Origin of the sequence: Pseudomonas sp. S3E12 (assembly GCF_001702295.1) — a bacterium.
GTDB classification, from domain to species: Bacteria; Pseudomonadota; Gammaproteobacteria; order Pseudomonadales; family Pseudomonadaceae; genus Aquipseudomonas; species Aquipseudomonas marginalis.
The window spans coordinates 338,774-396,444 of sequence record NZ_MBDT01000005.1; the positions used below are offsets into that span (position 1 = coordinate 338,774).

General features: G+C 61.3%; 51 protein-coding genes (2 of these 51 running past the window's edge). 24 read left to right on the forward strand and 27 right to left on the reverse strand.

All coding sequences use genetic code 11. From position 1 onward, the window contains the following. Both BB029_RS06340 and BB029_RS31850 read left to right on the forward strand, forming a co-directional pair. Positions 1-1,481, forward strand: the 3' portion of a protein-coding gene (locus BB029_RS06340) for a SpvB/TcaC N-terminal domain-containing protein (RefSeq protein ID WP_065938581.1). Its footprint begins 3,016 nt before the window's first position; only the last 1,481 of its 4,497 coding nucleotides appear in the window; its start codon lies off the left edge, out of view; its stop codon occupies positions 1,479-1,481. Further along, a complete protein-coding gene (locus BB029_RS31850; protein ID WP_083236342.1) occupies positions 1,478-4,183 on the forward strand; it encodes an RHS repeat domain-containing protein in 2,706 nt (901 codons plus the stop codon). Before BB029_RS06340 ends, BB029_RS31850 begins: the two co-directional genes overlap by 4 nt. Positions 4,184-4,288: 105 nt before the next feature. Here the strand turns inward: BB029_RS31850 and BB029_RS06360 are convergent, their stop codons facing one another. The 13 genes from BB029_RS06360 to yaaA all read right to left on the reverse strand — a co-directional run bounded on the left by BB029_RS06360 (position 4,289) and on the right by yaaA (position 22,160). After that, positions 4,289-5,740 (reverse strand): mannose-1-phosphate guanylyltransferase/mannose-6-phosphate isomerase, encoded by a 1,452-nt coding sequence (locus tag BB029_RS06360; RefSeq protein WP_027604735.1) that lies wholly within the window; start codon positions 5,738-5,740, stop codon positions 4,289-4,291. Between the two features lie 150 nt (positions 5,741-5,890). After that, entirely contained in the window at positions 5,891-6,544 is a 654-nt protein-coding gene (locus BB029_RS06365) for an alginate O-acetyltransferase AlgF (protein WP_065938585.1), read from the reverse strand. 16 nt (positions 6,545-6,560) lie between these two features. After that, on the reverse strand, positions 6,561-7,745 hold the full coding sequence (locus BB029_RS06370; RefSeq protein WP_027604733.1) for an alginate O-acetyltransferase: 1,185 nt from the start codon (positions 7,743-7,745) through the stop codon (positions 6,561-6,563). An 11-nt stretch (positions 7,746-7,756) separates the two neighbouring features. After that, positions 7,757-9,289: an MBOAT family protein gene (locus BB029_RS06375; protein ID WP_065938586.1), complete on the reverse strand. Its 1,533-nt coding sequence runs from the start codon at positions 9,287-9,289 to the stop codon at positions 7,757-7,759. Positions 9,290-9,444: 155 nt separating this feature from the next. Further along, on the reverse strand, positions 9,445-10,554 hold the full coding sequence (locus tag BB029_RS06380; RefSeq protein WP_083236343.1) for a mannuronate-specific alginate lyase: 1,110 nt from the start codon (positions 10,552-10,554) through the stop codon (positions 9,445-9,447). Positions 10,555-10,562: 8 nt separating this feature from the next. After that, complete coding sequence (locus tag BB029_RS06385) at positions 10,563-12,011, reverse strand: alginate O-acetyltransferase (protein ID WP_065938957.1); 1,449 nt, start codon at positions 12,009-12,011, stop codon at positions 10,563-10,565. A gap of 11 nt (positions 12,012-12,022) precedes the next feature. Next, positions 12,023-13,591, reverse strand: a complete 1,569-nt coding sequence (gene algG, locus BB029_RS06390; protein ID WP_065938588.1) for a mannuronan 5-epimerase AlgG — start codon at positions 13,589-13,591, stop codon at positions 12,023-12,025. Further along, positions 13,591-15,078, reverse strand: coding sequence for an alginate export family protein (locus BB029_RS06395; RefSeq protein WP_065938589.1), 1,488 nt, complete (start codon positions 15,076-15,078; stop codon positions 13,591-13,593). Before BB029_RS06395 ends, algG begins: the two co-directional genes overlap by 1 nt. Continuing rightward, complete coding sequence (algK, locus tag BB029_RS06400) at positions 15,075-16,466, reverse strand: alginate biosynthesis TPR repeat lipoprotein AlgK (protein ID WP_027604727.1); 1,392 nt, start codon at positions 16,464-16,466, stop codon at positions 15,075-15,077. Before algK ends, BB029_RS06395 begins: the two co-directional genes overlap by 4 nt. Positions 16,467-16,468: 2 nt before the next feature. After that, positions 16,469-17,635 carry an alginate biosynthesis protein Alg44 gene (locus BB029_RS06405; protein WP_065938590.1) on the reverse strand — a complete coding sequence of 389 codons (1,167 nt, stop codon included), beginning with the start codon at positions 17,633-17,635 and terminating at the stop codon, positions 16,469-16,471. A 38-nt stretch (positions 17,636-17,673) separates the two neighbouring features. Next, positions 17,674-19,155 carry a mannuronan synthase gene (gene alg8 / locus BB029_RS06410; RefSeq protein WP_161985711.1) on the reverse strand — a complete coding sequence of 494 codons (1,482 nt, stop codon included), beginning with the start codon at positions 19,153-19,155 and terminating at the stop codon, positions 17,674-17,676. Positions 19,156-19,238: 83 nt separating this feature from the next. Continuing rightward, positions 19,239-20,555, reverse strand: a complete 1,317-nt coding sequence (locus BB029_RS06415) for a nucleotide sugar dehydrogenase (RefSeq protein ID WP_065938591.1) — start codon at positions 20,553-20,555, stop codon at positions 19,239-19,241. Positions 20,556-21,380: 825 nt separating this feature from the next. Then, on the reverse strand, positions 21,381-22,160 hold the full coding sequence (gene yaaA / locus BB029_RS06420) for a peroxide stress protein YaaA (protein ID WP_065938592.1): 780 nt from the start codon (positions 22,158-22,160) through the stop codon (positions 21,381-21,383). Positions 22,161-22,280: 120 nt separating this feature from the next. Between yaaA and BB029_RS06425 the strand changes: the two genes are divergently transcribed. The 5 genes from BB029_RS06425 (at position 22,281) to moaE (ending at position 26,400) form a co-directional block, all read left to right on the forward strand. Continuing rightward, positions 22,281-23,405, forward strand: a complete 1,125-nt coding sequence (locus BB029_RS06425) for a polysaccharide deacetylase family protein (protein ID WP_065938593.1) — start codon at positions 22,281-22,283, stop codon at positions 23,403-23,405. 347 nt (positions 23,406-23,752) lie between these two features. Further along, the gene (locus BB029_RS06430) at positions 23,753-25,147 is read left to right on the forward strand and encodes a PhoH family protein (protein WP_005785025.1); all 1,395 of its coding nucleotides are present in this window, start codon (positions 23,753-23,755) and stop codon (positions 25,145-25,147) included. A gap of 88 nt (positions 25,148-25,235) precedes the next feature. Next, positions 25,236-25,709 (forward strand): cyclic pyranopterin monophosphate synthase MoaC, encoded by a 474-nt coding sequence (gene moaC, locus BB029_RS06435; RefSeq protein ID WP_065938594.1) that lies wholly within the window; start codon positions 25,236-25,238, stop codon positions 25,707-25,709. Further along, complete coding sequence (moaD, locus tag BB029_RS06440; RefSeq protein WP_065938595.1) at positions 25,706-25,948, forward strand: molybdopterin converting factor subunit 1; 243 nt, start codon at positions 25,706-25,708, stop codon at positions 25,946-25,948. The genes moaC and moaD overlap by 4 nt, the downstream gene beginning before the upstream one ends. A 2-nt stretch (positions 25,949-25,950) precedes the next feature. Beyond that, on the forward strand, positions 25,951-26,400 hold the full coding sequence (moaE, locus tag BB029_RS06445; RefSeq protein WP_027604719.1) for a molybdopterin synthase catalytic subunit MoaE: 450 nt from the start codon (positions 25,951-25,953) through the stop codon (positions 26,398-26,400). A 129-nt stretch (positions 26,401-26,529) separates the two neighbouring features. Here moaE and rhlB read toward each other — a convergent pair whose 3' ends face one another. Next, the gene (rhlB, locus tag BB029_RS06450) at positions 26,530-27,993 is read right to left on the reverse strand and encodes an ATP-dependent RNA helicase RhlB (protein WP_168166801.1); all 1,464 of its coding nucleotides are present in this window, start codon (positions 27,991-27,993) and stop codon (positions 26,530-26,532) included. Positions 27,994-28,088: 95 nt separating this feature from the next. Further along, positions 28,089-28,745: an alpha/beta hydrolase gene (locus BB029_RS06455; RefSeq protein WP_027604717.1), complete on the reverse strand. Its 657-nt coding sequence runs from the start codon at positions 28,743-28,745 to the stop codon at positions 28,089-28,091. Between the two features lie 345 nt (positions 28,746-29,090). Here BB029_RS06455 and BB029_RS06460 point away from each other — a divergent pair, with 345 nt between their 5' ends. The 4 genes from BB029_RS06460 to BB029_RS06475 all read left to right on the forward strand — a co-directional run bounded on the left by BB029_RS06460 (position 29,091) and on the right by BB029_RS06475 (position 33,260). After that, positions 29,091-30,122, forward strand: coding sequence for an amino acid ABC transporter substrate-binding protein (locus BB029_RS06460; RefSeq protein WP_065938597.1), 1,032 nt, complete (start codon positions 29,091-29,093; stop codon positions 30,120-30,122). A 72-nt stretch (positions 30,123-30,194) separates the two neighbouring features. Continuing rightward, on the forward strand, positions 30,195-31,376 hold the full coding sequence (locus BB029_RS06465) for an amino acid ABC transporter permease (RefSeq protein WP_065938598.1): 1,182 nt from the start codon (positions 30,195-30,197) through the stop codon (positions 31,374-31,376). 10 nt (positions 31,377-31,386) lie between these two features. After that, positions 31,387-32,484: an amino acid ABC transporter permease gene (locus BB029_RS06470; protein WP_065938599.1), complete on the forward strand. Its 1,098-nt coding sequence runs from the start codon at positions 31,387-31,389 to the stop codon at positions 32,482-32,484. Between the two features lie 11 nt (positions 32,485-32,495). Next, complete coding sequence (locus tag BB029_RS06475) at positions 32,496-33,260, forward strand: amino acid ABC transporter ATP-binding protein (RefSeq protein ID WP_003171943.1); 765 nt, start codon at positions 32,496-32,498, stop codon at positions 33,258-33,260. 50 nt (positions 33,261-33,310) lie between these two features. On the opposite strand, the gene BB029_RS06480 is transcribed toward BB029_RS06475, so the two are convergent. Then, positions 33,311-33,793, reverse strand: coding sequence for a type II toxin-antitoxin system MqsA family antitoxin (locus BB029_RS06480; RefSeq protein ID WP_065924223.1), 483 nt, complete (start codon positions 33,791-33,793; stop codon positions 33,311-33,313). Then, positions 33,790-34,101, reverse strand: a complete 312-nt coding sequence (locus BB029_RS06485) for a type II toxin-antitoxin system MqsR family toxin (RefSeq protein WP_027604712.1) — start codon at positions 34,099-34,101, stop codon at positions 33,790-33,792. The genes BB029_RS06480 and BB029_RS06485 overlap by 4 nt, the downstream gene beginning before the upstream one ends. 159 nt (positions 34,102-34,260) lie before the next feature. Between BB029_RS06485 and BB029_RS06490 the strand changes: the two genes are divergently transcribed. Both BB029_RS06490 and BB029_RS06495 read left to right on the forward strand, forming a co-directional pair. Then, positions 34,261-34,920 carry a FadR/GntR family transcriptional regulator gene (locus BB029_RS06490; RefSeq protein ID WP_065938958.1) on the forward strand — a complete coding sequence of 220 codons (660 nt, stop codon included), beginning with the start codon at positions 34,261-34,263 and terminating at the stop codon, positions 34,918-34,920. Beyond that, the gene (locus BB029_RS06495) at positions 34,910-36,175 is read left to right on the forward strand and encodes a CynX/NimT family MFS transporter (protein ID WP_065938600.1); all 1,266 of its coding nucleotides are present in this window, start codon (positions 34,910-34,912) and stop codon (positions 36,173-36,175) included. The genes BB029_RS06490 and BB029_RS06495 overlap by 11 nt, the downstream gene beginning before the upstream one ends. Here BB029_RS06495 and BB029_RS06500 read toward each other — a convergent pair. The 8 genes from BB029_RS06500 to BB029_RS06535 form a co-directional block, all read right to left on the reverse strand. Beyond that, complete coding sequence (locus tag BB029_RS06500; protein WP_065938601.1) at positions 36,172-36,822, reverse strand: DUF1120 domain-containing protein; 651 nt, start codon at positions 36,820-36,822, stop codon at positions 36,172-36,174. The genes BB029_RS06495 and BB029_RS06500 overlap by 4 nt on opposite strands. Before the next feature lie 17 nt (positions 36,823-36,839). Next, on the reverse strand, positions 36,840-37,940 hold the full coding sequence (locus BB029_RS06505; RefSeq protein WP_065938959.1) for a DUF1120 domain-containing protein: 1,101 nt from the start codon (positions 37,938-37,940) through the stop codon (positions 36,840-36,842). A gap of 50 nt (positions 37,941-37,990) precedes the next feature. Beyond that, positions 37,991-40,423 carry a fimbria/pilus outer membrane usher protein gene (locus BB029_RS06510; RefSeq protein WP_256558132.1) on the reverse strand — a complete coding sequence of 811 codons (2,433 nt, stop codon included), beginning with the start codon at positions 40,421-40,423 and terminating at the stop codon, positions 37,991-37,993. A gap of 91 nt (positions 40,424-40,514) precedes the next feature. Next, the gene (locus BB029_RS06515) at positions 40,515-41,216 is read right to left on the reverse strand and encodes a fimbria/pilus chaperone family protein (RefSeq protein ID WP_065938603.1); all 702 of its coding nucleotides are present in this window, start codon (positions 41,214-41,216) and stop codon (positions 40,515-40,517) included. Between the two features lie 33 nt (positions 41,217-41,249). Next, positions 41,250-41,876, reverse strand: coding sequence for a DUF1120 domain-containing protein (locus BB029_RS06520; RefSeq protein ID WP_065938604.1), 627 nt, complete (start codon positions 41,874-41,876; stop codon positions 41,250-41,252). Between the two features lie 89 nt (positions 41,877-41,965). Beyond that, complete coding sequence (locus BB029_RS06525) at positions 41,966-42,580, reverse strand: DUF1120 domain-containing protein (RefSeq protein WP_065938605.1); 615 nt, start codon at positions 42,578-42,580, stop codon at positions 41,966-41,968. 36 nt (positions 42,581-42,616) lie between these two features. Next, positions 42,617-43,237 carry a DUF1120 domain-containing protein gene (locus BB029_RS06530; protein WP_065938606.1) on the reverse strand — a complete coding sequence of 207 codons (621 nt, stop codon included), beginning with the start codon at positions 43,235-43,237 and terminating at the stop codon, positions 42,617-42,619. Positions 43,238-43,268: 31 nt separating this feature from the next. Further along, positions 43,269-43,889, reverse strand: coding sequence for a DUF1120 domain-containing protein (locus BB029_RS06535; protein WP_065938607.1), 621 nt, complete (start codon positions 43,887-43,889; stop codon positions 43,269-43,271). Between the two features lie 395 nt (positions 43,890-44,284). On the opposite strand from BB029_RS06535, the gene BB029_RS06540 reads away from it, so the two are divergent. The 7 genes from BB029_RS06540 to dacB all read left to right on the forward strand — a co-directional run bounded on the left by BB029_RS06540 (position 44,285) and on the right by dacB (position 51,715). Next, positions 44,285-44,710, forward strand: a complete 426-nt coding sequence (locus BB029_RS06540) for a hypothetical protein (protein ID WP_065938608.1) — start codon at positions 44,285-44,287, stop codon at positions 44,708-44,710. A gap of 207 nt (positions 44,711-44,917) precedes the next feature. Further along, entirely contained in the window at positions 44,918-45,553 is a 636-nt protein-coding gene (locus tag BB029_RS06545) for a response regulator transcription factor (protein WP_065938609.1), read from the forward strand. Positions 45,554-45,649: 96 nt separating this feature from the next. Continuing rightward, entirely contained in the window at positions 45,650-46,120 is a 471-nt protein-coding gene (locus BB029_RS06550) for a nuclear transport factor 2 family protein (protein WP_065938610.1), read from the forward strand. Positions 46,121-46,156: 36 nt separating this feature from the next. Beyond that, on the forward strand, positions 46,157-46,432 hold the full coding sequence (locus tag BB029_RS06555) for a GIY-YIG nuclease family protein (protein WP_027604699.1): 276 nt from the start codon (positions 46,157-46,159) through the stop codon (positions 46,430-46,432). A gap of 75 nt (positions 46,433-46,507) precedes the next feature. Further along, complete coding sequence (locus BB029_RS06560) at positions 46,508-47,443, forward strand: glutathione S-transferase family protein (protein ID WP_065938611.1); 936 nt, start codon at positions 46,508-46,510, stop codon at positions 47,441-47,443. 109 nt (positions 47,444-47,552) lie between these two features. Further along, positions 47,553-49,970, forward strand: coding sequence for a TonB-dependent receptor (locus BB029_RS06565; protein WP_065938612.1), 2,418 nt, complete (start codon positions 47,553-47,555; stop codon positions 49,968-49,970). Positions 49,971-50,266: 296 nt separating this feature from the next. Next, on the forward strand, positions 50,267-51,715 hold the full coding sequence (gene dacB / locus BB029_RS06570; protein WP_065938960.1) for a D-alanyl-D-alanine carboxypeptidase/D-alanyl-D-alanine-endopeptidase: 1,449 nt from the start codon (positions 50,267-50,269) through the stop codon (positions 51,713-51,715). Between the two features lies 1 nt (position 51,716). Here dacB and BB029_RS06575 read toward each other — a convergent pair whose 3' ends face one another. Continuing rightward, positions 51,717-52,496 (reverse strand): IclR family transcriptional regulator, encoded by a 780-nt coding sequence (locus BB029_RS06575; RefSeq protein ID WP_065938613.1) that lies wholly within the window; start codon positions 52,494-52,496, stop codon positions 51,717-51,719. Between the two features lie 120 nt (positions 52,497-52,616). Here BB029_RS06575 and hmgA point away from each other — a divergent pair, with 120 nt between their 5' ends. From hmgA to BB029_RS06595, 4 genes are read left to right on the forward strand one after another with little or no spacing between them, the layout of a single operon-like run. After that, entirely contained in the window at positions 52,617-53,900 is a 1,284-nt protein-coding gene (hmgA, locus tag BB029_RS06580; protein ID WP_065938614.1) for a homogentisate 1,2-dioxygenase, read from the forward strand. Positions 53,901-53,903: 3 nt separating this feature from the next. Next, entirely contained in the window at positions 53,904-55,190 is a 1,287-nt protein-coding gene (gene fahA, locus BB029_RS06585) for a fumarylacetoacetase (RefSeq protein ID WP_065938615.1), read from the forward strand. A gap of 12 nt (positions 55,191-55,202) precedes the next feature. Then, positions 55,203-55,841 (forward strand): maleylacetoacetate isomerase, encoded by a 639-nt coding sequence (gene maiA / locus BB029_RS06590; RefSeq protein ID WP_065938616.1) that lies wholly within the window; start codon positions 55,203-55,205, stop codon positions 55,839-55,841. A 49-nt stretch (positions 55,842-55,890) separates the two neighbouring features. Next, entirely contained in the window at positions 55,891-57,261 is a 1,371-nt protein-coding gene (locus BB029_RS06595) for an aromatic acid/H+ symport family MFS transporter (RefSeq protein WP_065938617.1), read from the forward strand. Between the two features lie 80 nt (positions 57,262-57,341). Here BB029_RS06595 and BB029_RS06600 read toward each other — a convergent pair whose 3' ends face one another. After that, positions 57,342-57,671, reverse strand: the final stretch of a protein-coding gene (locus BB029_RS06600; protein WP_065938618.1) for a SirB1 family protein. It continues 474 nt past the right edge of the window; the window shows 330 of its 804 coding nt (coding positions 475-804); the start codon falls outside the window, past its right edge; it ends in the stop codon at positions 57,342-57,344.

A 57,671-nucleotide genomic window follows, 5' to 3' on the forward strand; every position in this document is an offset into this window, starting at 1 on the left:
GCGAAAACGCCTGGACGCTCGATAAGGACTCCGGCCTGACCCCTCAATCTATCAACTACGAGGCTTTCACCCTCAACGGTATTGCGCAGAATCCACACACCGGGCGAATCCTGGCCGGTCAGTCGATCCAACGCTATAGAGACCCGCAGGTACCTGAGCGGTACCAGGCTTTGCCGGATGGCCGCGCAAGTTTCCAAGGGCTGCTGGATCATCGGGAAGTCGCCGAGCTGGATCCGATTGCGTTGTCCGCCTATGACTTGCTGAGGAATGAGCAAGGCGAGCTACCGTTCGATCTTGAGCAAACGCTGCTGAAGGCCGGCTACCACAAGATGCCGTGGTTGCTGGAGTCGGGCGAACCTGGCCAGGGCGCACTTTGGTCTGTTCGGCACGGGTTCAATACGTATGCCGGGGCCGAGGGGTTCCATCGCGTGATCACGGTCCGAGAGACCCAGAGTCATGGCGTGACCCAGCTGGGCTATGACCCTTTTTGGTGCCTGAATACCCGCGTACAACTGGCGGATGGCTGTGAAACCTATGTCGACCGTATCGACTACCGGCGGCTTCTGCCGGCATGCATCATTGATCCCAATCGCAACGTCCATGAAGTTCGCTACGATGCTTTCGGTCAGGTGTCTGCCAGCAGTGTCCGTGGCACTGAGTTGGGCATGCCCGCAGGCTTCGCCCCCCTGGCTGAGTACCAGCGCCCGGAAAATACCAGCCCCGCAAATGCCATCGACGCGCCGCGCCGCGCGTTGCAGGATGCCGCCAGCGTCTATTTCGAAGATGCCTTCAGCTGGATGGCACGCGTGCCCGACGCCGACCGGCAGGACCCGGTGTGGCTGGAGGCATGTGTCCTGCGGGGCGACTTGCTGCCCAGCGGTCACATCCGCGCTTCAGCGCGCCGGTATACGTCCCTGGATACATCAAGTCCGTCCCGCCGACGGTTGCAAGCCTTGATCGACGCGGCGCAGCGGGAGCCGGTGCATGCCGCTACGTTGCAGGCCGATCGCTACCTGGGTGATCAGCAGCAACAGATTCGTATCAGCGTGGCCTGTTGGGATGGCTTTGGGCGACCTTTGCAACTCAAGCAAAGGGTCGATCCTGGCTACGCCTACCACGTATGTGATGACGGGTCTCTGGCGCTGGACAATCACGGGCAGCCCATCATCGTGCAGGACGTGCCGCGCTGGCGCGTCAGTGAGCGGGTGGAATACAACAACAAGGGCCAGCCTGTGCGGATCTATCGGCCTTATTTTGCCGATCATCATCGCTACATTGAGGATGCCAGCTTCAGGGCCTTCGGGTTTTGTGATCGACAGTTCTATGATCCGCTGGGGCGCCCGACCCGGACCGTGCTGGCTAACGAGGGTTACATGCGGCGTCACACCTATTTCCCCTGGTGCACCCTTGCCGAGGATGAGAACGACACGTGGGAGGAGGTGGTGGCAGCCCGCGTTGACGCTGAGGGGGGCAGTCGATGAACCGTTCGGTACATACCAACACCCCCGTTTTGAGCGTCTCGGACCCGCGCGGGCTGACGATTGCAACGGTCAACTACTGTCGTGATACAGCGGACGCGGTTGCACAAGCCCGCTGTGAGCGGCACCTGTATGACGCCGTCGGGCGCCTTGAAGCCGAGTGGGACCCGCGCCTGGCCATGGATGATTCGGCCCCGGCCAACTTGACCCGTACCCGCTCGTTAAACCACACGCCCCTGGCTACCGAGAGTGTCGATGCGGGTTGGCGCGTTTCGCTGTTCGCTGAGACTGGCCAGTTGATACAGGCCTGGGATGCAGGGGGCCGTGTGCAGTTGATTGAGTACGATCAACGGCTGCGACCTTCGGCGGTATTCGAACAAGGCTGCACGCAGCGCTACGAGTATGCGCGCGCCGAGGAACACTTTGCCGATCACAACCAATGCGGGCAGTTGATCCGCCATGACGATACCGCCGGCACACGCCAGTTCGAGGAGTACGGCTTGGCGGGCGAGGTGCTGACGTTGCGTCAGCATTTTCTGCAAGCGCTGGATGAACCGGATTGGCCGCTACTGATCAATCAGCGCGATGCGTTGCTGGAGCCGGGCGACGGAGCGGTTACCGCGTTTCGTTTCAACGCGCTGGGTGATCTGACGGTGCAAGTCGACGCTCAAGGTCATCGCCAGTACTTCAACCAGACACTGGATGGCCAGTTGCGTGAAGCCGGGCTGTTGCTCCACGGCAAGGTTGAACCACAACTGCTGGTGCGCGATATCCGTTACAACGCCCAAGGTCGGGTCGAGCAACAAACGGCGCGCAATCAGGTGGTCAGCCTGTTCGACTACCGCCCGGAAGATGGGCGATTGACTCGTCTGCGTGCCCGGCACCTCAACGGCAAGTGTTTGCAAGACCTGAACTACGGTTATGACCCGGTGGGCAATATCCTCAGTATCGAAGACAAGGCGCTGCCGGTGCGCTTCTTCGCCAACCAGCGTATCGAATCGATCACGCGCTATATCTACGACAGCCTTAGCCAACTGATCGCAGCCACGGGTTGGGAGACCGGCAGTGATAACCGGGGCCCCGCTCACCGTGAAGCCCCCAGGGCCGTGGCCAATTACCGCCAGGCTTATCGCTATGACGAAGGCGGTAACTTGCTTGAACTGACCCACCAGGGGCCACAGCAACATGGGCGCGTATTGACGGCTGCGAAGTACAGCAATCGGTGCCTGCCATTGCGGGACGGGCGGCCACCTACAGAAGCTGAAATAGCCGCTGCGTTTGATCACAACGGCAATCTGTTGGCGCTGGATAACGCACGAACACTGCATTGGGATGTACGTAATCAGCTGCATCAGGTCACGCCGGTAGAGCGCGACTCGCAACCCGATGACACGGAGCGCTACGTCTACGGAGCTGATGGCATGCGCCAGCGAAAGGTGCGCATGTTGCAAACCAATGCTCGTACGGTGATCAGTGAAACCCGTTACTTGCCGGGGCTGGAAACGCGCAATGTCGATGGTGCCCGCTTGAATGTCATCACCGTCCAGGCCGGGCGCATGACGGTGCAGGTGCTGCATTGGGAAACCCTGCCGTCCAGGCTGCTTGCCAATGACCAGTACCGCTACTGCCTGGGCGATCACCTCGGTTCCTGCTCATTGGAGTTGGACAGTGATGCACGCATTGTCAGTCGAGAGACTTACCATCCGTACGGCAGTACAGCGTTTAGTGAGCGAGGAAATTCGAGCGAAGAGAGCTATCGCACGTTGGGTTATTCGGGAAAAGATCGGGATGCGACGGGGCTTTATTATTATGGCTCTCGTTATTACATGTGTTGTAACCAGCGTTGGTTGAATCCTGATCCAGCAGGTGCTGTTGATGGTTTAAATTTATATCGGATGGTTAGAAATAATCCAGTTAATTTCTTAGATGTAGATGGACGCATATCTTCGCACTGGTTCATGTCCACTGATAAGGGCGAGCGGGAGTTAGATGTCGAGGAGGTGGTGAGTGTGTTTTCAAATGGGTTGCCTAAAATTATATTTTCCGGTGACGGTCACGAAACTCCACCCTTGGTGTTTTCAACTGAAATACCTGATGTTATGCGAGCCTATGAAGCAGGGCGGCTAGCGTTGTATGTCGAGGGGGTTAATTCGGATGTTCATGCCAAGGCTGAAAAGTTTGTACCGAGTGCTTTCGACGTGAGTAAGCTGGATCTTGTAGGCTGGGAGCATTCGAACCTTGTAAGTTCGACACTGGGTTTGTTCAATGTGGCCATGAACTATAGTGACTCAAATAAAATAGCCTCCGATTCTGATCGTGACGAGGTAGAGCGATTAGGCGCCTCTCTTGTGTCTGATTTATTTCTGGGTAACGAAGAATTAAGTTTAAAGGCAGCATCTTTGGTTGCCCAATTTACCAGCGATGAAGGTTATGACACTGAAACGATTAAAGGTCTTATGTCTTTAACAAGCTCGGAATGGCGTGACGTCTACGTGAACCCTTATTTGGCGGGTAAACTTGCTGATGCGGCAAGCCAGCAACCGAATAAGACTTTCTTAGTTTCGGTAGGAGGGGCGCATCTTGATCCACGTTATAATCCTGTCCAGCAACACTTAAATAATGCCAAGGCAGAGATCGGGTTTTTTCATCAAGTATTGTTTAACAGGTCTACTCAGCCTGTCGTCAAATGGGGAAAACATAAGTGATTTGAACTGTTAAAAACGCGTGGGAGTGAACAAAAAAAGCCCCCACCCAACCCACTGCGGATAGGGGACGCAATGGGCTGGGCGAGGGCTTCTTGTACGACTGTTTTACTGCGCGATAGTTTTCACCGACACGCCACGTTCAACCGGGGTCGAGCGCCCGTAGATATCCTCAAACCGCTCGATATCGTCTTCGCCCAGGTAGCTGCCCGATTGCACTTCGATGATCTCCAACGGGATCTTGCCCGGGTTGCGCAGGCGGTGCACCGAGGCGATCGGGATGTAGGTGGACTGGTTCTCGCAGAGCAGGAACACGTTCTCGTCACAGGTGACTTCGGCGGTGCCGCTGACCACGATCCAGTGTTCGGCGCGGTGGTGGTGCATTTGCAGCGACAGGCACGCGCCCGGCTTGACCGAGATGTGCTTGACCTGGAAGCGGCCGCCCATGTCCACCGAATCGTAGGAGCCCCACGGACGATAGACTTCGCAGTGGTTCTGGGTTTCGCTGCGGCCCTGTTCATTGAGGGTGTTGACCATCTGCTTGACGCCCTGGACCTTGTCCTTGTGGGCAATCATCATCGCGTCCTTGGTTTCCACCACGACGATGTTTTCCAGGCCGATCACCGACACCAGTTTGCCGTTGCCGTGGATCATGCAGTTCTTGCTGTCCTGGATCACCACGTCGCCCTTGGTGACGTTGCCGTTGGCGTCTTTATCGTTGACCGCCCACAGCGAGGCCCAGCAACCCACGTCGCTCCAACCGGCGCTCAACGGCACCACGCAGGCGCGCTGGGTTTTTTCCATCACGGCGTAGTCGATGGAGTTGTCCGGGCAGCAGGCGAAGGTGGCTTCGTCGAAGGTCACGGTGTCGGCGTCTTGCTGGCTGCGCTCCAGGGTCAGCACGCAGGTGTCGTAGATGTCCGGGTCGTGCTTTTTCAGCTCTTCCAGGAAGCGGCTGGCGCGGAACAGGAACATGCCGCTGTTCCAGAAGTAACCGCCGCTTTTGACGAACTCGACGGCGCGTTTTTCATCGGGCTTTTCCACGAACTGCTGCACGCGGCTAACGCCTTCGGGCAGCAGCGAATCGTTGGTGGACTTGATGTAGCCGTAGCCGGTTTCCGGGCGGGTCGCCGGTACGCCGAACAGCACCATCTCGCCACGCTCGGCGGCCACGGTGGCCAGGGCCAGGGCGCGTTGCAGGGCTTTCTGGTCGTCGATCACGTGGTCGGCCGGCAGTACCAGCATCAGTTCGTCACGACCTTCGTTGACCAGCATCATCGCGGTCAGGGCCACGGCCGGCGCGGTGTTGCGGCCGAAGGGTTCCATCAGGATGCGTTGGCATTCCAGCTTACGGTTGGCCAGTTGCTCGTTGACGATGAAGCGATGGTCCTTGTTGCAGACCACGATCGGGGAGTCCATGCCTTCGAACACCAGGCGTTCCAGGGTTTGCTGGAACAGCGTGTGCTCGCCGGTCAGGGCCAGGAATTGTTTGGGGAACTGTTTGCGGGAAAGCGGCCAAAGACGTGAGCCGCTACCACCGGAAAGGATTACTGGGATCATGTGTTTCTCCTTGAATCAATTTGGGTCAGAGCCTGTGGGAGGGGGCTTGCTCCCGATGGCGGTGATTCAGTCAGTACATCTGTTACTGAACCACCGTATTCGCGAGCAAGCCCGCTCCCACAAGGGGGGAGCGTCAATTTCAAAAGCTAATCAGCGGGTCGACACCGGGCGCTTGACCCAAACTGGCGACAAGCTCGAACCCGAGCCGGTGACATACAGCACCGCCGCTTCACCACGTTCCAACGCAACCGGCTTCACATCGCCGACTTTCTTGTCACCGTCATACAACGCCAGGCTCACCTTCACCGGGTTGATTTCACGTTCGCCACGGCCCTTGGCAGCCACAGCTTTGACCACATCAGTTTTGCCATCGGCAGTCTTCAGGGTCAGGGCCTTGTCGCTGAGGTTCTGCACGCGCACCAGGGATTTCTGCTTGTTCTTGAACGGCGGCTCTTCGATCAGCTGCGGCTGGCCGCTGTTGTTGTTGACCAGGGTGTAGTAGTGGTCCGGGGCGAGCTTGACCGGCACGGTCTGGCTGCCGACCTTGGCGCTGTAGTCGCCGCCGGGCATGAAGCTGAAGTCGCTGCTGGCCAGCGGGGCTACGTCGCTGAGGTTGGTGCTGCCGACAGTGGCGCTGACTTCCTGGTTGGAGGCGTTGTAGATCCGCACGAAGCTTGAGCCTTTCGGTGCGACTGGGCCGTATAAGGCAGCGTCACCGGCGAAGGCGGACAGGGATACCAAGCTCATACCGGCAGCCAGGGCCAGAGTCTTAGCGAGACGACGCGGAGTAGTAGTGAAAGTCATGTGAGTTACCTCTCTTTCAGTTTTGCGCCCGGTCGGGCGTCTCGGATTTTGGGTTTTTAGCTGGGGTGTTCAGTGCCATGTTTTGTTGGCGCGAACCGGCTTGTTTAAGTTGCGCAACCCACGATGGGTCGGCATCACCGATTTCGTTGTTCACGGGCAGATAGCGTTCAGGAAACTCCCAGATCAGCACCTGTGGCGGGCTGTTCTTGAAGTCGTCACTTTTCAGGTAGCTGAGCATCGGCAGGATCGGGCCGTGGCCGTCTTCGGCGTAGCTGACCACGTCGCTGCCCAGGGCTTGCTTGAGGGCGCCGACGAAGTTCCAGTTCGGGTTGGCGCTGTAGCTGGTGCCCACCAGGGCCACCGGGGTTTCGCTGTCGCTGAACAGCGCGTCGTCGCCTTTGGTTTCGGCCAGGTGCGTGACGCGTTTTTCCAGCGGCTCTTTCGGTGGCATCAGGTTTTCGAACAGCGGGTCCAGGGGCAGGAACAGACGCAGGTCGCCTTTATGCGGCTCGGTCTTCTCGGCCTCGGTGACAAAACGCTGCGGCTCGCCGTGGAGCGGGGTCTTGTCGGCGATGGTTTTAGCCAACTGCTTGGCGGCGATTTCCGCGCCGTCCGGGGTCCAGTGGGTGTCGGTGCGCAGGAACACCTGCTTGCCGCCCAGCTTGGCCTGTTGCAGCGGGCCGAGCAGGTCCGGGGCGATGATCTTGTCGGCGGCCACACGGGCGTGGAAGTCCTGGTACAGGTTGGCGTGGATGCTCGCCGGTTTCACTTCACCCAGGTGTTCCGGGTACAGGCGCACCTTGGCCGGCACGATCGCCATCACCAGTTGGATGCCCTGGGCCTTGAGCTTCTGGCGTACGCCTTCGACCAGCGCGTAGTTGCCTTGAAGGTTCTGGTCTTCGTTGACGGCGGGGTTGAACTCCTCGTCGCTGTACAACCAGTGATCGCGGCCCAGCACCACCCCAGGGCGGCCTTCATTGAACAGCTTGTAGTCCAGCGCGGCCCAGAGGTTGGTGCCCAACCGCTTGATCGGGAACTCCTCGTCGTAATGGGTCTCGACGGCCTTGGTCCAGCGACCGTTGAGCACGGTCGCGTCTGCGTTGGTACTGAAGCCCAGGAAGCTGCGCAGCGACCAGGCGCCCAGGGCCAGCAGCAGCACCAGGAACAGGCCGATATAGAGGACGCGTAATGAACGGGTCATGGTCGGCTCCCTCAGAATTGGAAGTAAAGGAACGGCGAGAAACTCTGCGCCGACAGTTTGAGAATCGACGCCACGAACAGCAGCAGCACCGCTGCGCGCATGGCGTAGCGTGGCCAGTCAGCGGTCCAGTAGGCCGGTTGCACGGCAGCGTCACGGCCAACGGTGAAACCTGGCTCGTGGATGCTGCCCGGGTTGTCGCCCGGCACGGCCTTGATCAGGCTCGGGTCGGCCGGCTTGGTTTTCTCGGCAGGGCGGTTGGTGTAGAAGTCGCGCAGGCCGAAGAACGCCAATGTTGCGTACGCCACCACCAGGGTTGCCACCTGCAGGCCGGTGAGGTTGGCGCGGTTGAGTTCCGACAGCGACCACTCGCCGAAGCTGAACATCGCACCGTACATACGGCCGGCGACGTGGAGGTTTTCGGCGCGGAAGATCACCCAGCCCATCACCACCAGCAGGAAGGTGAAGGCCCAGCGCAGGACATTGAAACTGCGCGGTGCGGTGTTGAGGCCGATGGCTTTTTCAATCGCCAGCCACATGCCGTGCCAGGCGCCCCACACGATGTAGGTGATGTTCGCACCGTGCCACAGGCCACCGAGCAGCATGGTCAGGAACAGGTTGCGGTAGGTGGTCAACGTGCCTTTACGGTTGCCGCCCAAGGTGATGTACAGGTAGTCACGCAGCCAGGTGGACAGGCTGATGTGCCAGCGCCGCCAGAACTCGGTGATCGACTGGCTGATGTACGGCTGCTTGAAGTTTTCCATGAAGCGGAAACCCATCATCAAGCCCAGGCCGATGGCCATGTCGCTGTAGCCGGAGAAGTCGAAGTACAACTGCGCGGTGTAGGCCAGTGCGCCGAGCCAGGCATCGCCGGTGGTGGGGTTTTGCAGGGCGAAGCAATGGTCGGCCACCACCGCCAGGGTGTCGGCGATGAAGACCTTCTTGATGAAACCCTGCATGAACCGCGTGCAGCCCTCGGAGAACTTGTCGAGGGTGTGGGTGCGGTTATTGAACTGGTCGGCCAGGTCGCGGAAACGCAACACCGGGCCGGCGATCAGGTGCGGGAAGATCGCCACGAACGCCGCGAAGTCGATGAGGTTGCGGGTCGCCGGGGTATCGCCACGGTACACGTCGATGATGTAGCTGATGGACTCGAAGATGTAGAACGAGATCCCGATCGGCAGCAGCACGTGGGTGAGGATGAACGGCTCCAGGCCGGCCGACTTCATCATCACGTTGATGCTGTCGACGCCGAAGTTGGCGTACTTGAAGTAGCCGAGGATGCACAGGTCGACCACCACGCCGAGCAGCAGCCAGCGTTGGGCCGGCTTGGTGCGCACGCCGGCGGCACCGACCTTGAGGCCGATCCAGTAGTTCCACAGCGTGACGGCGGCGAACAGCGCCAGGAAGTCCACTCGCCACCAGGCGTAGAACACGTAGCTGGCCAACAGCAGCAGCAGGTTGCGATAGCGTTGCCCGCTCAAGTAGTACAAGCCGAGAAAGATCGGCAAGAACAGAAACAGGAACACATTGGACGAGAAAACCATCCCGATCTCTCCATGTTTAACCAACAGTCAAGGGCCAGAGCCCCCCCAAACCCCCCCACGAAAAGACGGGGAGGGCGGTACAACATTCCTACTGACGAAACCGGCTCAAACTGTGGGAGGGGGCTTGCCCCCTCCCACAGTTTTACCGAGTTCGCTCAGGAACCTTTATTGCCTTTCTCATGCGTCGGGTCGTAGACCTTGGTCAGGTCACCCCCGAGGCGGAAGGTCTTGAACGGCTGCATGCCATGCTTGCGCTCGATCACATCCGGGGCGCAGGTGTAGAGGGTGCAGAAGGGTTCGAGCCAGGCGAATTTCATGTCCTGCTTCAAGTCCTTCATGTCCTGCTCCTTGCCGTTCTTCTGTTCGAAGATCTCCGGGTCCTTGACCCCGGCCAGCACTTTGTCGCCCAGGCGCTTGAGCGCGCTGTTGTTTTCCTGGCGCAGGTCGACACCGTTGACCAGGGCAAAACTGGCGATCATCGACAGTGGCGGCAACGCGTAGTTGTGGTACGACAAGGCACGCTGCTGACGCTTCAATTCGTTGGGCAGGAAGCCTTGGTCGTCGACCTGGTTCACGCCAACCTTGTATTCCTTGACGGCCCAGTCAAACAGGTCGCGCCGGTTGGTGGCGACGGACGTTGCCATCACCGACCAGGCGGCCCAGTAGGAGTGGTTGTTGGTTTTTTCCAGCGGCAGGTTGTCCCAGTCGCTCACCACCTGATCGGCCAGTTTGTTGAACCAGGCTTCGATCAGTTGCGATTCCTGCTGGTGGTTGGCCAACGGGTGCGAGTCGGAGAACTTCAGGCGTACATAGGCCGACGCCATGCTGCCCAGGGCCCATTTGCGCATGGACTTGCCGGTGTGGTTGAAGTCCTTGGACATCAACGCATCGGCCTTGGCCCACGACACCAGCCAGTTCAGGGTGCATTCGAGCTGTTCCGGGCGACCGTCGCGCATGAATTGCATCACGCGCTTGCTGGTGTCTTTTTCCAGCTTGGTGATGTCGGCGGTGCTGTCGCGAAAGGCTTTTTCCGACTGCACGTTCAGGGTCGAACGGGCTTTGTCGGAACCTTCGTACTTGCTGCGAAATTGCAGAGGCCCGGTGTAGGGCGTCGGCATGGTGTCGCAGTTTTCCTTGAAGTCGCCGGTCTTGAACGCTTCAATCGGTGCGAAATAGCCCTGGGGCGGACGCAGCGGGGCGGCGGCGTTGACCGAACCGGCGAAGATCGCCAGGCCCAGTAACGATGGAATCCATAACTTCTGCATAAGTAACCTCATTGCCCTGTCGAGGCAGTCTGTTGACCGCCCGCTGGGAATACGTTGCGTGTGCAAATTTTCGCTTCGACCTTCTGCGCGGCAGCGCCCGCTTCGGGGCCCTGCACTTCCACGGCCAGCAAGTTCTGCGAGGCCCAGTCTTCATCGGTGCGCAGTTCAAAGGCGAAACGCCCGTCTGTTTCGGATGTTTCGGGTTTCTCGATCTTGATGTCCTCGTGGCGCCCGTTCATGTACCAGAGGGTGGCTTGCAAGGTTTTCACCGACGGGTCGGCGAAGCGGATATCAACCTGGTGATTGGCATTACGCAGGTCTTTGTTCGAACTGTTAACCAGCAATTCGTTCTTGCCGGGTTTCAACGAGGTGCTTGCACTCATCTGCGCGGTCTTGCCTTCGCAGCCGTTGTCGAGCAGCGCCATCATCTGGCGGTAGATGGTCTCCTGGTCCAGGCGATACAGCGGCGAGAACTCCCAGATCAGGATTTTCGGCGGGCTCTTCTGGAATTCGTCGCTGCCCAGGTACTGGATCATCGAGCCTTCCAGGCCACCGCCGGGGAAGGCGACGTTGAGGATGTCGGCACCGATTTCCTGTTCCAGGAACCCGGCAAAGTTGTAGTTCTTGCCACTGTGGCTGGTGCCCACCAGGGTGATCTGCGGGTTGCCCGAATCGCCGAACAGGTCGCCGTCGCCGGCTTCGCCTTTCGGCTCGGTGGTGAACTGGTCCATGTACTGGATCGCATAGCTGGTGCCGCACAGTTGCCCGGCCATGTTGTGCAGGGTGCCGGTCTTGCCCATGCGCCCGGAGCGTTTGGTCTCGAATTCGCGCTTGGGAATCTCGGCATATTCAGGCATCTGCTTAACCTTGGCCGCGACGATTTTCGCCGTGCGCTGGGCGCCGTACGGAGTCCAGTGCTGGTCGCCGCGGAAGTAGAAGTCGTGGGCCGGCAGTTCGTCCGGCAGTTGCTCGTTGGTCAACGGCGACAGGTCCGGCACCACGTAGCCCATCTTGGCGAAACGGCCGAGCATGGTTTTGTAGTTGCCCAGGGCCTTGTCGAAATCGAACGAGGCTTTTTCTGCGGGGTTGAGCTTGTTGCGGTTCACCAGGCCACGGGTCGGCTGGTAGACCACCACCAGTTCCACGCCCTTGGCCTTGAACGCGTCGTGCAGTTGTTGCATGCGCTTGTAGCCGGCCGGGCTGGTGTCGAATTCGGTGCGCAGGTCTTCCTGGGTACGGAACAGCCAGTCGCCCTGGGCTTGGACCAGGGTGGTGAAGTTCTGCTGGTAGCGCGTGGTGTAGTTCTTCGCGTCGTGGGCGGCCGGGCACAGGCTGCAGCACGGTTCGGCGGTGAAGGTCGGGGCCTTGATTTCGTCGGCGCGCACGCCCTGGCTGGCTGCGAGCAGGCCGAGGGTCAGACCCGAGAGGCTCAGCAGTTTGATCATGTGTGGGTGCATAAGGGTCATCCTCAGTCCTGCATTTCGGTCTGGCGTTCGACAGGGTCGATCAGCACGGCTTTCTGCTGGCGCACCAGCAGGTCGAGAATTTCTTCCTGACGATCGCCCAGCACGCCGGAGAAGCTGATGCCGCTGGATTTGGTCGGCGCCAGCATCGATACGCGGTACAGCTCGATACTCAATGGCGAGTCGATGGACAGCGGCCCGCTGCCGTTACCCGCCAGTTCACCGCCGACCACGATCAGCGAGACCTTGGCGTCGAAGGGGTCGAGGGCGATGTCGCGGTCGGTGTCGGTCAAATCCTTGATGTGGCCGTACACGCCGGTCAGGCCGTTGGCCATGGCGGTGTTCTCGTACAGCTTGATGTTCACGCTGTTACGTATGCGGATGCCGTGGCGACGGTTGCTGATCACTTTGTTGCCCCACAGCAGGTTGTCGCCGCTCTCATAGAGGGTGATGCCGTCGGTGTGGTTGCGGTAGATCTCGTTGTCGGCGATCAGGTTGTTCACGCTGTTACGGTCGATCACCAGGCCCGAAAGCTTGTTGTCGTAGCTGCGGTTGTTGAAGATGAAGCTGTCGTTCACCTCACGGGAAATGATGATGCCGTGCTTCTTCTTGGTGCCGTAGACGGTGTTGTCCGCGATGATCAGGCCGTGGGAACGGTCATGGGGGTCAATGCCGTAGACGATGTTGTCTTTGTAGGTATTGCCCTTGATCACGAAGCCCGTGGTCTCGTAGCAGTAGAAGCCGTACCACATGTCCGAGAACTCGGAATCGATGATCCAGCCGGTCGGCTCAGGGCGCTTGAGCACTTTGGCCATGTTCGGCGTGTACTGGGAAATACTCACCCCGTACGACTTACTGTTGGCATAGCCGAAGCTGGCCATCTTGGTCTTGGAGACGTAAGTCTCGGTGCCGCCCCAGGCCAGCAGGAACGGGCGGAATTCCTTGGGCGACTTGAACAGCGCCGGGCCATTGGCCTTTTCGCTCCAACCGGTGATTTTGGTGTCACGCACGAACAGTTGACCGTCGTTGATCAGGAACGAACCGCCTTCCTGGGACAGGCGCAGCTCCTGGGTGTTTTTATCGATGTCCAGGATGCCCTTGCGGCCGACCACGATCGGCAACTTGGCGAGGAACACGCCCGGCGAGGTTTCGCTGAAGTACTGCTTGGGCACTTTGCCGAGTAGGTCCTTGAGGTTCATGTAACCGTCGTCGACAAAGATCGCCTGGGGAATGCCGTGCTGGCGCACCACCCATTCGGCCATCTTGTTGTCGCCGCCGATAAAGTCCTTGAGGGCGTCTTCCTGCATCATGCGGCGGATGCTGATCTTGCCGGGCTTGGTGCGTACGATCTTCTTTTCCATGGCTGCGGCGGTGTAGCCCGACAGGTCCGGCAGGGCTGGCTTGGCCATTTCCAGCGGCGCGGTCGGCGGGCTGGAAATGGTGTAGGTCTTGGCCTGTTGCAGTTCCTTGGCGATGGTCGGCGCCTTGGCCGCCGTATCGGCAAACGCTGTGGCACTGGCCATCAGCATTGCCGCGACGAGTAGGCTTTGAGCATTCATTGCGCAGGCTCCCATCAGAATTTCCAGATCACGTCGACAAACGCGCGGTGCATGTACGAGTCGACCTGGCTGCCGTAGGCATCACCTGGCTTGAACACACCGGCACGGAAACGCACCAGGGCCGACGGCTCGTCGATCGACTGGCTGAGTGCGGCTGGCAGCAGGCCGGTCTTGAAGTACTTGGTGACGACCAGGTCCATCTCCTGGCCCAGGTCTTTCTTGCCGTCTTCAAGGGGCAGGGAAGTGCTGGACAGGATCGCGCCGGTGACGTCATCGGTGTTGTTCTGCACGGCGTCGATGCCGTTGCTGCCGACTGGCTTGTTGCCGTCGACGCGCCAGAACTTGTGGTACACCAGGCTGGCGTCGTAGTCCTCGCGCAGCTGCCAGGAACCGAACAGGCTCATGGACTGCATGTTGTTCATCTCGCCGCGAAACGCTTCGCCGAAACGGTGCACGCGGGACTGGGTACCGGTCCAGTTCGAACGGTTGCTTTGCAGGCCGTTCTGCTCGTACTCGGCACTGGCGCGGGAGTAGGCCGCGCCCACTTGCCACTGCGGGTCGAGGCGCAGGCGGATGCCCAGGTCGGTGGCCCAGCCACTTACGTCATCACTGCGTTTGGCTTCTGTCGGGCGGGTGCCGTCGGCGTTCAGGGCATTGACCGAGTCGCGGTCGCCTTTCATGCCGGTGATGCTGGCCCAGTAGTTGACGGTGTTGGTGTTGCGCCAGTTGTAGGCGTCGCTGTTGGCTTCGATGCCGAGCCAGGTCAGGTCGCCGTTCTCGCGCTTGTCCAGGGAGTCGGTGGCGACGCCCGGTTCCGGGTAGTCGAGCTTGCCGTTGTCATGGGTGTGGTGGCCACGCAGGCCGATCCACTGGCCCGGCGTCCACTGGTAGGACGCGTCGGCGTAGAGGTGTTGACGGTCCTTATCCTTGGGCGACAGTTCCTTGAGGTCGGTACGGTATTCGCTGAAACGTTCGGCGACGCCGACGTTGGCCTTGAGCAGGGTGGTGTCGAAGGTCCAGTTCAGCGCTTCGATGTTGGTGTCGCGCCATTGGCCGTCGTCGTTACGCAGGCGTTGGCGACCAAGTTTGAGGATCTCGCCGGGGTAGGGCGTGAAGCCGCTGTAGCCGACCCAGAACTCGCGCATGGCCAGGTAGTTTTTCTTGGTCTTGCGGTCGTTGTTGGTGGTTTGCTGGTTTTCGTCATCCGCCGACTGTTGCAGGGTGTCGGTCTCGATGATGTCGCTCGAAGCAACCGCCTGGCCCATGGCGTAGGCGCTCCAGTTGCCGCTTTCGCCGTAGATCCACGGGCGCAGGTCGAGGCCGATGCCGTTGACGTCGCCGCCTTTCTGGGTGCCGAGGTCGCGGTCATCTTCGGACTGCGCGGTGGCTTTGACTTCCAGGCCGAAATTCTTGGCTTCGGTCAGCGCGGCCAGGGTCGGGCACGACCACAGCAGGGCGAAGGTCAGGCCGATGCCGGCCTGCACGAATGGATTGAGCTTCATAGGGATTCCTCGCCGTCTTCTTCTTCCAGGGCGTGCAGTTGCAGCGTGCTCTGGGCCAGGGTGCCGCGGGCGGCCAGTTCCTGTTGCACCAGGCGTTGGCCTTGGGCGCGTTGTTCCGGTGTGAGCGGGGCTTCGAGCTGCGTGGCCAGGTCATTGGCCTCTGGCGTGCCCTGGGCTTTGGCCAATTGGCTGAAGACATAGGCATTCAATGGGTCGGGCTTGGTGCCCTTGCCTTGGGAAAACAATTGGGCGATGGCGAAGTCGGCGCTGTTCTGGCCGTTGCGCGCAGCGGTCAGCAGGTGGTCCAGGGCTTTTTGCGAATAGACCTGGCCCAGGTAACCACGGCGGTAGATCTGGCCGAGGTAGTAGTCGGCAGCCACTTCGCGGCCCACGGCTTTCTGGAAGTGCGCTTCAGCCGCCTTGGCGTCCGCCGGCACCCACTTGCCTTCGTAGTAGAGCTTGCCCAGCAACAGCTCGGCGCGCGGCTGATCGGCGGCGCGGCCGTTGTCCAGGTATTTCATCATCTGGTCGACGTCGCCCAGTTCGGGGAAGTCGTAGAGCAGTTGCGCCAGGCTGACCCAGGAAGCCGGGTAGCCGGGGGCGATTTTTTCCAGCAGGGCCTGGGCGGTTTTCTCGTCGGTCTTGCCCAGCGTGGCGTCGCCCAATACGCGGGCGACGCTGTCGACGCGTTGGGCGGTGACGGTGCCGCGGCTGTAGCCGGCTTCCATCTGCTTGAGCAGTTCGGCCTGTTTTTCCGGCTGGGCTTTTTTCTGGTAGACCGTGGCCAGCTCGACATAGCAGATATCGGTGGTGTTCAGCGCGGCCTTGCAGATGCGCTCCACATCATCCAGATGCTGGTCGTAGGTGTCCTGGGTGCGATACAGCAGGACCTGGGCCAGGCCGGCTTCCGGGTAACCGGCGGCCTGCCACTTGCTGATCTGCTGCTGGGCATTCACGTTGGGGAAGCTGTGGGGGTATTGCAGGTACAGCATCGCCAGCGGGATCAGGGTGTTGCCTTCGCCATTGGCAAAGGCTTTTTTCAGCAGGCCTTCGGCTTCATGGTGTTCGGCTTCGGTGGAGCCCGGCTTGGCCACCAGCAGGCGACCGAGGCGGGCCTGGGCGCGCGGCGAGGTATCCGCCGCGGCACGGTAAGTGGCCTCGGCCTGTTTGATTTGCGCCGGATCGCGGGTGCCTACCTGGATATCGGCCAGGCCCACCTGGGCCTCGCTGTAACCCAGTTCTGCCAGTTGCTGGTAATTCTGCTGCGCGGTGACGGTGTCGCCACGCTTGAGCGCTTCATTGGCCAGGCGTTGGTCGGGCAGGCCGGCGCAACCGGCGAGGGCGATGGCCAGCGCCAGGGGCACCGGCAGGGTTCGAAGGGCGCTCATGATTAAAGACCCGCAGCCATGGCTTTATCGATCAGCCAGTTCAGGGATGGGCCACGGTCGCTGGTCACTTCCACCGGGCGGCCGGCGTAGGCGCTGTCCAGCGGGGCGTCAGGCTTGATCTGGACGCGGATGTCGGAGGACAGGTCGGCGCTGTTCAGGCTGGTGCTGCTGACGATGGTGCCGGTGCGGGTCTGTTCTTCGTCGGCCACCTGGAAGCTCACCGGGGTGCCTGGGCGCACGTCACCGAACTGGCGATAGGTAAAGCGAGCTTCGACGTTAGCCTGGCTGCCGCGTGGCACCAGTTGGAAGATCACGTCGCCTTTGCTGGCGTACTGGCCGTCGGCGACCAGTTGCTGGGCGACCACGCAATCGCACGGCGAGGTGAGGGTGCCGGTCATTTGCTTGCCGAACAGCTCTTCGACCTTGGCCGGCTGCAGCTGGTCTTCGTCCAGGTGGCCCTTGAGCACATCCAGCATGCTGGTGCTGAAGGTCGCCAGTGGTGCACCTTTGGCCGCCACCGCGTCACCTTTGAGCAGGCTTTGCACGGTGCCGTCGCGGGGCATGGTCACGTTCATGCCGGGCACGCTGACCAGGCCCGCCTGGGCGTGGCTGACGAAGTACATGCCGTACACCGATTTGAACACGAAGCCGAAGGCTGCCAGGCCGACGAGGAAGATCGCCAGGCTGAACGTCACGGCGCGCAGGCGACCGAAGGCGCTCATGTTGCTGCCGCCATCCTTGACCTTGCGCGCCTTGGTGAAGTTGTCGCGTTGCAGGGTCGCCAGCACGTCACCCATGGTCACGATGTCGCCCGACAGGTGCGAGGTGATCAGGTGGCGCAGGGTGGAAATATCCTGGGCGTCGAGGTTCTGGAACTGGCAACCGGTGCGGCCGGTCTGGCGGTCGTAGGAGCGGATCTGCAACTCGACATCCATGGCCAGGCCGAGGTTATCGATGACGAACTGCAGGCGACCCTTGTGTACTTCACCCACGGTCAACGGCTGGGTAGCGGTGAACGCCAGGCCGCCGGCGGACAGGTCGATCACCCGCGCTTCGGTCTGGGTGCGGTCAGTGTTGAAGAAGCGCAGCTTGGCCGGGATTTTGACCCGGGCATGTTGGCGCTGGGCTTCGGACTCGTGGACAACGTTGGCGTTTACTTGGCTGTTCATGACGGTGTAATTCCTTGGTTAATTCAGGCTTGGCAGGGTCAGACCATCATCAGCAACACGGCAACGAAGATGCTGCCGGCGGAGAAGGTCATGGTCCGAGACGACCAGGTGTTGAACCAACGTTGAAAGCTGGCCAAATCGCGGGTCAGTTTGGTGTCCTGGCGGGTCCAGGACTGTTGATCAAGGCGGAAGAACACGTAGATCTTCACCAACGCGCCCATGATCTGGTTGTAATAGAGAATCGCCGGGTAAGCCGGGCCGATCTTGTGGCCGGAGCACGACAGCAGCAGCGTCAGGATCAGGCGGGTGATGCCGATCCACAGCAGGTACGCGAGGATGAACGCGCCGCCGTACTTGAAGGTGGCGATGATTGCCACGGTCAGGCCGAGCAGGGAGGTCCACATCGACACGCGCTGGTCGAACAGCACGATGCTGGTGAACAGGCCCAGCCGACGCACACCCAGGCCCAGGGCACGGGAGTTCTGGCGCAGGTTGTTGCCGTACCAGCGGAACATCAGCTTGCGGCTGGCTTTGATAAAGCTCTTTTCCGGCGGGTGTTCCACGGTGTGGATCGCCGCATCGGGCACGTAGAAGGTGTCGTAGCCCAGGCGCATCAGGCTGAACCAGCTGGACTTGTCGTCACCGGTGAGGAACTTGAAGCGGCCCAGGCGCCAGTGTTGCAGGGAGTCGCTTTCCACGTCGGCGATAAAGCCCGGGTCCGTCACGACGTTGGCGCGGAACACCGACATGCGGCCGGTCATGGTCAGCACGCGCTTGGACAGGGCCATGGAGCACATGTTGATGTGGCGCTGGGCGAAGCGCAGCTTGTGCCACTCGCTCATGATGTAGCCGCCGCGCACTTCGCAGAATTCGTTGGTGGTCAGGCCGCCGACGTTACCGAACAGCTGGAACCACGGCACGGTCTTGCGCACCACGCCTTCGGCGAGCACGGTGTCGCCATCGATCACGGCAACCACGGCGCGGTCGTCCGGCAGGTGGCGGGAGATGGCGCGGAAGCCGAAGGCCAGGCCGTCGCGCTTGCCGGTACCGGCGATACGCACGAAGTCGAGCTTGACGTGATCCGGCGGGTTCATGCGTTCCCAGAGGCTCTTGACCAGCAGCTCATCGGACATTTCCACCAGTGAACAGACCACGGTGGTGGGGAAGCCGCATTCGATGGCCTCGCGAATCACCGAGCTGTAGACCTGCGCGGTGGTCAGCGCATCGATACGGAAGCTGGTAACCATCAGGAACACGTGGGACGGGTCGGCAGCCTTGCCCAGCTTGCGCACTTTACGGCGCAGGTGCGGGTAGACCACGTACAGGAACAGCATGCCGCGAAAGAAATGCGTAGCACCCATCGAGTAGCGCCAGATACCGACGGCGCCAATCAGGAAAATAAAATTCTTCGACTCGGAGTCGAACGTACTCGCCGGCAACAGCAGGGCGAGACCCATCAGCAGGCTCAGAAAGAACAGCCAGCCGGCGGATTGGAGCAGTACGTGTTTTAACTTGGACATAAGCGTCATCCGAAGGTGAAGAAGGCTTCGAGCTGCAAGCGCTGGGGATTGGTACGCCTGCAGCTCGAAACTTACCGTTGCTGTTACCAGCAAATGCCTTCGGTGCGACCGGTCGTACAGGTCGCCTTGGACATGAAGCCCACCAAGTCGATCACTTGCTTGCCGTGCGGTGCGTTCTGCGCCAGGGCACGGAACTTCTCGTCGCGGTTGCCGAGGATGATCACATCGGAGTTGTTGATCACATCATCGAAGTCCGAGTTGAGCAGGGACGACACGTGGGGGATCTTGCCTTCGATGTAGTCCTTGTTCGCACCGTGGACACGGGCGTACTCGACGTTGCTGTCGTAGATGCTCAGGTCATAGCCCTTGCCGATCAGCATTTCCGCCAGCTCGACCAGCGGGCTTTCGCGCAGGTCGTCGGTACCGGCCTTGAAGCTCAGGCCCAGCAGGGCGACTTTGCGTTTGTCGTGGCCGGCGACGATGTCGAAGGCGTTCTGCACCTGGGACTCGTTGCTGCGCATCAGCGAGTTGAGCAGCGGCGCTTCCACGTCCAGGGAACTGGCGCGATAGGTCAGGGCGCGCACGTCTTTAGGCAGGCAGGAGCCGCCGAACGCGAAGCCTGGGCGCATGTAGTACTGGGACAGGTTGAGGGTCTTGTCCTGGCAGACCACTTCCATCACTTCGCGACCGTCGACGCCGACCGCCTTGGCGATGTTGCCGATCTCGTTGGCGAAGGTGACCTTGGTGGCGTGCCACACGTTGCAGGTGTACTTGATCATCTCGGCAACGGCGATGTCCTTGCGGATGATCGGGGCGTCGAGTTCTTCGTACAGCGACTGCAGGACATCGCCGGAGGCTTTGTCGAACTCGCCGATAACGGTCATCGGTGGCAGGTCGTAGTCGGCGATGGCGGTGGATTCGCGCAGGAATTCCGGGTTGACCGCAACACCGAAGTCGACGCCGGCTTTCTTGCCGGAGCAGTCTTCGAGGATTGGGATCACCACGTTGGCGACGGTGCCCGGCAACACGGTGCTGCGTACCACGATGGTGTGGCGGGTGGTCTTGTCACGCAGGACAAAACCGATCTCGCGGCATACCGATTCGATGTAGTTGAGTTCCAGGTCGCCGTTCTTCTTGCTCGGCGTACCGACGCAAATCATCGACAGGTCAGTATCACGGATGGCGTCGGCGAAGTTGGTGGTGCCGCGCAGTCGACCGTTTGCGATGCCCTGGCTCAACAGTTCGCCCAGACCCGGCTCGACGATCGGCGATTTGCCGGCGTTGATCAGGTCGATCTTTTCCTTGGAGATGTCTACGCCGACCACTTCGTGGCCACGGGCAGACAGGCAACCGGCACACACTGCGCCAACGTAACCCAAACCAAATATGCTGATGCGCATCGCAATTACCTCTGTATTTAAATCATGCCATTAGATGGCCGGAGTTCATGTTTGCAAACGTCACAAATGCCGCGAAAGTTGGGCGAATAGACGCCGACTTACCGCGTACAGGCATGTTGAATAACGAGTGACTAACTATTGCACTCAAGTTGTGCGCAACTTGGCCTTGTTATTGGGGCCTGCCCTGAAATGCAGCCAGCCTTCCTGGGAGAAGGGCCTGGCGCCAGTGCCGCAGGGCCTTGATAGAGGCTGTAAGCCTTTACATATCAATGCCTTGGGTTGTCTCACTGACCCATTAGGGTAAGCACAGCCTTGGCCTTATAGTTCGTGGCAATGGATCCTTATCGCCGCTCTCAACTAATCGGTTGGTAATGTGACCACTGAGTCAAAGTTGAATATGACAACTTTGCTACTTCCGTTGGTCCGCGTTGTAAGTCATCTCCTACAGGAACAGAGAATTTCGTTACCGGTGGTATGAGCGGCGCTTCAGGACGAAGTTCCTGGCCGCTCATCCTGTTTCCCGAAATTTCTTGAAATATAGGCAAAGATGGCACTGGTACTATATTGATAGCACTTGCTATTTGGGCCAGTAGTTACAGGTAGTTGGCGCGAAGGGATAGTTTTGTGCCACTAGTGTTTTAAAAAAGTGGTGCCACTACGAAAAAATTTTGGAAATGTCGAGTGAAAGAAATGTTAGGGATGTGTCGTAATATTTTTTGACGTCAAATAAATGACGATTCTTGGTGTGAAGCGCGGACAAAATGTGGGAGGGGGCATGCCCCTCCCACATTTGGATTTCATTGTCTGAAAGAGGCTGGTAAGGCCTTATTCCGGTGCGTGATCGCGCAGGAACACCAGATTGTCCGGCTTGGACTGCTCCGCATTGAAGCGGTAACCCTGCACATCGAACTGCTTGAGCCTGGCCGGATCGTTGATGCGCTCTTCGATCACGAAGCGGCTCATCATGCCCCGGGCCTTTTTCGCGTAGAAGCTGATGATCTTGTACTGGCCGTTCTTCAGGTCCTTGAACTCGGTGTTGATGATCCGCGCGTTCAGGGCCGTGCGCTTGACCGCCGAGAAGTACTCGTTGGAGGCCAGGTTGAGCAGCACGTCGTCGCCTTGTTCGGCCAGGGCTTCGTTCAGCCAGTCGCTGATGCGCGTGCCCCAGAAGGCGTACAGGTCCTTGCCACGCGCGTTGGCGAGTTTGGTGCCCATCTCCAGGCGGTACGGCATCATCAGGTCCAGGGGGCGCAGCAGGCCGTACAGGCCCGAGAGCATGCGCAGGTGGTCCTGGGCGTAGCTGAAGTCGGCATCGGTGAAGGTCTCGGCGTTCAGGCCGGTGTACACGTCGCCCTTGAACGCCAGCAAGGCCTGCTTGGCATTCTCCGGGGTGAAGGCCGGGGTCCAACTGCCGAAGCGGGCGGCATTGAGGCCGCCGATCTTATCGGACACGTGCATCAATTCGCTGATCTGCGCCGGGCTCAGCTCGCGCAGTTGCTCGATCAGCGCCTGGGAATGGTCCAGGTACTGTGGCTGGGTAAAGCGCTGGGTCACCGCTGGGGTCTCGAAATCGAGGGTCTTGGCGGGGGAAATCACCATCAGCATGAAGTCGTCTCCTGTAAATCGTGCGGGGATTCTAGGGGCTTGGGCGTTTTGACTCCACCTATGATGGCGATAGGCGCGATCCGCTATGATGGCCGGTGACTCTGGAGAGGGAGACCCTGCGTGCGAATAGCGCTTTTATTGTCGGCGTGCCTGCTGTGCCTGAATGCCCAAGCGGCGCCGGTGGATGTAGCCAGCCTGGACCGTGGCACCTGGCCGGAAAAACTCAGCAGCCCGGCGCTGTTCGATGTGGCCTCGCGTGCGGAAATCCTGATGTTCGCCCACAGCCTGCTGGCCAGTGAATCCCTGGATGAAGCTGCACTCAAGCAGCGCCTGGGCTTGAAGATCATCAACCTGGCCGCCATCGACGACCTGCGTCGCGAGCTTTGGCAGCGGTTGTTGGAGAACTACACGTTCGCCCAGCAGAGCTGCGAAGTCGACGCCTCGTTCTGCTACCTGGTGGAGAACATGGACGATCTGCGCGAGCAGGCCGGCAAGCTGGCGATCAGTGAAGACTCCTTCTATATAGGCTGGGCCGCACCCAGCCATGCCTTCCATGAGCGTTATCTGGACGAACTGCTGCGCAAGGCCGCGCTGTTTCCTCAGATCAGCAGCGAAGTCGCGCGCTTTGGCGACCATGAACGCAACGGCGACGAGTTCAACGACCGCCTGTTCCTGCTGACCTTCGACGGCGGTCCTGCACCGGTCAGCGGCAACACCGACTGGCTCGCCGACTACCTGCGCAAGCAGAAGATGAACGCCACCTTCTTTGTCCTCGGCAGCAGCCTGCAAAACCGTGTGGAGCGTAGTTCCGCCGCTGAGGTGGAGGCGTTGTACCAGGGCCAGTGCGTCGGCACCCAGGGCTGGCAGTACCGTTCCCACAGCCATTGGGTGGACTGGCAGAGTTCCATCACCCGCAGCGCGCAGTTGGTGCAGAACCTGATGCCGGAAAACTACGTACCGCTGTTCCGCCCGCCTTACGGGCAGCGGCGCGCCGACAGCCAGGGGTTCTTCCAGTCCCAGGGCTTGCAGGTGGCGTTATGGGACATCGATTCCCAGGACGAGCCGGGCAAGCTCAAGGCCGATGAGTCGGCGCAACGGGTGCTGACGTTGATGCTGTTGTGGCGCAAAGGCGTGATTGTGTTTCACGACACCCAGGACAAGGCGCGGGTGGCATTGCCGATGTTGCTGCAGGCAACGGCGCAGAGTGGGCTGGGTTGGCAGGACTGCCGGGAGGCGTTTCGTTAAAAGGATGAAGTGCCCGGCCCTGTTGGGTGCGAGGCATTTTTACGCTGATTTTGTGCGACATTTCGATGCAGGCGGACTTCCGACTTTAACGGTGCGTGGGGCACTCGGCTAGTGCTATTCGTCATCCTGAAAAATAAACTTCAAAAAAGCGTCAAAGTACTTTTTCCTGTCATGGGTTTTGCGGTATTACGAAGTCAGATCGCCGAAACCTGCAACACAGGTGGCGTCTTCCAAGACTCCTCATGTGGGCACTGCGCTTGACGTCACTCAGGTGCAGTCGGTGGTCGAATCGAGGCGCAGCACTGTTGTGGTATTGCGTCGACTGGCTCCCACAAAGGTGACCGAGTATGGATGATCATGGACGTAACCCTTCTTCCGACCAGCCAATCCTTTATGTGCTTGATACCAATGTACTGATCCACGATCCAAACGCACTGCTTAACTTCGAAGAACACCACGTCGCCATCCCGATGATCGTGCTTGAGGAGCTCGACAAACTCAAAAGCGGGCACCACAGCGTGGCTGCCGAGTGCCGCCAGGCCATCCGCCTGATCGACAAGACCCTGGGCGAAGCGTCACCCGAGGACGTTGAGGTCGGCGTGCCGATCCAGCGCGGCAAAAGCGGGCCCAAGGGCTTGCTGTCGATCCTGATGAGCAAGCGCAGCGAGCCCAACAGCCTGCTGCCGGAAAACCTGAACGACAACAAAATCATCAACCAATTGATCGATCTGCACGCTCGCGACAAGGACCTGCGCGTGGTGCTGGTGACCAAAGACATCAATATGCGCCTCAAGGCACGAGCGTGTGGGATCGCTGCCGAGGACTACAGTACCGACCAACTGGTCGACGACGTGTCGATGCTGTCCCGTGGTTATCACATGATGACCGGCTCGTTCTGGGACCGTGTCAGCAAGGTCGAAACCCGTCAGGACCATGGCCGTACCTGGCACCAGGTACAACTGATCGACAACCTGCCGGCCGTGCATATCAATGAATTCATCGTCGACGAACAGGGCTTCGTGGGCTGGATCAAAGAGATCCAGGTCGACAAGCTGCTGATCCTCGACCTGCATCAGGAACCCCTGTTGCACCAGGAAGCCTGGGGCCTGAAACCGCGTGATATCTACCAGAGCCTGGCGCTGTATGCGCTGCTCGACCCGGACATCCACCTGGTCAACCTGACGGGCGCTGCCGGTTCCGGTAAAACCATCCTCGCCCTGGCCGCCGCCATCGAGCAGACCATGGTGACCAAGCGCTATCGCCGCATCATCGCCACCCGCTCCGTGCAGGGTCTGGACCAGGAAATCGGTTTCCTGCCCGGCACCGAGGCGGAAAAAATGGAGCCGTGGCTGGGGGCGATCACCGACAACCTCGAAGCCTTGCACATGGATGACGAAAACACCCATGGCAGCGTCGACTACATCCTCAGCAAAGTGCCGTTGCAGTTCAAATCCCTCAACTACATCCGAGGTCGCAGCTTCCAGCAGAGCCTGATTTTGATCGATGAATGCCAGAACCTGACCCCGCACCAGATGAAAACCATCATCACCCGTGCCGGCGCCGGTTCCAAAGTGGTGTGCCTGGGTAACCTGGCACAGATCGACACCCCTTACCTGTCCGCGACCAGCTCCGGGCTGACCTACCTGACGGAACGCTTCAAGGATTTCCCGAACGGCGTGCATATCGCGCTGCAAGGGGTGCCTCGCTCGATTCTGGCTGAATACGCAGAGTCGCACCTGTAACCGTTGGAGCGGCGGTGCGTCGCACCGCTGCTCCCACATTTATTGCGTGTTGGGTTTACAATCGCCGCTCCTGATCAGGAGTATCCCTGTGCTGACTCATCTCGATTCCCAAGGTCGCGCCCATATGGTCGACGTCACCGACAAGTCCGTGACGTTCCGGGAGGCGGTGGCCGAAGCGCGGGTGCGCATGCTGCCCGAGACCCTGCAAATGATTGTCGACGGCGTCCACCCCAAGGGCGACGTGTTTGCCGTGGCCCGTATCGCCGGGATCCAGGCGGCGAAAAAAACCAGTGATTTGATCCCCCTGTGTCACCCGCTGATGTTGACCGGAGTCAAGGTCGAACTGAGTGCCGATGGCACAGACTCGGTGCACATCGTCGCGCGCTGCAAGCTGTCCGGGCAGACCGGCGTGGAGATGGAAGCGTTGACGGCGGCCAGCGTTGCCGCGTTGACCATTTATGACATGTGCAAGGCGGTGGATCGCGGCATGACCATCGAAAACATTCGCCTGCTGGAAAAGCTTGGCGGTAAGAGCGGGCATTTCAAGGCGGATGGACAATGAGCATCAACGTACTGTTTTTCGCGCGTTACAGCGAAAAAATAGGCCTGGATTCACTTGAGATGGAAGGCGACTTCGCCACGGTCGATGCCGTGCGCCAGGCGTTGGCCGCTGATCCGGGCTTTGAAGTGCTCAACGAAACCAGCTTGATGTGTGCCCGCAACCAGGAGTTGTGCGCTCTCGACGAGCCGTTGCAGGCCGGTGATGAAGTCGCGTTCTTCCCGCCCGTGACCGGAGGCTGAACATGGCCATTCGTGTACAGGTCGAACCGTTTGACCCCGGTGCCGAGGTCAACGCGATGCACGCGGCGAATGTGGGCGTGGGCGCGGTGGTGAGTTTTGTCGGCTATGTGCGCGATTTCAACGAGGGCCGAGAGGTGTCCGGGATGTTCCTCGAACACTATCCGGGCATGACTGAAAAAGCCTTGGCCAAGATCGCCGTCGAAGCCGAGCAACGCTGGCCGCTGCTCAAGCTCGAAGTGCTGCATCGTATCGGTGCGCTGGAGCCTGGCGAGCCGATAGTGTTCGTGGCCGCCGCCAGTGCCCATCGCCAGGCCGCGTTTGATGCCTGTGCGTTTGTGATGGATTACCTGAAAACCCGTGCGCCGTTCTGGAAGAAGGAAAATACCCGTGAGGGTGCGCGCTGGGTGGAAGGGCGGGACAGCGACCACGCTGCGGCGGATCGCTGGAAATAACCAGCCGAACACTTAACCAAATGTGGGAGGGGGCTTGCCCCCGATAGCGGGGTGTCAGTCAATTTATGTATCGACTGATCCACTGCTATCGGGGGCAAGCCCCCTCCCACATTTTTATCGCATTTCAGCTTACGGGCGTTTGCGCTCTACAGCCCGCAGCAAGTGCGTCGGCGGTGTCTCGCAGCTGATCTTGCGGCCCAGCAAGGTTTCGATCGACGGCAACTGATACGAGTCATCCTCCCCGGCAAAGCTGATCGACACACCCGCAGCCCCCGCACGGCCGGTACGGCCAATGCGGTGCACGTAGTCGTCCGGCACTTCCGGCAGGGTGAAGTTGATCACGTGGCTGATGCCGTCGATGTGAATCCCGCGTCCGGCCACGTCGGTGGCCACCAGCACGCGGATCTTGCCTTCGCGGAAGCCTTCCAGGGTCTTGATGCGCTTGTGTTGCGGCACATCGCCCGACAGTTGCGCGGCATTCACGCCATCGCGCACCAGGCGTTCTTCGATGCGACGCACTTCGTCCTTGCGGTTGGCGAACACCATCACGCGCTCCCAACCGTTGTCGTTGACCAGGTTGTAGAGCAGCTTGTACTTGTCGGCACCGGCCACGGCGTAGATGTGCTGTTCGACGTTTTCGCTGGCGACGTTCAGCGCTTCGATTTCGACGATGGACGGCTCGGTGGTCCACTGCTTGGCGAGGTTCATCACGTCTTCGGTGAAGGTCGCGGAGAACAGCAGGGTCTGGCGTTCGTTTTTCGGCGGGGTCTGACGAATGATCTGGCGCACTTGTGGGATGAAACCCATGTCGAGCATGCGGTCGGCTTCGTCCAGCACCATCACTTCGACCATGTCCAGGTGCACGTCGCCGCGCTGGTTGAAGTCCAGCAGGCGGCCGGGGGTGGCCACGAGGATGTCGCAGTGGCGGGCTTCGAGGTGCTTGAGCTGCTTGTCGAAGTCCATGCCGCCGACGAACGTCATGACGTTGAGGCCGGTGTACTTGGTCAGGTCGGCGGCGTCCTTGGCGATCTGCACCACCAGTTCACGGGTCGGCGCGATGATCAGCGCACGCGGTTCACCCATGTAGCGTTCTTTCGGCGGCGGCGTTTGCAGCAGCTGGGTGATGATCGAGATCAGGAACGCGGCGGTCTTGCCGGTGCCGGTCTGGGCACGACCGATGGCATCTTTGCCGGCGAGGGTAAAGCCCAGTACCTGCGCCTGGATCGGCGTGCAGTACGGGAACCCCAGGTCCTGGATGGCGTGCATCAGTTCCGGGGCCAGGTCGAAATCGTGGAAGCGGGTCTTGCCTTCCTGGGGCTCGACGACGAAATCCTCGAGTTTCCACGGGATCACCGGCGGTTTGGGCGCGCGTTCCCGGCGAGGCTTGGGGGCGGGTGTGGCTTGCGTCTCGGGTTTTGCCTGTTCGGGCGGTGTCACCGTCGGCGTCTTCGGCTGGGCGACAGGTGCAGTCCGGCCTGGCTGTTGACCGTCATTGCGGCTGCCGGAGGAGGGGACAGGAGCACTGGGAACAGGCGCGAGCGGCTCAGCCTCGCTTTTGCCGAACATCTTCTTGAGTGCTTTGAGCACGGTGATCTCATTAATTGGTTAAGGAATGTACGCCGGCCAGTGTAATGCAAGAATCGGGCGCGGCGTAGTGCGTCTGTCATACGGCTACATAAACGTGGGGTTCAGCCCAGGCGAGCGGTCAACCAAGTCCCTATATCGTGTATCTCCTGAGGTAACACTTCGTGGCCCATTGGGTATTCCTGCCATGTCACGGTGACACCACGGGTTTTCAGATGCTCGTAGGCGCTGCGGCCCATGGCGTTCTGTACCACCTCGTCGTACTGGCCGTGCAGGCATAGCGTTGGAATGCGTTGTTGGCTGGCCGACAATTCAAGCTCATCGCTGAAGGTGGGCGCGTAGGTGGAGAGGGCGATGACGCCGCCCAATGGCCCCTCCCAATTCAGGAATGCGGTGTGGAAGACCACGGCGCCACCTTGGGAAAAGCCCGCGAGGAAAATTCGCGAGGCGTCTATTCCGGTTCTCTTCTGTGCTTCGATCAGATCGGTCAGCATTTTTGCCGACACTTCCAGCTCCTCCAGGCTGATCGAGCGGGCCGGGCTCATGGCCTTGATGTCGTACCAGCTGGGCATCTCGTAGCCACCATTGATCGTCACCGGACGGGTCGGTGCCTGGGGCAATACAAAGCGGGTGGACAGCAAGCTTTCCTGCAATGCCTCGGCCACCGGCAGGAAGTCGTAGCGATCGGCACCCAGGCCATGCAACCAGATGACGCAGGCGTCTGCGGGCTTGGCGGGCTGAAGAATCAAGGGTTCGGTCATGTCTGCTCCATATATGTGCGTGCGCTCCGATTGGGTGCGTCGGAACGGTGCGCGACAGGTTGATCTGTTAAGAGAATGTCGCAAGGTTGAATCTTTTTCTATTGACCAAGGGCTGAAACGACTCAGCCGCCACTCTGGTACGCGCCTTGCTATGTGTATGTCGATGTCAGAACTTTCCCTGGACGGTAACACTATCAGTGACTGCCGCTTCTGGGATAGCCGCTGGAATTACCGCGAAAGCCTCATGCCGCTTGACCCCAAAAAAAGCCAACACGGGTCGATATCGCCTCATAAGGGTGCGCTGAGGTTGGAGCTTCGACACAACAAGAGCAACTGGAGGTTTGAATGAAGGTATTGAAATCCACCCTGGCCATCGTTAGCGCGGCGGCTGTACTGGGTGTCAGTGGTTTCGCCCACGCTGGCGCCACTCTGGACGCCGTGCAGAAGAAAGGCTTTGTGCAATGTGGCGTGAGTGACGGCTTGCCGGGCTTCTCGGTACCGGATGCCAGCGGCAAGATCCTCGGGATCGATGCTGACGTTTGCCGCGCCGTGGCCGCTGCCGTTTTCGGCGACGCCACCAAGGTCAAATTCAGCCAGTTGAACGCCAAGGAGCGTTTCACCGCGCTTCAATCCGGCGAAGTCGACATCCTGTCGCGTAACACCACCATGACCAGCTCCCGCGATGCGGGCATGGGCCTGAAATTCCCGGGCTTCATCACTTACTACGACGGCATCGGCTTCCTGGTTAACAACAAGCTGGGCGTTAAAAGTGCCAAGGAACTGGACGGTGCAACCATCTGCATCCAGGCCGGTACCACCACCGAGCTGAACGTTTCCGACTACTTCCGTGGCAACAACCTCAAATACACCCCGATCACCTTCGACACCTCCGATGAAAGCGCCAAGTCGCTGGAATCCGGCCGTTGCGACGTACTGACCTCCGACAAGTCCCAACTGTTCGCCCAGCGCAGCAAGCTGGCCTCGCCAAAGGACTACGTGGTTCTGCCGGAAACCATTTCCAAGGAACCGCTGGGCCCGGTCGTGCGTAACGGCGATGACGAGTGGCTGGCCATCGTGCGCTGGGTGGGCTACGCCATGCTCAACGCTGAAGAAGCCGGCATCACGTCCAAAAACGTTGAAGCTGAAGCCAAGTCCACCAAGAACCCGGACGTTGCGCGTCTGCTCGGTGCTGACGGCGAATACGGCAAAGACCTGAAAGTGAAGAAAGACTGGGTCGTACAGATCGTCAAGCAAGTCGGTAACTACGGTGAAGTGTTCGAGCGCAACCTGGGCAAGAGCACCCCGCTGGAAATCGACCGCGGCCTGAACGCGCTGTGGAACAACGGCGGCATTCAATACGCACCGCCTGTGCGCTGATCGCTGATGGTTCTGTCACCCGGTGGGCCAACCGCCGGGTGATGTTCTGTTCCATTCTTTCCGGGGCACTTCATGCAAAAACAAATCGGCGCACCAAATCGGAAGCTCAGCTTCAGCGATCCCAAAGTGCGTGCGTGGCTCTTCCAGATCATCACGATTGTGGCGGTGATCTCGCTGGGCTGGTACCTCTTCGACAATACCCAGACCAACCTTCAGCACCGGGGCATTACCTCGGGTTTCGACTTTCTTGAGCGCAGTGCCGGCTTCGGCATCGCGCAGCATTTGATCGACTACACCGAATCGGACAGCTATGCCCGCGTCTTTGTGATCGGGCTGCTCAACACTTTGCTGGTGACCTTTATTGGGGTGATCCTGGCGACCCTGCTGGGCTTCATCATCGGCGTAGCGCGCCTGTCTCCGAACTGGATGATCAACAAGCTGGCGACCGTGTATGTGGAAGTATTCCGCAACATTCCGCCGCTGCTGCAGATCCTGTTCTGGTACTTCGCGGTGTTCCTCACCATGCCGGGACCGCGCAACAGCCATAACTTCGGCGACACCTTCTTTGTCAGCAGCCGTGGCCTGAACATGCCGGCAGCGCTGGCCGCTGACGGGTTCTGGCCGTTTGTGGCGAGCATCGTGGTTGCCATCGTGGCAATCGTGCTGATGGCGCGTTGGGCCAACAAGCGTTTTGAGGCGACCGGCGTACCGTTCCACAAGTTCTGGGCGGGCCTGGCGCTGTTTATCCTGATCCCGGCATTGTGTGCCTTGATCTTCGGTGCGCCGCTGCACTGGGAAATGCCAAAGCTTTCAGGTTTCAACTTTGTCGGCGGCTGGGTACTGATCCCTGAACTGCTGGCCCTGACCCTGGCGCTTACCGTGTACACGGCAGCGTTTATCGCCGAGATCGTGCGTTCGGGCATCAAGTCCGTCAGCCACGGCCAGACCGAAGCTGCGCGCTCCCTGGGCCTGCGCCCTGGGCCGACGCTGCGCAAGGTCATCATCCCGCAAGCCCTGCGGGTGATCATTCCGCCGCTGACCAGCCAGTACCTGAACCTGGCGAAGAACTCGTCGCTGGCCGCCGGTATCGGTTACCCGGAAATGGTTTCGCTGTTTGCCGGCACGGTGCTCAACCAGACCGGCCAGGCCATCGAGGTTATTGCCATCACCATGAGCGTGTACCTGGCGATCAGCATCAGCATTTCCCTGCTGATGAACTGGTACAACAAGCGCATTGCGCTGATCGAGCGGTGAGGAAACGCACATGAGTTCGCATACTTTCAAACCTGATATGCCGCCGCCGAGCAAAGTCTTCGGACCGATGGCCTGGATGCGCGCCAACCTGTTCTCCAGCTGGCTCAATACCTTGTTGACGCTGTTGGCGTTTTACCTGATCTACCTGGTGGTGCCGCCGATCCTGCAGTGGGCCATCCTCGATGCCAACTGGGTCGGCACCACCCGCGCCGACTGCACCAAGGAAGGCGCGTGCTGGGTGTTTATCCAGCAGCGCTTCGGGCAGTTCATGTACGGCTACTACCCCGGCGACCTGCGCTGGCGTGTGGACCTGACCGTGTGGCTGGCCATCGTCGGCGTGGCGCCGTTGTTCATCTCGCGTTTCCCACGCAAGGCGATCTATGGCCTGAGCTTCCTGGTGCTGTACCCCATCATCGCGTACTTCCTGCTCCACGGCGGGATCTTCGGGCTGACCAATGTGGCGACCAGCCAATGGGGCGGCCTGATGCTGACCCTGGTCATCGCCACCGTCGGCATCGCCGGTGCCTTGCCTCTGGGCATTGTGCTGGCGCTGGGGCGGCGCTCGAACATGCCGGCGATTCGTGTGGTCTGCGTGACCTTCATCGAGTTCTGGCGCGGCGTGCCGTTGATCACCGTGCTGTTCATGTCCTCGGTGATGCTGCCGTTGTTCCTGCCCGAAGGCATGGGCATCGACAAGCTGCTGCGGGCGTTGATCGGCGTGATCCTGTTCCAGTCGGCCTACGTGGCCGAAGTGGTGCGCGGTGGCTTGCAGGCGATTCCCAAAGGTCAGTACGAAGCGGCCGCGGCGATGGGCCTGGGTTACTGGCGCAGCATGGGCCTGGTGATCCTGCCGCAAGCCCTGAAGATGGTGATCCCTGGCATCGTCAACACGTTTATCGCGTTGTTCAAGGACACCAGCCTGGTGATCATCATCGGCCTGTTCGACCTGCTCAATAGCGTCAAGCAAGCCGCCGCCGACCCTAAATGGTTGGGCATGGCCACCGAAGGCTATGTGTTTGCCGCCCTGGTGTTCTGGATTTTCTGTTTTGGTATGTCGCGCTATTCCATTCATTTGGAACACAAGCTCGACACAGGCCACAAGCGTTAGGAGTTGATGTTATGAGCGAAGCGATCAAACAGCCTGTGAGCCCTGAAGGCATTATCCAGATGCAGGGCGTCAACAAGTGGTATGGCCAGTTCCATGTGTTGAAAGACATCAACCTCAACGTCAAGCAGGGCGAGCGTATCGTGCTGTGCGGCCCGTCGGGTTCGGGCAAGTCCACCACCATCCGTTGCCTCAACCGCCTGGAAGAGCACCAGCAGGGCCGCATCGTGGTCGATGGCGTGGAGCTGACCAACGACCTCAAGCAGATCGAAGCGATCCGCCGTGAAGTCGGCATGGTGTTCCAGCATTTCAACCTGTTCCCGCACCTGACCATCCTGCAGAACTGCACGCTGGCGCCGATGTGGGTGCGCAAGATGCCCAAGCGCAAGGCCGAGGAAATCGCCATGCACTACCTGGAGCGTGTGCGCATCCCGGAGCAGGCCCACAAGTTTCCGGGGCAGTTGTCCGGCGGCCAGCAACAGCGCGTGGCGATTGCCCGTGCCCTGTGCATGAAGCCGAAAATCATGCTGTTCGACGAGCCGACCTCGGCCCTCGATCCGGAAATGGTCAAGGAAGTGCTCGACACCATGATCGGCCTGGCCGAAGACGGCATGACCATGTTGTGCGTAACCCACGAAATGGGCTTCGCGCGCACCGTGGCCAACCGCGTGATCTTCATGGACAAGGGCGAGATCGTCGAACAGGCGGCGCCGAATGACTTCTTCGACAACCCGCAGAATGACCGGACCAAGCTGTTCTTGAGCCAGATCCTGCATTGATCGATGCCTGAAAAAATAAACCCGGCCTGGCCGGGTTTATTTTTGTCTGTTCAGGAGGCCTTGAGCGCCTCCTGCCCTGTGTTCGCGGTATGGGTGAAGCCCCGCAGGTCAGCGCCTTCGGCCAATACCCTGGCGTCGGCGAGCAGGTGAGGGTAACGGTCCAATAGTCGCATCAACAGAACCAGTGGCTTCGGTGGCAGGAGCTCACCGCGTTCATAACGTGAAAAAGCGTTGTGACCGCCACCGGACAACAGTTGCACGGCTTCTTTCTGCGTAAGGTGCAGCTTGCGACGGATGCGTTTCATCTCGTTGCCGATCATTGTCCGCGCGGTGCGGACCAGTTCATCGCTGGCGGCGCTATAGCGGTCGGAGCTGTCAGGGTCATGCATGCCGTCGCCGCACAGTTGGCATTCCCAGCCAGACAGGTCATCGACACGCCGTTCCATACCGTTGACACGGAGGGTTTCGCTGCGGCTTTCGAAGCGCGTCATGGCGTCGGGTGCACCGCAAATGAAGCAATGTTGAGTGTTCATGAGCTCTTCTTCTTGAAGGAGATCACTGGAGGGTTACCGGCTGTGCAGTAAGTGACCTTGATGTAAATCTCCAGACCGTGTGAATTGATGTGGTACACGTCCTGCCACACCCGGTGATCGGCATACGTGGTCATCGATTTGTACAACATCCTGTTTTGTAGTTCGAAAACGACCTCTTGCATCTCCTTGATATTCAGGCCGAGCCGCGCGCCTGTTTGCTTTGCTGCGAGCGTAAATGCCCGGCCTCCAAGCCGCCTGACATCCGCCTTGATCACCGCCAGATCGTAATGAGGTGTGTACTTTTCCATAAGACACCTGAGCCGAATAATTACCCTTTGAGGGTAATTTTACCAATCGAAAATACTGCTCCTTTTCCTGCCTAAGAACCCTAGTGCGTTGCCTTTGTAGGCAACTCTGAATAGGCTGTAGGAAAATTCATCCTATGATTGGACGAAAGCCTGCATTCCATGACAGACATCGCCCCCTTGATCAAACGCTCCCTGGTGGACCAGGCCCTTGAGCAATTGCGCTGGCGCATCAGCGAAGGCCGGTGGGCCATTGGCGAACGCCTGCCCACCGAGTCGGAGCTGGCCGCCGAGCTGGGCATCAGCCGCAACACCGTGCGCGAGGCCATGCGCGTGCTGGCGTTTTCCGGGTTGATTGAAATCCGCCAGGGCGACGGCAGTTACCTGCGCTCGATGACCGACCCGCTGGGGGCCATGCGCGCGTTATCCCACTGCACCCTGGAGCAGGCGCAGGAGACGCGGCAGATCCTTGAAGCCGAGGCGATCGGCCTGGCAGCGCTGCGCCGAACCGAGGAAGACTTGCAGGGTTTGCATGCGGCCCTGCAAAGAAGTGCCCAGCTGTACCACGGTGACCTGGAGGCCTATATCAGCGCCGACCTGGTGTTCCACAAACGCCTGGTGGACGCCGCGCACAACCCGGCATTGAGCGAGCTGTACCAATACTTTTCCGCCATCGTCGGCGCGCAGTTGCGCCAGACCCTGAACATTTCGCCGCGTCGCCAGGCGGTGTTCGACCTGCATATCGCCCTGCTCGAAGCGGTGGAACACCAGGACCCGGAACGCGCCAAATCCCTTTGCCGGCAGTTGATCAATGAACCCTGAAACCAAGCGTACGAGCGAGTTGGACGAACTGTTGATCGACGCCGAGGCCGACGACGAAGTGGTGCAAAGCAGCCACCCGGTGGTGAGTCGCCCCTGGCTGTTGCTGCTGGGCCTGATCCTGGTGGCCTTGAACCTGCGTCCGGCGCTGTCGAGCGTGGCGCCATTGCTGGCCGACGTCTCCAGCAGCCTGGGGTTGTCGGCGGCCAAGGCCGGTTTGCTCACCACCCTGCCGGTGTTGTGCCTCGGCCTGTTCGCACCCATGGCGCCGATCCTGGCCCGGCGGTTTGGCGCCGAGCGGGTGGTGTTGGGGATTTTGCTGACCCTGGCCGCCGGCATCATCCTGCGCAGCGCTTTTGGCGAAGTGGGATTGTTCGCCGGCAGCCTGATCGCCGGTGCGAGCATCGGCATCATCGGCGTCTTGCTGCCGGGCCTGATCAAGCGTGATTTCGCCAGGCAGGCCGGTGCCATGACCGGCGTCTACACCATGGCCCTGTGCCTGGGCGCGGCGTTGGCTGCCGGTGCCACGGTGCCGCTGAGTCATTACTTCGGTGACCGCTGGACCATCGGCCTGGGCTTCTGGATTCTGCCGGCGTTGGCGGCGGCGTTGTTCTGGTTACCGCAGGTCGGCCGCAAACACGCTACCCACCAGGTCGCCTATCGAGTGAAGGGCCTGCTGCGTGATCCGCTGGCCTGGCAGGTCACCTTGTACATGGGCCTGCAATCGTCCCTGTCGTACATCGTGTTTGGCTGGCTGCCGTCGATCCTGATCGGTCGTGGCCTGAGCGCCACCGAAGCCGGGTTGGCGTTGTCCGGCTCGATCGTCATGCAATTGTTCAGTTCCCTCGCCGCACCCTGGCTCGCCACCCGTGGCAAAGACCAGCGCCTGGCGATCGTAGTGGTGATGCTGCTGACCCTCGGCGGTTTGTTCGGTTGCCTGTATGCACCGTTGGACGGCCTGTGGGGCTGGGCGATCCTGCTCGGCCTGGGCCAGGGCGGTACGTTCAGCCTGGCGCTGACCCTGATCGTGCTGCGTTCGCGCGACTCCCATGTGGCGGCCAACCTGTCGAGCATGGCCCAGGGATTCGGTTATACCCTGGCGTCCATCGGCCCATTTGCGGTGGGCCTGGTGCACGACTGGACGGGCGGCTGGTCGGCCATCGGCTGGATTTTCGCGGTGATCGGCCTGGGCGCCATCGTTGCCGGGCTGGGGGCGGGGCGGGCGCTGTATGTGCAGGTCAGCAGCGAGAAAGTCTAGAGGTACAGCACTTCCAGGGTCGCCGAGCCGTCGAGCAAGGTGTCGCTGCTCAGGTCCAGGTTCTGCTTGGCATTGATCACCGCCTCGACCTTGACGGTGCTGGTTAACGCCTGGATCGCCGAGGGGCCGGTGGTACTCCCTTCGGTGTCGGTGAAACCCAGGTAGCTGTTGGCGCCGATGTCGATCGGGTTGAGGTTGGCGGTGCGCCAGGCCAGGCCGCCGGTGGTGGATTCGGTACCGTAGGCCGTCGCGAGACTGTCCGCCTGGGTCTGGCGAGGGTCGAAAGTCAGGGAATAGAGGCCGATACGGTTGCCGCTGTTGTCCAGTCCCAGCCCGTAGTAAATCTCGCTGTTGACCATGGCCGTGCCGTCGCGGTTGTCACGCATGCGCAGGGCAAAGCGGTTCGGCGCGTTGCAGCCGATACTGACTTGCAGGTGCTTGACCGGCAATCGAGTGCCTTTTTCGAGGTTGAGGTCTTGCTGGGAAATCTTGCCGTAGTCGATCAACCCGTTGCTCGACAGCAGTGGCGTGCAGGCGGTGGGTGTCAGCCGGCCTTTGACACTCAGGTCCACGCTGGAGGCGGCCAGTGTATGTGGGGCACCGGTCAGTAAAACCAGGGCGCAAACGGCAATGCGGTACGTGTTCATAAGGCGAACTCCAGAGGTCAGAGGTAGATGATTTCAAGGGTGCCCGAGCCGTTGATGTACACCACGTTGCGCAGGTCCAATGACTGGGTTGGCGCCAGGTAGGCCTTGATGCGCACTGTCCCGGCCAGTTGCTGGATCGGCACCGGCCCACGGGTGTTGCCGAGGCTGTCGGTAAACCCCATCAGGCTGTTGGCGGCGATGGGGATCTGCCGGGCACTGGAGCTGCTCCAGGCTGCGCCGCCACTGGTGGAATCGGTCCGATACAGGGTGCCGAGGGCGTCGGCGCTGAATTCGGCCGGGTCGATGTTCAGGTAGTAGCGCCCGATCTTGTTCTGGCTGGCGTCCAGGTCCAGGCCGTAGGCGGTTTCATCGATACCGCCGGTGGCCGAGCCGCTGCGGTTGTCATGCATCTTCAGGGCGAAGGGCGTGGCGGCATCGCAACTCACCGAGAGCTGCAAGGTGCGGGTGGGCAGTGGTGTTTCATTGGTAGCATTCAGGTCCTTGGCCAGCAGCGTGCCGTAGTCCACCAGTCCGCCATTGGACAACTGCGGCGTGCAGGCGGCAGGGGCGAAGTGGGCGCGCAGGGTGAGTTCCCGCGAGCGGCTGCCCTGGTGGGCGTCGAACGTCCCGGACACTTCCCAGGTGGTCGCCTCGCGCACTCGGGTTGCGGCGATGTCGGCCCAGGCGCTCAGGCTCACGTGCAAGGCGAAATGCTTGCCCTGCACCACGCTGGCGCCTTGCACCGGTGCTACGCCATGGCCGGGTCGCCAATTCAATGCCGTGCCGACGACGGCCGGTGCCTGGCCGGCTGCGGGCAGCAATCCCAACTCTACTGCCTGGCCATCCAGAACGCCGTCGCTGACCTGCAGGGCGTAGGTGCCGTGCTCGGTCAGTTGCAGGCGTTGGGCACTGGCTGCGAGGGCGCGGTAGAACACACTCATGTCCGCCGGTTGTGGGCAGTTGAGGTTCAGGCTCAAGCGGCGTTCACCGAGCAGGCGCTGTGGGGCACTGTCGTTTTGCGCAAGGCGTTTCATCAGGCCGAAATCGAGCAACGACTCGCTGATGTTCAACTGGCACTCGTCGTTGGCCAAGACGTCTGTGACGAGGCTGACGCTCATCAATGCAGCCGTCAGCCAGGGCGCGCGGAAAAGGGGCATGGCGATCTTCCTCATAGGGGGTGGCAGCGCGCAGGCGCGGTTTCGAAATACACCTGGGGATCACCCTTGGCCGGCAGCTCGAACTGCAACCGGCAGCGGGTCAAGCCTGGCGCGCTGACCCACAATCCGGATTGCTCCAGCACATTGGGCAGGAACACCTGGCCGCCGTCCTGCACCAGGGTCACGAACTCGCCGCCGGCGGTGCTCACGGCTGCACCACGGGGCAGCAGTGCGCCTTGTTCGGTGCGGGCGGTGAGCAACACTCGGCGGGTCAACGTCACCCCGAACTCGACCCGATCCACCGCGCCACGCCCGGCCGAGATCATTGCCAGGCCGTTGTTGATATCGGCATTGCGTGGCAGTGAGCGGGTCTGCACTTCCACCGGGCTGCGACCATAGGCGTTCACCTGGGGCACCACGGCCTGGCCTTGCCAGTCGGTCCATACCGGGCCGCTGGGGGTGCTCAGCTTGATGCCGCCCATATCGCCCACCGAGACCACGGCGAAGGTGTCGCGTACCGGATAGGGCGAAAAGGTGACGCCGTCGCCATGCACTACCACGCCACCCCGGGCGCTGCCTTGATAGCTCGACCGCTCGGCATCGGAGCGGCTGTAGCTGACATCGAGCTGGCTGTAGCGCGGCAGGGCCGATAGCCCGAGTGTGGTTTCCACCTGCTGGTCGCGGGTGTCGTGTTCGGCGCTGACGCGATAGCTCAATTGATCGTCGAGCTGTTCGTTCAGCCCCAGGCCCGTGCGATGTTCGCCGCCCGAGTTGCGCACCCAGGCGCGTACGCGACGACTCTCGCCCAGGGGCAGGCTGACATTCAGGTACACCGCGTTGTCCTGTTGCTGGCGTCCGCCCATTTGCCACTCGGCACTGGCCGACAACGACACGCCCCCGACGCTGGTGCCCCAGGACGCCAGGCCCCGGCTGCTGCTGTCGCCATCAAAATTGCTGGAGCGCGACACGCCCGCACTGAATGCTCCCAGCCACGGGTGCGACCAGCCCAGGGCGGCACTCTGCTGATCGCGATAGCGGGAGCGCCGCTGCTGGGTGGAGTCGGATTCGTAGGTGGATTCTTCCAGCTCCCGATAGCCTGGCGTACGCCAGGAGTTGGCCACACTGAACGACCATTGATCATTCAGGCGCTGAGACCATGACAGGTCGGTCTGCACGCCACGCACCTTGTCCCGTGCCTGGGTATCGGCGACCTGGGTGCCCAGTTGCACCTGACTGTCCAGCCATGGCAGCCAACCCAGGCTCAGCCCCACCGCACGGTATTCACTGGCCGCCAGCACACCGCTGCCCAGGGACAGTTGCGGGTGCACGGCGCCGGTCCAGCCCGCGCTGACCACCCACGGATCATCACCCTGGGCATCGCCGATATTGCGCACGCGGCCCGCCGCCACCGAGTACCCCGGCGCAGCCAGTCCCAGGCCGAGCATGGCGGCGGGAACGGTGAAACGGCGCTCGCCACCGCTGCTTTCCTTGACCGTGACTTCGACGTCCGAGCGTGAGTTCAGGCGTCGCACGTCGGTCAGGGAAAACGGCCCGGCCGGCACCACGGTGGAGTGAATCAACGCTCCGTTCTGCCGCACCTCGACCTGGGCCGGGCTGTTGGCGATACCCTCGATGGTCGCGCCCTGGCCTTGTTCTTGAAGGGCCTGTTCGGTCAGTACCTGCACCCCGGTGATCTGTGCACCGGACAATACCGGGTTGTAGAGATTGATCTGCCCGGCTTGCAGCACCGCCTGATGGCTGGCAAAGGTGCGTTGGGCATACGCCTCAAGATGAGTGCTGCGCGACAGGCCATCCTGCCAGGTCTGCACCTGGCGGCTGCGCACGATCCAGTCGCCCGCGTTGAAGCCCACCTCGGTGTTGGCGGAGCCGAAACGACTGTCGTCGTCCTCGAAGCGGTTATAGAAACCCGTGAGGTCGTAATTGAGCAGGGCGGCAACCCCCCCGGTCTGATAACCGGAGATGTCCTGTTGCAGTGGCCGCAGGGCTTCGGTGGGCACCACCAGCGACACGGTGAGGCTGGCCGGGTCGGGCTCCACCAGGCTTTGGGGGTACAGCGCGAGCAGGTCGTGGCAGGGACCGCTGTCGCCGGGCTGGATCAGGTTGGCGGCGTCCAGCAGTGCCTGATCGAAGCACAGTTGGCCCTGTTGATCGAAACCGACCTCCAGCCGCCCCCGGGGCAGGCCGTTGACCCGCAGGCTCACCGCGTGCCGGCCGGCGGCAAAGCGCGGTGCGTCCAGCAGCAGGCTGGCCAGCTGCGGGTCGATGCCGCGTTGGTGCAGGGTGGTCGCATCGAAGCCTGTGCGTTCTGCGCCCCAGGCTTCGGCGGGCAACAGGCTGCACGCCAGCAGCAGCGCGGGGAGGGCGCTGCGGTTAGGAATGTCGGGCAGGGCATCGCCGTCACGGTAGTTCAATACTGTTTTCACGAAAGGCACTCGAATAATGGCGTCTGTGCGCCCGGTGACGGTCTTCGAGCCGTCACTTCGTTATGCAGGCGCCGGGCGCCTGTCGTGTTGGTCAGGTGAGGGGGGCTTCGTAGGCGGCGACGGCAAAGCCATACACCGTGGCCGGCTGCAGCCGGACTTTACTGGCGGTGCCACCGGTGGCCGGTACGCTCAGGGTTTCCCCCGGCAACACGTAGGTGCGCGGCAACATGGCCTTGCCGTTGCCAGGCAGCAGGCGCAACTCCTGGGCCAGACGTACCACGTACGGACTGTCGTTGCGCACCTGCAGCGTGTTGCCGTGCTGCGACCAGGTCAGGCGGGTCCAGGGCGTGCGATTGAGGGCCAGGCCCTTGGGATGAATGATCACCGGCAGGTTCTGGCGCACGGTCACGCCCACCCGGGCATGCCCTGCTTCGGTGGCCGGGCGGCCCTGGGGCATGCCTTCGAAGATCGCGCGCTTGAGCCGCTGGGTCAGCAGCGGTTGTTGGCGTTGCAGGATGAACCGCACCAGTTGCGATTTGGACGCCTCCACCCGCGACAGGGGCGGGGTGACGACGAGCAACGGCTCGCGGTCTTCGGGAATGTCTTCCAGGGTGACGTGGAGCAGGGCCAGTTGGCTGTCGGTGTTGGTGACCGAAACGGCCGCTTCACCTTCGGCTTCGTAGACGATGACCACGGAGGTGTCCGGGATCATGCCGTCGGCCTGCGCTCCCGTGCCAAACAGCAGCGTCAGGGCAATGAGGCAGGTTGAGGTTTTGAGCAATGTCGTCGTCATGACGGGGTTTTCCATTGGGGCAGCATGAAAAGGTCAGAGATAGCGCAGGTCCAGCACGATGGAACCGTCCAGCGGCACCTCCTGGTTCAGGGTCAGGTACTGGCTGAAGTTGATGGAGGTGTCGATGCGCAGTTGGGCGCTCAACTGGCCGATGAAGTCGGGCTGGCGATCACCGGGTGGGGCGAAGCCCACATAGGATTTGGGATAGGCATTCGGTTCCGGCGACCAGGTTTCACCGTTGTCACTGGAGGCCAGCACCTGCATGGACTGCGCATCGCCGATGGGGTTGCGGTAGGACAAGGCCACGGATCCCAGGCGCTCGGCCGGCACATGAATGTTCCTGCCCAGGCCATAGAAAAAACCGGGGGCCAGTGACGACTCGGCGCGGTTGTCGAGCCCCACCAGGGCAAACAGCATCGGCCTGCTGCATTGCACATTCAGTTGCAGCAACTGGCTGGGCAACACCGTGAATTCGTTGGCGTTCAAGGTGTGCGAGGGGATTTTTCCGTGGTCGACCGTGCCTTGGTCTGACAGCGTGACGTGACAGGCATCCGGCGTAAGCCGCCCGGTCACCGTGAGGTCGACGAAGGCGGCGGCGAACACCGCAGGAGTCGTCGTCAGCAAGAGCAATACAGCCAGGCGTTGAGTGAGCGTGTTCATGGGGAGCGCCACGGGTCGAGTTGAATACGGGCGGTACAGAAACAGCGCCCATGCCCGTGATGGATTGCCAGGCATGGGCGCCCAGGGCGTTACAGGTACTTCACTTCCAGGGTGGCCGAGCCGTCGAGGGTGACCTCGTTGCTCAGGTCCAGGCTGTCGGTGCGGGCGATGACGGTTTGAACCACCAACTCCAGGGACAAGTCCTTGACCGGCACCGGTTGACTGTCGTCCGCCATGCTGGCCACCGACATGTACAGGCCCGGGTCCCAGAATTTTTCGCTGTACCAGTTGTCCTGGCCGTTGAGTGACGCAATCGGCTGCACTGCAACACCGTCGGCGATCGGGTTGGTGAGCATCAAATCAAACGAGCCGAGCTTCTGGTTGCCGTTGATCAGGCCCAGGCCGTAGTAGGCGATGGACGACCCGGCCCGGTTGTCGACCGAGTGCAGCGCAAAGGTGATCGCGCTGTCGCAGCTGACGACCATGGTCAAGGTGTGGTTCCCAATAACCGTATTGCTGTTTGTGTTCAGGTCCTTGGCGGAAATCTTGCCGTGATCGATCACGCCACCGCTGGACAGCACGGGGGTGCAGGCGCTCGGTACGATCAGGCCCTTGACGGTCAGGTCGACGGTGGACGCGGCGTAAGCGGTGGTAGAACCGAGCAGTATCAGGCCGGTGGCGAATGCGTTAAACAGGGGCTTCATGGGCGGCGAGTTCCTTTCAATTGAGTCTGGGGGGCGTCACAGGTAGTTGACTTGGACCGTGGCGTGCCCGTCTACGGGGACTTCGTCGGTCAGGGTCAGGCTGCTGGCGGGGGCGATGTGGGTGTACAGGCGGATTTGCGCATCGAAGTCTTGCACGGCAATGGGGACCAGTCGGTTGCCTACCGCGATTGCCGTCAGCATGGTGTGGGTGAGCATGCTGGTGGGTACCCATGTAACGCCGCCATCGACTGAGGTAATGGTGCGTACGGCAACGCCGTCCGCCACCGGGGCATACAGGTGGAAGGCGGCGCCGCCGAGTTTTTCCCCGTCCGACGTCATGCCCAGGCCATGCCAGTTGGCGTGGTTGGCCGAGGAGCCGGCGCGGTTGTCGACGGTGGTCAGGGTGAAGAACGTCGGCGCCTCACAGCGCACGCTCAACTGCAGGCTTTGGTGGGGCAGCGAGGTGTACTGATCGGCCTCCAGATCCTTGGCCGCCATTTTTCCGAAGTCGATCGTGCCACCGCCGCCGATCAGCGGCGCACAGGCGCTGGGGGTGATGGTGCCTTTGACGGCGAGGTCGGTAGTGCTGGCGGCCAGTGTCAGTGGCGAGGCGGCGAGTAACAACGCCGTCAATGGGATCGCGTGGGCAAAATGCATGGTTAGAACCTTCCGTGTGGACGGGGTTGAGTTACAGGTACACCACTTCCAGCGTTGCGGAGCCGTCGATGGGCGTCTCGTTACTGAAATCAAACTGGTCTGCGCGGTTGATCTGGGTACCAACCTCCAGGCCCATCACCAGGTTCTTGATCGGCAGCAGCGTGGTGGCGTCGTCCATGGCGCCTGCGCCCCACAGAGTCTGCAGTTCCCAGGCCCACTCGTCATACCAGGTGCGGCCGCCGTCGCTGGAGGCAATGGGTTGGACTGCGACGCCGTCGGCGACCATGTTTTTTGGTGTCAGGTAAAACCTGCCCAATTTCTTGTTGCCATTGACAAAGCCCAGGCCGAAATTAGTGCTGCTGATTGAGGAGCCGCTGCGGTTATCGATGGGCTTGATGGCGAAGGGAATGGTTGCATCGCAATCAATGCTCAACTGCAACGTCACTCGGGGCAATGTCGTCGGGTTGTTCTGGACCAGGTCCTTAGAGGCTATCTTCCCGTGGTCGACAACACCGCCGGCCGAGACCGTCGGAGTGCAGGCATTCGGGGTGATCAGGCCTTTGACGGTCAGGTCAACGTTGCTGGCAGCAAAGGCGGGTGCAGCACTGGCGAGTAAAAGGGCGATGCTCGACAGGGTCAGGGACTTGCTCATTTCAATACGTTCCACTACAGGGCTGGCTGATAGAAGCGCGCGCAGCATCGTCCGGCCTTTGCGGGAAGGCGGCGAGCAAGGCGGCGGGTTGTATTTGGCTGGGGTCGCAGAAGGCCGCGAGCCCGTTCCGTCTTTGCGGAGTGGCGGCAATTTAGCCGCGCGGTGCTGCGGGGGAAATACAACTATTACGACAATCGACGGGGCCAGAATTCAGGCGTAAGCGCGTGAGAATTTATATTCATATTTTGTAGGAAAGTTGGATTTTTCGTAGTTGTTGTATCGCCACTTTTATATCCGGAAGGATATTCATGGTCGCTTGTAGACAGTCATGTGAGTGCCTTGGGTTTTGATGAGCTCATGGGCTGACCCATTACTGTAAGCGCAATGAGGTGACCATGGTGACAAGGGTATTTTCCAAGCAAGTACCTGTCCTGAAGTTGGCACCCTCACCCTTGCCACCGTTGGTGGAGGCGCCGGCTCGTCGTCCAGGCGCGATCGCATGGCCGACGCGGGCCAGCCTGATCGAAATTTTCGGCAGTGATGAGATGGTGAACCGGGCGGTGGCCAGCCTGATTGAGGAAGCACGGGAGGACGATGCCTGGCTGGACCTGGCGCAGGCCCGCGCCGATGCGCCCTTGCTGGTGGAGCGATTGCACCGTTTGGTGGGCAGTCTGGCCTTCGTCGGCGGAGTCGACCTGGGGCATTGCGGCGAACAGTTGATTGCGCGGGTCCAGGCCGATGGTGTGGTGGCGAATACGCCGCGGTTGCAGGCCTTCCAGCGCAACTTGCGGGTATACATTGCTTATCTGAGCCGGTTATGAGTCTTCGGGACTCAAAGGTTTGTAGGAAGTTATTACTTTTAGTTGGAAGTTTTGGATGTAGGTAATTTCTTTTTATTTTGTAGGCGTAAAGTTGCCATCTATCAAACGCTGGACGCAATCCGGAGCCGGCTGCGTAGAGTGGTTGTTGAAACAAGAGGACACAGGTATTTTGCGCTAATTCCAAGTTGCCATCATTCGTGGGTATTTATGTTGCGTGTAATTATTGCCGACGATCATCCCATTGTGCGCATCGGGCAACGGGTGGTGATTGAGGCGGGCGGTAGATGCACAGTGGTCGGTGAGGCCGACGGTCCCGATGAATTGCTCAAGTTGCTGGGCAGCGTGGCGTGTGACGTGCTGGTGACTGACTTCGCCATGCCCGGCGGCCAGCAGGCCGACGGCTACGGACTGCTGGGGCTGTTGCGGCGCCAGTACCCGACATTGCCGGTGATTCTGGTCACCATGTTTGCCAATGTGGCGACGCTGCGTGCGTCCTTTGCCCACGGGGCACGGGCGATTGTCGCCAAGAGTGCCTCGGCCCGGGAGCTGCCTACCGCCATCGGTACCGTGATCAAGGGCGAGACATTTGTCAGTGAATGCCTGCGCGCGCAGTTGGTGGAGGCGGGCACCGGCGATCAGCTGCAACAGCCGCAGCTATCCAGCAAGGAGCGCGAAGTGGTCAGGATGCTGGCCAGCGGCATGACCGTCAGCCAGATTGCGGCCCGGGTCAATCGCAGTATTTCCACGATCAGCAAGCAGAAAAGCACGGCCATGAGTCGGCTGTGCATCTCCACCGATGTGGACCTGTTTGCCTACGCACGCAGCTGCGGCATGGTGCCGTAGCGCCGGGTGGGGCATTCCCGGTGTAAATGGCGATAGAGTTTTACCGGCGCCCGGACTATCTTGGACGGCTTACAACCCCTGGTCTGGAACCTGCCCATGAGCGACGCACACAACGCCCTGATCACCGAGTTTTACAGCGCTTTCCAGCGGCTGGATGCCGAGGCCATGGCGGCCTGCTACACCGAGGATGTGCTGTTCAGCGACCCGGCCTTCGGTGAGTTGCGCGGGCGTGACGCCGGCGATATGTGGCGCATGCTCACCACCCGGGCCAAGGATTTCTCCCTGACGTTCGACCATGTGCGCAGCGATGAAACCACCGGCAGCGCGCATTGGGTCGCGACCTACCTGTTCAGCGCCACCGGTAACACGGTGGTCAACGATATCGGCGCGCGGTTTGTGTTTCGCGATGGCAAGATCTGCGAACACCACGACCACTTCGATTTGTGGCGCTGGTCGCGCCAGGCCCTGGGCCTCAAGGGCCTGTTGCTGGGCTGGTCGCCGGCCCTGAAAAACGCCGTGCGTGCCCAGGCGCTCAAAGGCCTCAGGGCATTCCAGGCCGGTCGTTGATAAGCTTGGCGCTCTTCTGGTTTGCCGAATCGACCCGTGACTGATCCTTCTGAACCCAAACCCTGGTTTGTGTACCTGGTACGCGCCGCCAATGGCGCGTTGTATTGCGGCATCAGCAATGACCCGGTGCGCCGTTTTGCCGCTCATCAGAGCGGCAAGGGCGCACGGTTTTTCCTGTCCAGCCCGGCGGTCGCGCTGGTGTACACGGAGCAATGCGCGAGCAAAGGCGAGGCGTTGCGCCAGGAGCGCTTGATCAAGAAGTTGAAGAAAAGCGCCAAGGAGTGCCTGGCCGCAAGTGGCTCATTGATTTGACTGATGGGTTCCCATCGTCCCCGCCTGGGGTTTTGCAGGCTAAGCTAGCCGCTCACCTATCGAGCGGAGCCTGGCATGTCTGAGTTGATTCTCCACCATTACCCGCAGTCCCCTTTTGCTGAAAAAGCCCGCCTGATGCTGGGCTTCAAGGGCTTGTCCTGGCATTCCGTGCGCATCTCGCCGGTGATGCCCAAGCCTGACCTCACCGCCTTGACCGGCGGCTATCGCAAGACGCCGGTGCTGCAAGTCGGTGCCGACATCTACTGTGACACCGCCTTGATCGCCCGACGCCTGGAGCAGGAAAAATCCGCCCCGGCGCTGTTTCCCCAAGGACTGGAGCTGGTCACCCAAGGCTTCGCCGCCTGGGCCGACTCGGTAGTGTTTTCCCATGCCGTGGCGCTGGTGTTCCAGCCTGAATCCCTGGCCGTCAAATTTGCCAACGTACCGCCACAGATGCTCCAGGTGCTGGTGGCCGACCGCAGCAAATTGTTCAGCGGTGGCACCGCCGCCCGCGTGCAACTGGACCAGGCCAAGCACCAATGGCCGGCGATCATCCATCGTATCGATCAGCAATTGCAGCACCCGACGGGGGACTTCCTGTTCGGTGAGCCGTCGATTGCCGACTTTGCCCTGGCCCATCCGCTGTGGTTCCTCAAGGGCTCGTCGGTGACTGCACCGTTGGTGGATGCGTATCCCGCTGTGGCGGCGTGGCTGGACCGGGTGCTGAGCTTTGGCCATGGCACTGCCAGTGAGATCAGCGCCGAGCAAGCGCTGGAAGTGGCGCGTAACGCTACGCCCACTGCGCTGTCCGATGAGGTTTTCGAGGACTTGAACGGCTTCAAACCCGGCCAGCAGGTGACCATCTCGGCCACTGACTACGGCACCGACCCCGTGGCCGGTGAACTGCTGTTTGCCGGGCGCGAAGAGCTGATCCTGCGCCGTACCGATGAACGCGCCGGCACCGTGCATGTGCATTTCCCACGCTTGGGTTTTTGCATTCAGGCGCAATAAATAAAAATATTTGCAAATAAAGGTGAGGTAAACCGTCAGCCCATCCGTGTAGTGCTTGAAACTGCGATCTATTCGCATTAACAGCGTTTTCTACACGGGTTCTCACAGCATGAAGTCGACGGCGGGCGGTTGGGTTAAACAGTGGCTGGGAGCCTCGGTATTGGCGGTGTCGGGTCTGGCATTGCTGCCCCTCGGCGTGGCGCAGGCGCAGGAGCAGCAAAGCGCCCAGTTCACCTTTGCCCTGGCTGCCAAACCGTTGCCCCAGGCCTTGAGCGATTTCAGCCGGGTTACCGGGATCAGCGTGATCTACACCGATGAAGCGCCCTATGGCCTCAGTGCCCCGGCGGTCAGCGGGCAAATGAGTGCGACCCAGGCCCTGCAACGTCTGCTGGGCAACTCCGGCTTTACCTTCCGCCAGATCGACGCCCGCACCCTGGCCCTGGAACCGGTGCCCACCGATGGCGCGCTGAACCTCGGCGCCACCACCATCAGCGGGGTCGGCCAAACCGAGGACAGCACCAGCTACCAGCCCCCGCCCACCAGCTCGGTGATGCGTTCCCGCGCGTTGCTGCTGGAAACCCCGCAGACCGTCAACGTGGTCCCCGCCCAAGTGCTGCGCGACCAGACCCCGCGCAACCTGGATGACGCCCTGGCCAATATCAGCGGCATCACCCAGGCCAACACCCTGGCCAGCACCCAGGACGCGGTGATGCTGCGCGGCTTCGGCGATAACCGTAACGGCTCGATCATGCGCGATGGCATGCCGGTGGTGCAGGGCCGGGCGTTGAATTCAACCGCAGAACGGGTCGAAGTGCTCAAGGGCCCGTCGTCGCTGCTGTATGGCATCCAGGACCCGGGCGGCGTGGTCAACATCGTCAGCAAAAAACCGCAACTGACCCAGGCTACGTCCCTGACCGTGCGCGGCTCCACCTTCGGCGATGGCAAGAACGGCAGCGGCGGCAACCTCGACACCACCGGCCCCATCGGCGATTCGGGCCTGGCCTATCGCCTGATCGTCGACCATGAGGACGAAGACTACTGGCGCAATTTCGGCACCCACCGCGAGTCGCTGGTGGCGCCGTCCCTGGCCTGGTACGGCGATACCACCAAGTTGTTGTTTGCCTACGAACACCGCGAATTTCTCTCGCCGTTCGACCGCGGCACCGCCATCGACAAGTCCAACCACCCGCTGGACATCCCGGCCACTCGCCGTCTGGACGAGCCGTTCAACAACATGGAAGGCCGTTCCGACCTGTACCGCTTTGAAGCCGACCACGATTTGAACGACGACTGGAAAGCCCATTTCGGCTACAGCTGGAACCGTGAAACCTACGACGCCAGCCAGGTGCGTGTCAGCGCGGTGAACACCAACGGCACACTGACCCGCAAGATGGACGGTACCAAGGGCGCGATCACCACTGACCGTTTCGCCACAGCCAGCCTGGAAGGCAAGGTCAATGTGCTGGGCATGCAGCATGACCTGGTGTTCGGCCTGGACGACGAGTACCGCAAGATCTACCGCGCCGACCTGATTCGCCAGAACTCGCGCGGCACCTTCAACTACAACAACCCGGTGTACGGCAACGAAGTCGCGGGCACTACCGTCAGCGCCGCCGACAGCGCCCAGACCGACCTGTTGCGCAGCGATTCGCTGTTCTTCCAGGACGCGATTCACCTGACTGACCAGTGGATCTTCGTGGCCGGTGCGCGCTATCAGATGTATGACCAGTACGCCGGCAAAGGCGTGCCGTTCAAGGCCAACACCGACGGCAACGGCCAGGCCTGGGTGCCGCGTGCCGGCCTGGTGTACCGCTACACCGATGAGTTGTCGTTCTACGGCAGCTACACCGAGTCGTTCAAGCCCAACTCCACCATCGCCGCCTTGGCCGATGGCAGCACGTTGACCGGCGACCTCACGCCGGAGGAATCCAAGTCGTGGGAACTGGGCGCCAAGCTCGACATCCCGGGGCGCATCACCGCCAGTGCGGCGTTGTTCAATATCGACAAGCGCAATGTGCTGGTGTCAGTGGGCTCCGGTGCCAACACCATCTACAGCATCGCGGGGCAGGTACGCTCCCGTGGCCTGGAACTGGACGCCAGCGGCCAGTTGACCGACCAGTGGAGCCTGATCGGCAGCTACGCCTATACCGACGCCGAAGACATCAAGGACAACGACCCGACGCTGGAAGGCAACCGCCTGCAAAACGTGGCCAAGCACACCGGCTCGCTGTCGGTGGCCTACGACTTCGGCAACATTTTCGGCGGCGATCAGTTGCGTGTGGGCACCGGTGCGCGGTATGTCGGCGAGCGCGCAGGCGACGCCGCCAACGACTTCACCCTGCCGGGCTACACCGTGGCGGATGCCTTCGCCACCTACGACACCAAGATCGACGGGCAGAAGGTCAAGTTCCAGGTCAACGTGAAAAACCTGTTCGACCGCGTTTACTACACCTCTGCGGCCAGCCGACTGTTTGTGTCCATGGGCGATGCGCGGCAGGTATCGGTGTCCAGCACCCTGGAGTTCTAAAACCTGGCGGGCTCCCTATGGCAAGTGTGCTCCTTGTGGTGGGCAGGCTTCCTCTGGTGAGCGGGCCTCCTGTGGTGAGCGGGCTTCCTCTGGTGAGTGGGCTTCCTGTGGTGAGCGGGCTTGCCCCGCGTTGGGCTGCGAAGCAGCCCCAAAACAGACTCCATGGTGCTCCTGAAAGAACGCGACGGCATCAGTAAGGGCGGCTTCGCCACCCAACGCGGGGCAAGCCCGCTCGCCACAAAGGTACGGAGCTGTTAGCGTTGCGGCCACCAATGGCTTTGCGGAACACGTTACTGATGCACTTTGGACGATGGCTACACCTGTTGTGCCTGAGCGTTTTACTGGGCGGCTGTGCGAGTGTTTCGCAGCCATCCACGCCTTCAACCCTGGATCAGCTGTTGGCCGATCCAGTCCTCAACGGCGCCACGGTTTCCGTCATGGTGCGCGACGCCCGCAGTGGCAGCACCCTCTATCAGCACAACCCGCGCACGCGCCTGATCCCGGCCTCCAACCTCAAGTTGCTGACCACCGCTGCGGCGATGGATGTGCTGGGGCCGCAATACCGCTTCTCCACCCAACTGTTGAGCAACGGCACCCAGCAAGGTGGGCGCCTGGCCGGCAACCTGTACCTACGCGGTCTCGGCGACCCGACCACGCAGTTCGCCGACTACCAGGCACTGGCCGCCCAACTGGCGAGCCAGGGCGTGCGCCAGGTGCAAGGCGACCTGGTGTTCGACGACACGTGGTTCGACGCCGAGCGTTTGGGCGTGGACTGGGCCCAGGACGACGAGAGCACTTACTACGGCGCACAGATTTCGGCGCTGACGGTGTCGCCCAACACGGATTTTGATGCAGGCACCTTACTCGTCACGGCAAAGGCTCCCGTCGCCCTCGGCCAGCCAGTGAACGTGGTGGTGAGCCCGTCAACCGACTACGTGCAACTGAGTAACCGCGCCATCAGCGGCCCCGGCAACAGCTACGCCATTACCCGCCAGCACGGCACCAACCTGCTGCAACTCAGCGGCGCGCTGGCGCCGGGCAAGCAAAGTCGGCAGTGGGTGAGTGTGTGGGAACCGACGCAACTGGTGGCCAATCTGTTTGAGCAGGCCTTGGCGCAGCAGGGCATCCAGGTGCTGGGCCGGCGCGTGATCGGTGGCGCCAGCCCCGCGGCGGCGGCGACGGTGTTGGCGGAGCATCAATCGGCGCCGTTGCAGGACTTGATCACACCGCTGCTCAAGCTCTCGAACAACAACATGTCCGAAGCCCTGCTCAAGGCCATGGGCCGCAAAACCGCCAATGCGGGCACTGCGGCAGCGGGCGTGGCGGCGGTGGCGGCGTTCATGCAGCGCCAGGGCCTGGACCCGGCGACACTCAACCAGGTGGATGGCTCAGGCTTGTCGCGACGCAACTTGGTGTCGGCGCAGAACCTGACCGACCTGCTGCTGGCTAGCGCCAAACAACCCTGGTTCGACGCCTGGTACAACGCCTTGCCGATTGCCGGCAATGCCGACCGTATGACCGGCGGCAGCCTGCGCTATCGCCTGCGCGGGACGGCTGCGGAAAACAACCTGCACGCCAAGACCGGCTCCATGGCCGGCGTGTCATCGTTGAGCGGCTATATCACCGACGCCGAGGGACGACGCCTGGTATTTTCGATGATCAGCAACAACTACCTCAGCGACGCAGCCCCTGTCCGCGCCCTCGAGAACCGCGTGGCGCTGGCCCTGGCCCAGTGGCACGACTAGTTCAGGGCTGGTAGCCCATTCGCCAGCTCACGGCCCGGGTCGCCGCCAGCAGGCGCTGCGCCGCCGGGCCATCTTCGTCGGCGTGGAACAGCGAGGTGGGGCCGACCACGGTCATCACCGCCGCCACTTGCCCGACCGCGTTGAACACCGGTGCCGACAGCGCATCCACCCCCGGCATCAGCAGGCCATGCACAAAGTGCAGGCCGCGTCGGCGGATCTGTTCACAGGCCGTGGCGTAGGCCTGGTCGTCGGCGAGGGCATGGGCGGTGCCGGCCTGGATTTCACGCTCACGCAATTCGACGGTTTCCCGCGACGGCAGGAAGGCACTGAACACCAGCCCGGTGGATGAACTGAGCAGCGGCAGCACCGACCCCAATTGCGTCACCACCGTCACGGCGCGCACGGCCGGTTCGATCTGCACCACCGTCGCGCCCTGGTTGCCCCATACCGCCAGGAAGCAGGTTTCATTCAACTCGTCGCGCAGCTCCGCCAGGGGCATCGCGCCGACTTTCAGCACGTCCATGCTGCCCAGCGCGGCCAGGCCCACGCGCAACGCCTCGCGTCCCAGGCCGTAATGGTTGGTGGCGGCGTTCTGTTCGGCAAAGCCCGAGGCGATCAGCGCCTGTAAATAACGGTGCACCTTGCTCGCCGGCATCTGCACGTGGTCGGCCAGCCGCGACAACGACGTGGAGGGCGACAGTTCGGCCAGGGCCTTGAGGATGTCGGTGCCCACTTCGGCCGAGCGGACTTTCTGTTTACCGGTGTCGCGGGGCTTTTCCATGGAGGGGCGAGAATCCGAGAGATGAATGGGCGTCTTTATAGCTTGACGGTCGATAGTGATCAAATTACGTTATGCGTAACTGGATTACGATAAAAACAACTTCCGCCTTGAGGATGATCCATGAACCTCGAATACCTGTCGGGCTTCGGCAATGAATTCGCCAGCGAAGCCCTGCCCGGCGCCTTGCCGGTCGGGCAGAACTCCCCGCAAAAAGCCCCCTACGGGCTGTATACCGAGCTGTTTTCCGGCACCGCCTTCACCATGGTACGCAGCGAAGCCCGCCGCACCTGGCTGTACCGCATCCAGCCATCGGCCAATCACCCCGCGTTTATCAAGCTGGAGCGGCAGCTGGCCGGCGGCTCGTTGGGGGCGGTGACGCCCAATCGCCTGCGCTGGAACCCGTTGGATATTCCGAGTGAGCCGACAGACTTTGTCGACGGCCTGGTCGGCATGGTGGCCAACGCCGGGTCGGAAAAACCCTCGGGCATCAGCATCTATAACTACTGCGCTAATCGCTCCATGGACCGTGTGTTCTTCAATGCCGACGGCGAACTGTTGATCGTGCCCGAGCAGGGCCGCCTGCGCATCGCCACCGAACTGGGGGTGCTGGACGTCGAGCCGCTGGACATTGTGGTGTTGCCCCGTGGCCTCAAATTTCGCGTCGAGCTGCTGGATGCACAGGCGCGCGGTTACGTCGCCGAAAACCATGGCGCGCCCCTGCGCCTGCCGGACCTGGGGCCTATCGGCAGCAACGGCCTGGCCAATCCGCGTGACTTCCTCACCCCGGTGGCCCACTACGAAGACCTCAGGCAACCGACCACGCTGGTGCAGAAATTCCTCGGTGAACTGTGGGCGTGCGAGCTGGACCATTCACCGCTGAACGTGGTGGCCTGGCACGGCAACAACGTGCCGTACAAATACGACCTGCGCCGCTTCAACACCCTTGGCACCGTGAGTTTCGATCATCCCGATCCGTCGATCTTCACCGTATTGACCTCGCCCACCAGCGTGCACGGCCTGGCCAACCTCGACTTCGTGATCTTCCCGCCGCGCTGGATGGTGGCCGAGAACACCTTCCGTCCGCCGTGGTTCCACCGCAACCTGATGAACGAATACATGGGCCTGATCCAGGGCGCCTACGATGCCAAGGCCGAAGGCTTCCTGCCCGGCGGCGCGTCGCTGCACAGCTGCATGAGCGCCCACGGCCCGGACGGCGAGACCTGCACCAAGGCCATCAACGTGGACCTGGCGCCGCACAAGATCGATAACACCATGGCCTTCATGTTCGAGACCAGCCAAGTGCTGCGTCCCACCCAGTTCGCCCTGGAGTGCCCGCAACTGCAACCTTCCTATGACGCGTGCTGGGCCTCGTTGCCCGTCACCTTCAACCCGAACCGGAGATAACCCATGACGCAGCCAACCCCTACCCGCAGTTGGGTAGCCTCCGCCAATGGTCACCGCGATTTCCCCCTGCAAAACCTGCCGCTGGGCGTGTTCAGCATCAACGGCTCTGCCCCGCGCAGTGGCGTGGCGATTGGCGATTCCATCCTCGATCTGCATGCCGCTTTGGATGAGTTTGAAGGCGAAGCCCGCCGTGCCGTTGAAGCCACTGCCGGCGGTCAGTTGAACGCCTTCTTCGAATTGGGCCGTGGTCCGCGTGTGGCCTTGCGCGAGCGCCTGCTGGAACTGTTGGCGGAGGGCAGCAAACTGCAGAGCCGTGAAGCGCAGGTGCTGCACCGCGCCGCCGATTGCCAGATGCACGTGCCGGCGAAGATCAACGACTACACCGACTTCTACGTCGGCATCGAGCACGCGCAGAACGTCGGTAAACTGTTCCGCCCGGATAACCCGCTGCTGCCGAACTACAAGTATGTGCCGATCGGTTATCACGGCCGCGCCTCGACCATTCGCCCCTCGGGTGCCGACGTCCTTCGCCCCAAAGGCCAGACCTTGCCGGCTGGCCAGACCGAACCAACCTTCGGCCCCTGCGCACGCCTGGACTATGAGCTGGAGTTGGGCATCTGGATTGGCCAGGGCAACGCCATCGGCGACTCGATTGCCATCGGCGATGCAGCCGAGCATATCGCCGGTTTCTGCCTGCTCAATGACTGGTCGGCGCGGGATATCCAGGCCTGGGAATACCAGCCGCTGGGCCCGTTCCTGTCGAAGAGCTTCATCACCAGCATTTCACCTTGGGTGGTCACGGCCGAAGCTCTGGAACCGTTTCGCAAAGCCCAGCCGGCGCGGCCCGAAGGCGATCCGCAGCCACTGCCGTACCTGCTGGATAAGCGCGATCAGGCGGCCGGCGCGCTCGATATTGAGCTGGAAGTACTGATCACCACCGCTTCGATGCGCGAACAGAACCTGCCGGCTCATCGCCTCGCCCTGAGCAATAGCCTGCATATGTACTGGACCGTCGCGCAATTGGTGGCGCACCACAGCGTCAACGGTTGCCAATTGCAGGCCGGCGACCTGTTTGGTTCGGGCACCTTGTCCGGCCCTGAAGCCGGGCAGTTCGGCAGCCTGCTGGAGATGACCGAAGGCGGCAAGAAGGTCATCGAACTGCCTTCCGGCGAAGTGCGCAGGTTCCTCGAGGACGGCGACGAAATCATCCTGCGCGCCCGTTGCAGTCGTGAAGGCTTCGCCTCCATCGGCTTCGGCGAATGCCGTGGCACTGTGGTCGCGGCGCGCTAAGAGGGCATGGCGATGGAACTCTATACCTACTACCGCTCAACGTCGTCGTACCGGGTTCGCATCGCCCTGGCGCTCAAGGGCCTGGATTTCACCGCCGTGCCGGTCAACCTGCTGGTGCCGGCGGGCGGCGCTAATCGCCAGCCGGAGTACCTGGCCATCAACCCCCAGGGCCGGGTGCCGGCCTTGCGTACCGATGACGGTGAACTGTTGATTCAGTCGCCGGCGATCATCGAGTACCTCGAAGAACGTTATCCACAGGCGCCGCTGCTTTCCAAGGACATGGCCACCCGTGCCCATGAACGCGCGGTGGCGTCGATCATCGGCTGCGATATTCACCCGCTGCACAACTCCAGCACCCAGAACCTGTTGCGTCAGTGGGGACATGACGAGGCGCAGGTGCTGGAGTGGATCGGGCATTGGATCAGCCAGGGGCTGGGGGCGGTGGAACAGTTGATTGGCGATAAGGGCTATTGCTTCGGCGAGCAGCCGGGGATGGCCGATGCCTTCCTGATTCCCCAGCTGTATGCGGCGGAGCGCTTCAAGGTGCCGCTGGGGGCGTATCCGCGCATCGGCAGGGTGGCGGCGTTGGCGGCGCAGCATCCGGCATTTATCCAGGCCCACCCTGCCAATCAACCCGACACTCCTGAGTGATCGTGCCCGCGCAGAGCGTGAGCACAATAATAAAAACAGGTACCTTGCGATGCACAATCAGATTGCCAGCTTTCGCGCGGCACTCGATGCCCGTCCGGTGTCGCGCTACCAGTGGTTGATTCTCCTGTTGCTGGCCTTGTTGCTGGTAACCGATGGCTACGATGCCCAGGTGCTGGGTTATGTGGTACCGGCGCTGGCGTCGGATTGGGGGCTGGAAAAGGCCGCGTTCGGACCGGTGTTCAGTGCCAACCTGCTGGGGCTGACCTTGGGCTCGTTGCTGGTGACACCCCTGGCCGACCGCTTTGGCGTTCGCCGCATCCTGCTGGGCTGCGTGCTGATCTACGCCAGCCTCACGGTCTTGATGGTCTTCGCCAGCTCGCTGCCAACGCTGATGGCGGCGCGCTTTATCTGCGGTATCGGCATGGGCGGCGCGATGCCCAGTGCCATGGCGTTGATGTCGGACTATTCCCCGCCACGTTTGCGCACCTTGATGGTGACGTTGGCGGCGTGCGGCTTCTCGTTCGGCGGTGCAGCCGGTGGGTTTGTGGCCGCAGGATTTATCGACGGCTTTGGCTGGCAGGCGGTGTTTCTTGCCGGCGGCGTGACGCCGTTGCTGCTGTTCCCTTTCCTGGTGTGGCTGCTGCCGGAATCCCTGCCGCGCCTGCTGCGCGATGCGCCGCCGTATGCACGCTTGCATAAGGTCACCGCGCGCATGTTGCCTGGGTGGCGTGCGCCACTGGCTAGCGAGGAAGAAAACCGCCGCGAGCAGGGCAGCCCATTGACGGTGGTGGAGCTGTTTCGCCATGGCTATGCACGCCCGACCGTGCTGATCTGGGCGACCTTCTTTGTCAGCCTGATCCTGTTGTATTTCATGATCAGCTGGTTGCCGTCGCTGCTGCTGGAAAGTGGCCTGGCGTTGAGTGAAGCCAACCTGGTGACCTCTATGTTCCTGTTCGCCGGCACCTTGGGTGCCATCGGCATGGCCTGGTTTGCCGACCGATTGAAGCGCAAGGTGCGGCTGTTGTCCGGCGTGCTGGCCGCGGCTGCGGTGTGTACCGTGCTGCTGGGGCTGAACCACGACAATCCGCGCTATCTGGTGGCCTGTGTGTTTGCCGCCGGGTTTTGCATCATCGGCGGGCAACTGACCCTTAATGCTTTCGCCAGCAATTTTTATCCGGCGCATGTACGCGCCACCGGTACGGGTTGGGCATTGGGTGTGGGGCGCTTCGGCTCGATCCTGGGCCCGTTGCTGGGCAGCATGCTGCTGGCGATGCATATTCCGGTGCAGCAGATTTTCTTCTTCTGCGCGATTCCGGCGGTGATCGCGGCGTTGTTGATCATTCAAGTGCGCTCGCCCGCGACTGACGCGCCGGAGAGCCCTTTGCACGACGATATCCTCAAGGTGCCGGCCAATCACTGAAGATGTTGCATCTACATTGAGCAGGATCACTGTGGTGAGCGGGCTTGCCACAGGGAAATAGGCGCTTGAGAGCAGTGGGTTCAATGCACCACGGAGTTGGGCGGCAAGTGCCCCAGGCGTTCAGTCAGGCGCAGGCGTTGGATCGGGTCTTCGCTGAGCATCAACGCGTGTTCCAGGTCGAAGCGCTCGGCGTTGGGGCAATCCAGGCGTTGATACAGGCTGGCCCGTGCGAGGTAATCGGCAGCGCTGGCATTGCCCAGTTCCAGCACGCGTTCGGCGTCGATCAGCGCGGCCAGGGGGTTGTCATTGGCCAGGTGCAACTGGCGCAGGTTGCGGGACAACCGTTGCAGGATCGAACGGGGTTCGGCGGTGTGCAGGTGATCGGCTTGCAACTTGAGGTTGGGACCATA

Excerpts from the sequence above, each read along its gene's own strand:
- BB029_RS31850 (WP_083236342.1), top strand. The coding sequence starts at position 1,478 with ATGAACCGTTCGGTACATACCAACACCCCCGTTTTGAGCGTCTCGGAC.
- BB029_RS06360 (WP_027604735.1), bottom strand. The coding sequence starts at position 5,740 with ATGATCCCAGTAATCCTTTCCGGTGGTAGCGGCTCACGTCTTTGGCCG.
- BB029_RS06365 (WP_065938585.1), bottom strand. The coding sequence starts at position 6,544 with ATGACTTTCACTACTACTCCGCGTCGTCTCGCTAAGACTCTGGCCCTG.
- BB029_RS06370 (WP_027604733.1), bottom strand. The coding sequence starts at position 7,745 with ATGACCCGTTCATTACGCGTCCTCTATATCGGCCTGTTCCTGGTGCTG.
- BB029_RS06375 (WP_065938586.1), bottom strand. The coding sequence starts at position 9,289 with ATGGTTTTCTCGTCCAATGTGTTCCTGTTTCTGTTCTTGCCGATCTTT.
- BB029_RS06380 (WP_083236343.1), bottom strand. The coding sequence starts at position 10,554 with ATGCAGAAGTTATGGATTCCATCGTTACTGGGCCTGGCGATCTTCGCC.
- BB029_RS06385 (WP_065938957.1), bottom strand. The coding sequence starts at position 12,011 with ATGCACCCACACATGATCAAACTGCTGAGCCTCTCGGGTCTGACCCTC.
- algG (WP_065938588.1), bottom strand. The coding sequence starts at position 13,591 with ATGGGAGCCTGCGCAATGAATGCTCAAAGCCTACTCGTCGCGGCAATG.
- BB029_RS06395 (WP_065938589.1), bottom strand. The coding sequence starts at position 15,078 with ATGAAGCTCAATCCATTCGTGCAGGCCGGCATCGGCCTGACCTTCGCC.
- algK (WP_027604727.1), bottom strand. The coding sequence starts at position 16,466 with ATGAGCGCCCTTCGAACCCTGCCGGTGCCCCTGGCGCTGGCCATCGCC.
- BB029_RS06405 (WP_065938590.1), bottom strand. The coding sequence starts at position 17,635 with ATGAACAGCCAAGTAAACGCCAACGTTGTCCACGAGTCCGAAGCCCAG.
- alg8 (WP_161985711.1), bottom strand. The coding sequence starts at position 19,155 with ATGTCCAAGTTAAAACACGTACTGCTCCAATCCGCCGGCTGGCTGTTC.
- BB029_RS06415 (WP_065938591.1), bottom strand. The coding sequence starts at position 20,555 with ATGCGCATCAGCATATTTGGTTTGGGTTACGTTGGCGCAGTGTGTGCC.
- yaaA (WP_065938592.1), bottom strand. The coding sequence starts at position 22,160 with ATGCTGATGGTGATTTCCCCCGCCAAGACCCTCGATTTCGAGACCCCA.
- BB029_RS06430 (WP_005785025.1), top strand. The coding sequence starts at position 23,753 with ATGGATGATCATGGACGTAACCCTTCTTCCGACCAGCCAATCCTTTAT.
- moaD (WP_065938595.1), top strand. The coding sequence starts at position 25,706 with ATGAGCATCAACGTACTGTTTTTCGCGCGTTACAGCGAAAAAATAGGC.
- moaE (WP_027604719.1), top strand. The coding sequence starts at position 25,951 with ATGGCCATTCGTGTACAGGTCGAACCGTTTGACCCCGGTGCCGAGGTC.
- BB029_RS06455 (WP_027604717.1), bottom strand. The coding sequence starts at position 28,745 with ATGACCGAACCCTTGATTCTTCAGCCCGCCAAGCCCGCAGACGCCTGC.
- BB029_RS06460 (WP_065938597.1), top strand. The coding sequence starts at position 29,091 with ATGAAGGTATTGAAATCCACCCTGGCCATCGTTAGCGCGGCGGCTGTA.
- BB029_RS06465 (WP_065938598.1), top strand. The coding sequence starts at position 30,195 with ATGCAAAAACAAATCGGCGCACCAAATCGGAAGCTCAGCTTCAGCGAT.
- BB029_RS06470 (WP_065938599.1), top strand. The coding sequence starts at position 31,387 with ATGAGTTCGCATACTTTCAAACCTGATATGCCGCCGCCGAGCAAAGTC.
- BB029_RS06475 (WP_003171943.1), top strand. The coding sequence starts at position 32,496 with ATGAGCGAAGCGATCAAACAGCCTGTGAGCCCTGAAGGCATTATCCAG.
- BB029_RS06480 (WP_065924223.1), bottom strand. The coding sequence starts at position 33,793 with ATGAACACTCAACATTGCTTCATTTGCGGTGCACCCGACGCCATGACG.
- BB029_RS06485 (WP_027604712.1), bottom strand. The coding sequence starts at position 34,101 with ATGGAAAAGTACACACCTCATTACGATCTGGCGGTGATCAAGGCGGAT.
- BB029_RS06490 (WP_065938958.1), top strand. The coding sequence starts at position 34,261 with ATGACAGACATCGCCCCCTTGATCAAACGCTCCCTGGTGGACCAGGCC.
- BB029_RS06495 (WP_065938600.1), top strand. The coding sequence starts at position 34,910 with ATGAACCCTGAAACCAAGCGTACGAGCGAGTTGGACGAACTGTTGATC.
- BB029_RS06500 (WP_065938601.1), bottom strand. The coding sequence starts at position 36,822 with ATGAACACGTACCGCATTGCCGTTTGCGCCCTGGTTTTACTGACCGGT.
- BB029_RS06505 (WP_065938959.1), bottom strand. The coding sequence starts at position 37,940 with ATGAGCGTCAGCCTCGTCACAGACGTCTTGGCCAACGACGAGTGCCAG.
- BB029_RS06515 (WP_065938603.1), bottom strand. The coding sequence starts at position 41,216 with ATGACGACGACATTGCTCAAAACCTCAACCTGCCTCATTGCCCTGACG.
- BB029_RS06520 (WP_065938604.1), bottom strand. The coding sequence starts at position 41,876 with ATGAACACGCTCACTCAACGCCTGGCTGTATTGCTCTTGCTGACGACG.
- BB029_RS06525 (WP_065938605.1), bottom strand. The coding sequence starts at position 42,580 with ATGAAGCCCCTGTTTAACGCATTCGCCACCGGCCTGATACTGCTCGGT.
- BB029_RS06530 (WP_065938606.1), bottom strand. The coding sequence starts at position 43,237 with ATGCATTTTGCCCACGCGATCCCATTGACGGCGTTGTTACTCGCCGCC.
- BB029_RS06535 (WP_065938607.1), bottom strand. The coding sequence starts at position 43,889 with ATGAGCAAGTCCCTGACCCTGTCGAGCATCGCCCTTTTACTCGCCAGT.
- BB029_RS06540 (WP_065938608.1), top strand. The coding sequence starts at position 44,285 with ATGGTGACAAGGGTATTTTCCAAGCAAGTACCTGTCCTGAAGTTGGCA.
- BB029_RS06545 (WP_065938609.1), top strand. The coding sequence starts at position 44,918 with ATGTTGCGTGTAATTATTGCCGACGATCATCCCATTGTGCGCATCGGG.
- BB029_RS06550 (WP_065938610.1), top strand. The coding sequence starts at position 45,650 with ATGAGCGACGCACACAACGCCCTGATCACCGAGTTTTACAGCGCTTTC.
- BB029_RS06560 (WP_065938611.1), top strand. The coding sequence starts at position 46,508 with ATGTCTGAGTTGATTCTCCACCATTACCCGCAGTCCCCTTTTGCTGAA.
- BB029_RS06565 (WP_065938612.1), top strand. The coding sequence starts at position 47,553 with ATGAAGTCGACGGCGGGCGGTTGGGTTAAACAGTGGCTGGGAGCCTCG.
- dacB (WP_065938960.1), top strand. The coding sequence starts at position 50,267 with ATGCACTTTGGACGATGGCTACACCTGTTGTGCCTGAGCGTTTTACTG.
- BB029_RS06575 (WP_065938613.1), bottom strand. The coding sequence starts at position 52,496 with ATGGAAAAGCCCCGCGACACCGGTAAACAGAAAGTCCGCTCGGCCGAA.
- hmgA (WP_065938614.1), top strand. The coding sequence starts at position 52,617 with ATGAACCTCGAATACCTGTCGGGCTTCGGCAATGAATTCGCCAGCGAA.
- fahA (WP_065938615.1), top strand. The coding sequence starts at position 53,904 with ATGACGCAGCCAACCCCTACCCGCAGTTGGGTAGCCTCCGCCAATGGT.
- maiA (WP_065938616.1), top strand. The coding sequence starts at position 55,203 with ATGGAACTCTATACCTACTACCGCTCAACGTCGTCGTACCGGGTTCGC.
- BB029_RS06595 (WP_065938617.1), top strand. The coding sequence starts at position 55,891 with ATGCACAATCAGATTGCCAGCTTTCGCGCGGCACTCGATGCCCGTCCG.